This is a genomic window from Nonomuraea sp. NPDC049655 (genome assembly GCF_044465465.1).
Lineage (GTDB): Bacteria > Actinomycetota > Actinomycetes > Streptosporangiales > Streptosporangiaceae > Nonomuraea.
Map to the genome: position 1 here is coordinate 131,920 of NZ_JBITLS010000016.1, position 56,186 is coordinate 188,105.

The following is a 56,186-nucleotide window of genomic DNA, read 5'->3' on the forward strand; positions in this document are numbered from 1 at the left end:
CCGCATGCACTTCTTCCTCGACCACGACTGGATGCACGAGTACGGCGAGGCCCTGCCGGTCTACCGCCCGCCGCTGGACATGGCCGAGCTCTTCGGCGAGAGCGCCACCCTGCGCTACCTGACCCCGCACTCCAAGTGGTCGATCCACTCCGAGTACCAGGACAACCTGCTCATGTTGTCGCTGTCGCGCGGCGGCCCGACCATCTGGATGTCCACCGAGGACGCGACCCGGCTCGGCATCGCCGACAACGACTGGATCGAGGCGGTCAACCGCAACGGCGTCGTGGTGGCCAGGGCCATCGTGTCCCACCGCATGCCGCAGGGCACGGTCTACATGTTCCACGCCCAGGACCGCCTGATCGACGTGCCGAAGACGGAGGAGACCGGCCGCCGCGGCGGCATCCACAACGCGCTGACCAGGGTGCTGATCAAGCCCACTCACATGATCGGCGGCTACGCCCAGCTCTCGTACGCCTTCAACTACCTCGGCCCCACGGGCAACCAGCGGGACGAGGTCACCACCATTCGCCGCAGGTCGCAGGAGGTGCGCTACTGATGAAGATCATGGCTCAGATCGCCATGGTGATGAACCTGGACAAGTGCATCGGCTGTCACACCTGTTCCGTCACCTGCAAACAGACCTGGACCAACCGTCCCGGCGTCGAGTACGTCTGGTTCAACAACGTCGAGACCCGTCCCGGCCAGGGCTACCCCCGCCGGTACGAGGACCAGGAACGCTGGCGGGGCGGCTGGAAGCTCGACCGCAGGGGCCGGCTGACACTCCGCGCCGGAGGCCGGTTCCGCAAGCTGGCCACCATCTTCGCCAACCCGCTCATGCCCTCCATCCAGGACTACTACGAGCCCTGGACCTACGACTACGAGAACCTGACCCGGGCCCCGCTGTCCGACGACGTCCCGGTGGCGCCGCCGCGGTCGCTGATCAGCAACGAGCCCATGAAGATCCGCTGGAGCGCGAACTGGGACGACAACCTGGGCGGCGACCCGTCCCCCGACCCGGTGCTGGGGAAGCTGGCGGAGCAGGTCAGGCTGGAGTTCGAGCAGGCGTACATGTTCTACCTGCCGCGCATCTGCGAGCACTGCCTGAACCCGTCCTGCGTGGCCTCGTGCCCGTCGGGGGCCATGTACAAGCGGGCCGAGGACGGGATCGTCCTGGTGGACCAGGACAGTTGCCGGGGCTGGCGGATGTGCGTGACGGGGTGCCCGTACAAGAAGGTGTACTTCAACCACCGGACCGGCAAGGCCGAGAAGTGCACGTTCTGCTACCCGCGGGTCGAGGTGGGGCTGCCGACGGTGTGCTCGGAGACCTGCGTGGGCCGCCTGCGCTACCTCGGGGTGCTGCTCTACGACGCCGACCGGGTGAGCCAGGCCGCCTCGGTGGCCGACGAGCGGGACCTGTACGAGGCCCAGCTCGGCGTCTTCGTCGACCCCGACGACCCGGCGGTGGCCGCGTCGGGGCTGCCCGCCGACTGGATCGAGGCGGCCCGCAGGTCCCCGGTCTACGACCTGATCATGAAATATCGCATAGCGCTCCCCCTTCATCCGGAGTACCGGACGTTGCCGATGGTCTGGTACGTCCCGCCGCTGTCCCCCGTCGTGGACGCCCTGGCGAACACCGGGCACGACGGCGAGGACGCGGACAACCTGTTCGCCGCCATCGAGTCGCTGCGCATCCCCGTGGAGTACCTGGCCGAGCTGTTCACCGCGGGCGATCCCGTCCCGGTGACGGCCGCGCTGCGCCGTCTGGCCGCGATGCGCTCGTACATGCGGGGGGTCAACCTGGGGCAGGAACCGGTCCTGCCGGACACCGGCCTGACCGAGGACGACATCAGGTCCATGTACCGCCTGCTGGCCCTGGCCAAGTACGAGGAGCGGTACGTGATCCCGACCGCGTACGGCAACGTGCCCGGCGTGGTCGAGGAGGCCGGCTGCAGCCTCGACTACTACGGCGGCCCCGGCATGCAGGCCCCCTTCGGGGAGGCGTCGGGCAAGCCGCTGCCGGTCTCCGTCGAGTCCTTCCACGGCCTCAAGGACCGCCAGACCAGCGACGAGATCACCCATGACCGGGTGAACCTCCTCAACTGGGACGGCCGGGGCATGCCAGCAGGACTCTTCCCGCCGAAAAAGGGAAAATCATGAACAAGGCTGTGATCTGGCAGGCCGCCGCGCACCTGCTCGCCTACCCCGACGAACGTTTCCACCGCCGCCTGCCGCTGATCAAGGAGGCCGCCGAGCCGCACTTCGCGGCGTTCCTGGCGCGGATCGCGGACATGGACGCGGGCGACCTGGCCGCGCACTACGTCGACACGTTCGACCTGCACCGGCGCTGCTGCCTCTACCTGACCTACTACACCGACGGCGACACCCGCCGCCGCGGGGCGTCCCTGGCCGCGCTCAAACAGCGTTACCGCGTGGCCGGCTGGGAGCTGATGGACGACGAGCTGCCCGACTTCCTGCCGGTCGTGCTGGAGTTCGCGGCGCTCGACCCGTCCGGGGCGGCGCTGCTGCGGGAGCATCGCATCGGGCTCGATCTGCTGCTGTCCGCCCTGACCGAGCTGGACTCGCCGTACGCGGAGGTGATCGGGGTGGTGTGCGCGGCCCTGCCGCCGCCCACGGCCGCCGAACGCGCCGCGGCGCACCGCCTGGCCGCCGGAGGACCGCCCGCCGAGACGGTGGGAGGGTACCGGTGAGCTGGGGCGAGAGCATGTTGTGGGTGGTCGCGCCGTACGTCACCCTGGTGATCTTCATCGGCGGCCTGATCTGGCGCTACCGGTACGACAAGTTCGGCTGGACCACCCGGTCGTCGCAGCTCTACGAGAGCCCGCTGCTGCGCGTGGCCAGCCCGGTGTTCCACTACGGCCTGATCTTCGTGATCATCGGGCACGTGACCGGCCTGCTCGTCCCGCTCTCCTGGACGGACGCGATCGGCGTGTCGAACGAGGCGTACCACGCCAACGCCCTGATCTGGGGCGGCCTGGCCGGGCTGGCCACGCTGGCGGCGCTGGTCCTGCTGGTCTACCGCCGCCGCACGAACGGGCCCGTCTTCCTGGCCACGACGAAGAACGACAAGACCATGTACGTGGTGCTCGCCGCGTCGATCGTCGCGGGCGTGGTGACGACGGTGGCGGGGTTCGTGCCGAGCGAGGTGAGCTACCGGACGACGGTCGCCCCCTGGTTCCGCGGCGTCTTCGTGCTCGACCCGGACGCCACCGCGATGGGGCACGCGAGCATCCTTTACAAGGTGCACACCGTGATCGGGATGGCGTTGTTCGTGCTTTTCCCGTTCAGCCGCCTCGTGCACGCCCTTTCGGCGCCGATCACCTATTTGTTCCGCCCTTACATCGTGTATCGGGCCCGGTCCCGATAGCGCGCCGCGCCGCCCGGAACGGGGGCCGGTGCGTCAGAATCGTTGGCTGTGGAGCACGGGTACACCAACAGCACGGTCGGCGACGGCGCTCTGGTCGTCAAGTGTTACCAGGGCCCGGAGGCCGCCTTCAGGCTGGGCACGGAGAGCAGATACCTGCGCCGGCTGCGCGGCCGGCTGCCGGTGCCGCGCGTGCACCAGATCACCGCCACGAGCCTGACCACCCGCTTCGTGGCCGGCGCCCACGGCCAGGACCTGCTGGACGAGGGCCGCGCCGCCGAGGTGCTGGCCGAGTGCGGCCGCGTCCTGGCCCGCATCCACCGCCTCGGCATCGTGCACGGCGACTACGGGCCCCAGAACCTGCTGTTCGACCCCGCCACGTTCGAGACCACCGCGATCCTCGACTGGGAGTGGGCCCATCCGGGCCGGCCGGTGGAGGACCTCGCCTGGTGCGAGTGGATCGTCCGCAGCCACCACCCCGAGCACGTCCCCCTGCTGCCGCGCTTCTTCGACGCCTACGGCGGCCTGGTGCCGTCCTGGGCCGAGCGGCAGGCGTCGATGGTGGCGCGCTGCCGCGACCTGCTGGAGTTCTGCGGCCGGTGGGAGCCGGGCGGGGGCGGCGAGAAGTTGTGGCGCGAACGCCTCGACCGCACCGCCGCCTGGAGCGCCTGACGCGTCCCGCGGCGCCCGAGCCCCGGGAGCGAGGCCCGGACGTCCTGACGGGGATCAGCCGCAGTGGCTCCAGCCGCTGGTCCACACGTACGGCGACTCGTCCCACGCGCCGCCCCACTTGACGCAGGTGTCCACGGCCGACAGGATCACCGGCCCGGCGTACGACTTGAACTCACCGGCGTCGGTCTTGGTCGCGCCGCCCTGCACGCTCAGCGTCGCCCGCATCCACCGCGTGTACGGCGTCTTGTTGACCGTCACCACGCAGTTCTTGCCGGTGCCGGAGTTGTAGGACAGGTAGATCGTGCCCAGCGCCGTGCTGCCGGACTTGAACGGGTGCGAGTCGATGACGCGGAACCCGGACCCGCACACGCCGGCCGGGTCCACGGCGGCGACGGCGGCCTGTGCGGGCAGGGCGGCGGCCAGACCGCAGGCGAGCACGCCCGCGGCGAAGAGCGTCTTGGTGATCGTGCGCATGTTCATCCTTACTGTCGCTCTTGAACGCCCGTCAGCTTCGCGCAGCGAGTGATCAAGAAAGCGAACAGCAGGCGAACAACACACAAATGCGATTTCGGTTCCCCCGTAATCCACGGCCTTCCGGCTCGTCCCGGGGGCGACCGCGCAGGTGCGGCGGGGTCATCCCAGCGCCGCGGCGAGCCGCGTGATCTCCGCCACAGCGGCGCCGAGACCGGGCAAGTCTCCTGCGACATGCGCCCTGCTTTGGGGCAGGATCCCACCATGGTGTCGGTACTGCAGAATGTCGCGATCGACTGCGCGGATCCGTACGAGCTCGCCCGGTTCTGGAGCGAGGTGACCGGCTGTCCCGTGCATCCGGAGGACCGCCCGGGTGACGAGGAGACGCGGGTGATGCTGAAGGAGGGCCCGATCCTGCACTTCAACAAGGTGCCGGAGCCGAAGGCGGCCAAGAACCGGCTGCATCTGTGCCTGCGTCCCGACTCCACGCGCGACGAGGAGGTCGAGCGCCTGGTGCGCCGGGGCGCCACCCTGATCGCCGACCTGCGTGAGCCGGACGGCACCGGCTGGGCGGTGCTCGCCGACCCCGAGGGCAACGAGTTCTGCGTCCTGCGCAGCGCCGCGGAGCGCGCCGGGACGGCCCCGCACCCCTGAGCCGTCCCGCGTGACCGCGCACCCGCACGGCCCGTCTCAGGGCCGTGCGGGCCTCAGCCCTTGATGGAGATGAGCTGCCGCAGGTGCGCCACGACCTCCACCAGGTCCCGCTGCGCGGCCATCACCGACTCCAGGTCCTTGTACGCCCCCGGGATCTCGTCGATCACCCCGGGATCCTTGCGGCACTCGACCCCGAACGTCTGCTCCTCCAGGTCCTTGACCGTGAACGTCTTCTTGGCCTTGGTCCTGCTCATCTTCCGGCCGGCCCCGTGCGAGGCCGAGTTGAACGCCCGCGGGTTCCCCAGCCCCTTCACGATGTACGTGCCGGTGGCCATCGAGCCCGGGATGATCCCCAGGTCCCCGCTGCCCGCCCGGATCGCCCCCTTACGGGTGACGAGCACGTCCACCCCGTCGTAGCGCTCCTCGGCCACGTAGTTGTGGTGGCAGGAGATGGGCTGGTCGAAGCCGATGCCCGGCAGGTGACGGCGCAGGACGTCGCAGACCAGGCCCATCATCAGCGCCCGGTTGCGGCGCGCGTAGTCCTGGGCCCAGTACAGGTCGCGGCGGTAGGCGTCCATCTCCGGGGTGTGGCCGAGGAACACCGCCAGGTCCCGGTCCACCAGGCCCTGGTTGTGGGAGAGGCGGCGGGCCACCCCGATGTGGTGCTCGGCCAGTTCCTTGCCGATGTTGCGCGACCCGGAGTGCAGGACCACCCACACCCAGCCCTCGTCGTCGGCGCACACCTCCAGGAAGTGGTTGCCGCCGCCGAGCGTGCCCATCTGCGCCTCGGCCCGCTCGCGGCGGGCGTGGACGGCCGGGGCCAGGTCGTCGAACTCGCGCCAGAACTCCGCCCACCCGGCCGTCCGCATCCCGTGCACCTTGCCGGGATCGACGGGCCGCTTGTGGTGCTGGAAGCCGACGGGGACCGCCTGCTCCAGCTTCCCCCGCAGGTAGGCCAGGTTGTCGGGAAGCTGCGACGCCTTGTACGACGTCTTCACGGCCGTCATCCCGCAGCCGATGTCCACCCCGACGGCCGCCGGCGACACCGCGTCCTTCATCGCGATGACCGACCCGACCGTCGCCCCCTTGCCGTGGTGCACGTCGGGCATGACGGCGACGCCATGGACCCAGGGCAGGTTGGCCACGTTCCGCAACTGCTGCATCGCCTGCGGCTCCACCGTCTCCGGCTCCGCCCACATCCGCAGCGGATGCCTGGTCCCGCTCACCTCGTTGTACGCCATGTCGCCTCCTCCCGGCCGCCTTCATGAACACGATCTATCTGGCCAGACACGACATACCCCCTGCAACCGATTTAGTACGGCCCCCGCCCCCGAAGATCTTGGCAAGCCCGGTCCGGGTCCGTGCTCCATTGGCTATGGTGACCGTGGTGTGCCGACATACACCCTGTATGCGCGCACCCGGGAGATATACCGTTGAGAACGGCCCGACCCCTCCAACCGATCGTGGCCGGGCAGCAACTCGCCGTCGCGGAGAAAACGGGGCGCACATGATCGCCGTCGCCGACCAGCCGGACGAGTATCCGCTGGTCCACCAGGCGCTGGTCTACTCCACCGACGCCGGCTTCCTGGCCGCGGCCGTGCCCTTCTGCCGCGACGGGCTGGCCGCGCGGGACAGGGTGCTCGTGGTGACCACGGCCGCCAACATCGGCCTGCTCGCGCGGGCCCTCGGCGGCGACGCGGGCGAGGTCGAGTTCGTCGAGGCCGGCGGCTGGTACGACGCCCCGGGCCGGACCCTGGCCGCCTACGGCCGCTACCTCGACGCCCATCCCCGCGTCAGGGTGATCGGCGAGCCCGTCTGGCACGGCCGCACCCCGGTCGAGGAGGCCGAGTGGACCCGGTACGAATCGGTGCTCAACGCCGCGTTCGCCGCCCGCGCGGCCTGGATGGTCTGCGCCTTCGACGCCCGCGCGGTGCCGGACCGGGTCGTCGGCGGCGCCCGCCGGACCCATCCGGGGCTGCTGACCGGTGACGGCCCCCGTGCCAGCACCGACTACGTCGAGCCCGAGTCCTTCAGCCACGCCTCCGACCACGACCCGCTGCCGCCTCCGCCGTCCGGGGCCGCCGACCTGCGCTTCGACGGCGACCTGCACCGCGTGCGCCGGCACGTGCGGGCGACCGCCGAACGGCTCGGCCTGTCCCGCGCCCTGACCGACCGCCTGCTGCTGACCGTCAACGAGGTCGCCGCCAACGCCGTCGAGCACGGCGGCGGGCACGGCGACCTCGCGATCTGGACCGACGGGAACGCCGTCGTGTGCGACGTGACTGACCCGGGCAAGCTGACGGCCGTCCTGCCCGGTTACCTGCCGCCCGCCCCGACCGCCCTGCGCGGGCACGGCCTGTGGGTGGTGCGCCAGCTCTGCGACCTGCTCCAGGTGCGTTCCGAGCCGGCCGGGACCCGCTTCCGCCTGCACCTGCTGCGCGACTGACGGCACGGGCCGCCGCGGGGGCTGCTCGGCCGGGCCTCAGCGCTTGGGGCCGGCGTCCGTCCAGCCGGCCTCCAGGACGGCCTCGGAGCTCGACACCGCGCCCGGCTCAAGTCCTCCCCGCTGCCCGCGCGGCTCGACCAGCACGGTCTCGGTGCCCAGCGCCCGCCCGGTGGCCTCGTCGAAGATCAGGCGGCTCTCCCGCAGCCCGGTCCTGTCGTCCTCCTGCTGGATGGCCGCGGCCGTGCCGGTGCGGCCCTCGGCGTCGGTGACGTTCTCGATGACCTTGACGGAGTCGAGCCCGGCCAGCATGCGGAAGGCGGCCCCGCGCACCTGCGGCGTCACCGGCATGTCGACGATCAGTCCGACGCTGACGGTGAACAGCCAGACGTCGGAGGACATCTCCACGCTGGACGACTCGGTCGAATGCCCGTCGTAGCTGTCGAGCAGCCACTTCTTCAGCTTCGCCGGCTCGTCCGGCAGGCCGCGCAGGTCCTTCATCGTGACGTTGCGGCCGAGCCAGAACACCTTGTCGCCGTCCACCAGGGGGGTGTGGCTGGTCGTGGGCTTGCCTTCCGAGGTCGGCAGGCGCAGCCGGCTCAGCTTCTTCACGGGCGGCACCACCTCGATCTCGCCGGGCGAGCCGGCCCGCTCCCAGGCCAGCCGGTCGGCCTCGGTCGCGGGCAGCGCGCCGAGCCGCTGTTGGCGGCTCCACTGCTCGCCGCCGGTGGCGCGCGGCGTCCACTCCTCGTTCCGCTCCCGGTCCACCACCAGGTAGCCGCCCTGGACGGCCGGGTAGACGTACCTGCTCACCGACGAGGTGTACCACCAGGCGCCGGTGCGGTCGGGCTGCCGGTCGGCCTTCTCCGCGGCGGCCAGCAGCACCTCCCTGGCCGACAGCGTGACCTTGCGCGGCGTCGCCGACGCGCTCTGCCCGGCCTGCGGAGCCTGCTTCCTGGGCGCCGGAGCCGCGTTCCCCGCCACCACGACGGCCACCGCGGTCGCCCCCGCCGCCAGGGCCGCGAGCCCCCACACCGGCCGTACGGCCGTGCGCCGGCGCCGGGATCCGCGCGGCCCGGACATGGCGTGCGCGAGCTCGGCGGCCCTGGTGTGCTCGTCCACCGGCCGGTCGCCGAGGTGCGCGGGCCGCGCGGCCCGGAGTTCGTCCATCGGGTTCATGACCACTCCTCGCTGAGGTTGCGCACGTAGGGACGGGACGGTTCGGCGGACTCCATGGCTCGCGTGAGCCGCTTGCGGGCCCGGTGCAGCCGGACGCGGAAGGCCGCCGACGAGCAGCCGACGACCCGGGCGCCCTCCTTGGGCGACAGCCCGTGCCAGGCGACCAGCATCAGCACCTCCCGGTCGTCCTCGTGCAGCTCGGCCAGCGCCCGCAGCACGCCCATGCGCTCGGTCACCTGCTCGGCCACGTCCGGGCGGCCGTCCTCGGTCCACGAGCTCAGCTCGGCGGCCAGCGCGTCCCTGCGCGCCTGCGAGCGGGCGTCGTCGCGCAGGAGGTTGCGCGCCACGCCGAGCAGCCACGGCAGCGGCGGCTCCGGCACGTCGTCCAGCCGCCGCCACGCGATGGCGAACGTCTCGCTCACCACCTCGTCGGCCACCTGCCCGCCCGCGCGACTGACCGCGTAGGCCCACACCCGTTGTCGGCATTCGTCGTACATGCCGGTGAAACGGTGGGAATCATCCGTCACCGCGCAGCCCCTTCGTCCCTGATGCGTGCTTCTGACACCGGGAAGTGGTGGGAACGGCCGTGTTGTTACAGCTTGCCGGAAAAAGCAGAAGCCCCGCCCCCGGTGGCGTTCCGGGGCGGGGCCTGCTCGACCTCGCCTACTTGGCGTTGGCCTTGAGGTAGTCGCTGTTCATCTGGGCGATCGTGTCCAGCGGGATGCCCTTGGGGCAGACCGCCGTGCACTCGCCGGTGTTCGTGCAGCCGCCGAAGCCCTCGGCGTCCATCTGGTCCACCATGGCCTTCGCGCGGGTCAGGCGCTCGGGCTGGCCCTGGGGCAGCAGGCTGAGGTGGGTGATCTTGGCGGCGGTGAACAGGGAGGCCGAGCCGTTCGGGCAGGCGGCCACGCAGGCGCCGCAGCCGATGCAGGTCGCGGCGTCGAACGCGGCGTCGGCGTCCTCCTTGCGCACCGGGACGCTGTGCGCGTCCGGGGCCGAGCCGGCCGGCACCGAGACGAAGCCGCCCGCCTGGATGATGCGGTCGAACGCGCTGCGGTCCACGACCAGGTCCTTGACCACCGGGAACGGCGCGGCGCGCCACGGCTCGATGGTGATCTCGGCGCCGTCCTCGAAGTGGCGCATGTGCAGCTGGCAGGTCGTCGTGGCGCGCTGCTCGCCGTGCGCCACGCCGTTGATGACCATGCCGCACATGCCGCAGATGCCCTCGCGGCAGTCGTGGTCGAAGGCGATCGGGTCGTCGCCCTCCAGGATCAGCCGTTCGTTCAGCACGTCCAGCATCTCCAGGAACGACATGTCCGGGGACACGTCCTCCACCCGGTACGTCACCATGCGCCCGGCGTCCGAGGGGGCGCTCTGACGCCAGACCTTGAGGGTCAGGTTCACTTGTAGCTCCGCTGGGTCATCTTGACGTACTCGTACTCGAGCGGTTCCTTGTGCAGCACCGTCTCGCCGGAGGGCGTGCGCTCCCAGGCCGAGACGTGCGCGAAGTGCTCGTCGTCGCGCAGGGCCTCGCCGTCGGGGTCCTGCGACTCGGCGCGGAAGTGGCCGCCGCAGGACTCGGTGCGGACGAGGGCGTCCAGGCACATGAGCTCGGCCAGGTCGAAGAAGTCGGCGACGCGGCCGGCCTTCTCCAGCACCTGGTTCAGCTCCTCGGCGGTGCCGGACACCTTGACGTTCTTCCAGAACTCCTCGCGCAGCTCGGGGATGCGCTCAAGGGCCTTGCGCAGCGACTCCTCGGTGCGCTCCATGCCGCAGTAGTCCCACATGAGCTTGCCCAGCTCGCGGTGGAAGGAGTCGGGGGTGCGGGTGCCGTTCACCGACATCAGGCGGTCGATCCGGGTCCGGACCTTGATCTCCGCCTCGGCCACGGCCTCCTCGTCCACCTCGCCGTACGGGCCGTTGGCCAGGTAGTCGCCGATCGTGGTGGGCAGCACGAAGTACCCGTCGGCCAGGCCCTGCATCAGCGCCGAGGCGCCGAGCCGGTTCGCGCCGTGGTCGGAGAAGTTGGCCTCACCGATCACGAACAGGCCGGGGATCGTGGACTGCAGGTCGTAGTCCACCCACAGGCCGCCCATCGTGTAGTGGACGGCGGGGTAGATGCGCATCGGCACGTCGTACGGGTTCTCGCCGGTGATGCGCTCGTACATCTCGAAGAGGTTGCCGTACTTCTTCTCCACGGCGTCGCGGCCGAGCCGGCCGATGGCGTCGCGGAAGTCGAGGTAGACGCCCAGCCCGCCGGGGCCGACGCCGCGGCCCTCGTCGCAGACGTTCTTGGCGGCGCGGGAGGCGATGTCACGCGGGACGAGGTTGCCGAAGGCCGGGTAGATGCGCTCCAGGTAGTAGTCGCGCTCCTCCTCCGGGATGTCGCCGGGGGCCCGGTCGTCGTCCTTGCGCAGCGGCACCCACACGCGGCCGTCGTTGCGCAGCGACTCCGACATCAGCGTCAGCTTCGACTGGTACTCGCCGGAGACCGGGATGCAGGTCGGGTGGATCTGCGTGTAGCACGGGTTGGCGAAGTACGCCCCGCGCTCGTGCGCCCGCCAGATGGCCGTCGTGTTGCAGCCCTTGGCGTTCGTGGACAGGAAGAACACGTTGCCGTAGCCGCCGGTGGCCAGCACCACGGCGTCGGCCAGGTGCCGCTCGATCTCGCCGGTCACCATGTCGCGCACGATGACGCCGCGCGCCCGGCCGTCGGAGACGATCAGGTCGAGCATCTCGTGGCGGGTGTGCATCTCCACGGTCCCGGCCGCGATCTGCCGCTCCAGCGCCTGGTAGGCGCCCAGCAGGAGCTGCTGGCCCGTCTGGCCGCGGGCGTAGAACGTGCGGGAGACCTGGGCGCCGCCGAACGAGCGGGTGTCCAGCAGGCCGCCGTACTCGCGGGCGAACGGCACGCCCTGGGCCACGGCCTGGTCGATGATGTTCACCGACACCTGGGCCAGGCGGTAGACGTTCGACTCGCGGGCGCGGAAGTCGCCGCCCTTGACCGTGTCGTAGAAGAGCCGGTAGATCGAGTCGCCGTCGCCGCGGTAGTTCTTGGCGGCGTTGATGCCGCCCTGGGCGGCGATGGAGTGGGCGCGCCGGGGCGTGTCCTGGTAGCAGAACGACTTGACGTTGTAGCCCAGCTCGCCCAGGGTCGCCGCGGCCGAGCCGCCCGCCAGTCCGGTGCCGACGACGATCACGTTGAGCTTGCGCTTGTTGGCCGGGTTGACCAGCTTGGCGCTGAACTTCCGCTTCTCCCACCGCTCCTCGATGGGACCGGCGGGCGCCTTGGTGTCCCGGATCTCCGAGCCTTCGGTGTACTTCACTTCACAACTCCGAACGTGATGGCGAGGGGCGGGGCCAGGAAGCCGACGACCAGGACCGCCGAGACGAGGGCGGCCGTCAGGCGCAGGCCGCGGTAGCGGCTGCGGTTGGCCCAGCCCAGCGTCTGGAAGGCGCTCCAGATGCCGTGCCGCAGGTGCAGGCCGACCATGACGACGGCCACGAGGTAGATGAGGGTCACCCACCAGCGGGACGGGTCGAAGCCGGCGACCATGCGGTCGGCGGGCTCGGAGTCGAAGCCCTTGGGGTTGACGACGCCGAAGGTCAGGTCGAGCAGGTGCCAGATCACGAACAGCAGGATCGTCAGGCCGCCGAACCGCATGATGTGCGTGGCGTAGCCGTTGGCCTGCGACTTCTTGGCCACGTACTTGACCGGACGGGCCTTGGCCGCCTTGCGCGCCAGCGAGATCGCGGCCCACATGTGCAGCACGACCGAGACGACGAGCCCGATCTCCAGGATCGTCAGCACCGTCCGGTACGGCGCGATGGGCTCAAGGAGCGTGCGCAGCGCGACGGCGTACTCGTTGAACGAGTCCTTGCCGAGGAAGATCTTCAGGTTGCCCAGCATGTGCAGGACGAGGAAGGACACCATCACGGCGCCCGTGACGGCCATGACGACTTTCTTGCCGTTCGACGAGCTCAGGAACCGGCTCGGCTTCTTGGACGTCGGTGCGGGCGAGGCACCCTTGGGGGCGTTAACAGGCGCGGTGGCGGCGCCGCGCTCTATCGTGGCAGTCACGTTTGAACGCTAGGTATCCAGCAATGATCCGTCCAAGTCATCGCGGATCTGGTTTCCATAGCTTCCGGCTATGATGCTTGGTTTATACGGTCGGCGTAAGGAAAAATGCTCGGCCGGTGCGAGGAAAATCACATGCAGTTGCAGCAGCTCGCCTACTTCGTCGCGGTCGCGGAGACCAGGCACTTCACCCAGGCGGCCGAGCGCATGCGGGTCGCCCAGCCCTCGCTCAGCAAGCAGATCAAGGCTCTGGAGAACGACCTCGGCGCCCCGCTGTTCTCCCGCGCGCGCGGCAACGTCACGCTGACGGCCGCGGGCGAGGCGCTGCTGCCGCTGGCCCGCCGCATGCTGGCCGACGCCGACACCGCCCGGCAGGAGGTGGCCGAGCTGGCCGGGCTGCGCCGGGGCCGGGTGCGGCTGGGGGCCACGCCGTCGTTGTGCGCGGGCCTGCTGGCCGACGCGCTGGCGCGCTTCCACCGGGCCTACCCGGGGGTGGAACTGCTGGTGGAGGAGGGCGGCTCGCGTGACCTGGTCAGGGCGCTGGCCAGGGGGCAGCTCGACCTGTCGCTGATCATCATGCCGCTGCAGAGCGACGACCCGTCCCTGGTGACCGAGGAGATCCTGCGGGAGAACCTGGTGGTGGTCTCGCCCTCGCACGAGCGGGCGCGGGGGCCGTACCTGCGGATCGAGGACCTGCGCGGCCGGCAGATGGTGATGTTCCGGCGCGGTTACGACCTGCGCGAGGCCACCCTCGCCGCCTGCCGTCAGGCCGGGTTCGAGCCCCGGTTCTCGGTGCAGGGCGGCGAGATGGACGCGGTGCTGCGGTTCGTGGAGGCGGGGCTCGGCGTGGCGGTGGTGCCGTCGATGGTGCTCGACGGGCGGCCGGGCCTGTCCGGCACGCCGCTGGCCCCGCCCGGCCTGAGCCGGACGATCGCCCTGGCCCACCGCAAGGACGTCGAACCCACCAGGGCAGCGCAGGCGTTCCGGGAGACCCTGCTCGCCTTCGTGGTCCAGGCCGGACAGGAAGGCACGCTTCCGCAAGGGGTCGAGCTCATCGCAGAATGAGCAGCAACAGCCCGACTCCCCCGGGAAGGCATTGTGTGACGGCAAACCTCAACGAGCCGCTGACACTGCTCCTCATCGAGGACGACGACGGCGACGCCTTCCTCGTCGAAGAACTGCTCAACCAGGCCGAGGCGCCACCGACGATCTTCTGGGCGCGCAGCCTCCAGGAGGCCAAGGCCAAGCTCGACCCGACGATCCAGTGCGTTCTCGTCGACCTCACCCTGCCCGACGCCAGCAGGCTGGAGGCGCTGGAGGAGGTGCTGGCGCTGGCGCCGCACGCGGCCGTCCTGGTCCTCACCGGCCTCAGGGACGTGCACGTCGGCGTGGCCGCCGTCCAGGCGGGCGCCCAGGACTACCTGGTCAAGCAGGACATCGACGCCCGCCTGCTGGCCAGGTCGATCAGGTACGCCATGGAGCGCAAGCGCGCCGACCTGGCCCAGCTCAGGCTGTTCGAGGCCGAGCTGACCGCCAAGGAGAACGCCCGCCTGGAGAGCGGCCTGCTGCCCGTGCCCCTGCTGCGCACCGAGGCGATCACGCACCAGATCCGCTACCTGCCGGGCAACCAGGGAACCCTGCTGGGCGGCGACTTCCTCGACATGGTCCAGACCTCCGACGGCGCGGTGCACGTCGTGGTGGGCGACGTCTGCGGCCACGGGCCCGACGAGGCCGCGCTCGGCGTGGCGCTGCGCATCGCCTGGCGCACGCTGGTGCTGGCCGGGCAGACCGACGACACGCTGCTGCGCACGATGGACGCCCTCCTGCGCGCCGAGCGCAAGGCGCCCGAGATCTTCACCACGCTCTGCATGGCCACCTTGACGCCCGACCTGCGCCAGGCCCGGATGCGCGTGGTCGGGCACCCGCCGCCGGTGCTGGTCCGTGACGGCGTGCCCGCGGTGCTGGCCGGCACGCCCTCGGGTCCGCCGCTCGGCATCTTCCCCGACGCCGAGTGGACGGTCATCGACGTGCCCCTGGGCGAGGACTGGTCGATCATGCTCTACACGGACGGCCTGATCGAGGCGGCCGTCGGCGGGCAGAAGGAGCTGCTCGGGGTGGAGGGCCTGGTCGGGCTGGTGCGCGAGCACAGCGTGATCGACCTCGACCGGCTGATCAGGCACGCCGGCAGGCTCAGCGACGATCTCGCGGTGGTCCTGGTGTCGAGGAGGAAGGCATGAGCATCCATCCGCTGCCGCCGCCGAAGGCGCCGACCGGGCTCGGCCGGCTGCCGGCGGCCCGCTGGTTCCTGGCCATCGGCGTGCTGGCGGGGTTCGCATTCGCGACCGGCGTGGTGGTCACCATGTCGATGATCGCGCACGCGCGGGCACTGGGGCCGAGGCCGGAGATCGCCGTCCAGCTCGACCGGCTCAACGTGGCGCTGATCGTGCTGTTCGCGGTGCTGCTGGCGGGCGGGGCGGGCCTGGCGTTCGTGATCAGGTACGCCGTCCTCAAGCCCATCGACCAGCTCACCGAGCAGGTCCGCACGGTCGCCGCCGGCGACTTCGACCACCGGCTCGGCGTCGACCGGCCGGCCGAGCTGAGCGAGCTGTCCAGCCACGTCGACTCCATGCGCCGCCGCATCGTCTCGGCCTGGCGCGGGGCCGCCGACCAGGCCGACGAGCTGCGTCGGTCCAACGGCGAGCTGGAGCAGTTCGCCTACGTCGCCAGCCACGACCTGCAGGAGCCGCTGCGCAAGGTCGCCAGCTTCACCCAGATGCTGGAGCAGCGGTACGGCCCGCAGCTCGACGACCGCGCCCGCCAGTACATCCACTACGCGGTCGACGGCGCCAAGCGCATGCAGCTCCTGATCAACGACCTGCTCGACTTCTCCCGGGTGGGCCGGGTGAGCGGCGAGCGGGTGCCGACCGACTCGGGCGGGGCCCTGGACCGGGCTCTGGAGAACCTGTCGGCCACGATCGAGGACACCGGCGCCACCGTCACCCGCGACGACCTGCCCGTGGTCGAGGGCAACCGGACGCAGCTCACGCAGCTCTTCCAGAACCTCGTCGAGAACGCGATCAAGTTCCGCTCCGAGGACCCGCCGCGCGTGCGCCTGACGGCCGAGCGGAAGGGCGACATGTGGGAGTTCAGCTGCTCCGACAACGGCATCGGCGTCGACCCCAAGTACGCCGACCGCATCTTCCTGATCTTCCAGCGGCTCCATCCCCGGGACGTGTACCCCGGCACCGGCATCGGACTGGCGCTCTGCCGGAAGATCGTCGAGTACCACGGCGGGCAGCTCTGGCTCGACGCCGAACCGGCCGATCAGGGCACGACGTTCCGCTGGACGCTGCCGGCGGCGGGAGGCGACGCATGACGGACTGGCGCCCGATCGACGTGCTCCTCGTGGAGGACGACCAGGGGGACATCCTGCTCACCAGGGAGGCGTTCGATCTCAACAAGGTGCGCAACCGGCTCAACGTGGTCAACGACGGCGAGCAGGCGATGGCGTACCTGCGGCGGGAGGGCGCCTACGCCGGCGCGCCGCGGCCCGACCTGATCCTGCTCGACCTCAACCTGCCCCGGATGAACGGCCTGGAGGTGCTGAGCGAGGTCAAGGCCGACGCCGCCCTGCGGACGATCCCCGTGGTGATCCTGACGACCTCGGAGGCGGAGGAGGACATCCTGCACAGCTACCGGCTGCACGCCAACGCCTATGTCGCTAAGCCGGTGGATTTCGAGCAATTTATCCGTGTTGTCCGGCAAATAGATGATTTTTTCGTGACCGTTGTGAAGCTGCCGGCCCCCGGCCCGCGGCCCTGACGCGTATACGTGACAGGAATCACAGTGGGTCACCGAAAAAGTGAGTGACCCCGCTCACAAAATCGTATGCGGTCGTCGTAACGTATCCCCCACCAATGCGCGCCCAGAGCGGTACCGCACCCGCCGTACGCGCGCCCAGTGAAACGACCCGGACCCCCCTGTGTGCAGGGTCCGCGGGAGGTGGAGAGGTCCGCGATGACCCAGACGACGCCCGAAGCCCCGCTCAGAAGGCAACGTGCCCAGGTGAGGGTGCGCACGCTGCGCACCGACAGGTGGTGGCTGGTCCCGCTGCTGACCTTCCTCGGGCTCAGCTCGTTCCTCGTCTACGGCGTGTGGGCGATCATCGACGGCAGTTATTTCGTCGATCCGTACATCGCCCCGTTCGCCTCGCCCTGTCTGACCACGGCGTGCCCCGAGGGCGCGCGGCTGTTCGGGTGGGCGCCGATCGGCGACTGGTTCACCCTGCCGCCGGGGCTGCTCATCCTCGGCCTGCCGGGCGGGTTCCGGCTCACGTGTTACTACTACCGCAAGTCGTACTACCGGTCGTTCTGGCTGTCGCCGGCCGCGTGCGCCGTCCAGGAGCCGCACGGCAAGTACACCGGTGAGACCCGGTTCCCGCTGATCCTGCAGAACATCCACCGGTACTTCTTCTACGCGGCCATCGTGATCGGCCTCGTGCTGGCCTACGACGCCGTCCTGGCGCTGGTGCACAAGCCGCAGGGCCTCGGCACCTGGATCCTGGTCGTCAACGCCGTGCTGATCAACACGTACACGTTGTCGTGCCACTCCTGCAGGCACATCACCGCGGGCAGGCTCAACCACTTCTCCCGTCACCCGCTGCGCTACAAGGCCTGGACGTTCGTCTCCAAGCTCAACGCCAAGCACCAGCAGCTCGCCTGGGCCTCGATGTTCTCGGTCATGATCGCCGACTTCTACGTCCGCATGGTCGCCAAGGGCGTCATCGCCTTCCCGTTCGCATAAAGGACTTCTTCCAGTGGAAATCGAGCGTCACGAATACGACGTCGTCGTCATCGGTGCGGGCGGCGCCGGGCTGCGGGCCGCCATCGAGGCCCGTCAGCAGGGCAAGCGCACGGCGATCGTCTGCAAGTCGCTGTTCGGCAAGGCCCACACCGTCATGGCCGAGGGCGGCGCGGCCGCCGCGATGGGGAACGTCAATTCCGACGACAACTGGATGGTGCACTTCCGTGACACCATGCGGGGCGGCAAGTTCCTCAACAACTGGCGCATGGCCGAGCTGCACGCCAAGGAGGCCCCCGACCGCGTCTGGGAGCTGGAGGCGTGGGGCGCGCTGTTCGACCGCACCAAGGACGGCAAGATCAGCCAGCGGAACTTCGGCGGTCACGAGTACCCGCGGCTCGCACACGTGGGCGACCGTACCGGCCTGGAGCTGATCCGCACCCTCCAGCAGCGGGTCGTCGCGCTGCAGCAGGAGGACTTCGAGACGCACGGCGACCACGAGGCCTACATCAAGGTCTTCGCCGAGTGCACGGTCACCCGCCTGCTGAAGGACGGCGACCGCATCTCCGGCGCGTTCGGCTACTGGCGCGAGACCGGCAACTTCCTGCTGTTCGACGCCCCCGCCGTGGTCCTGGCCACCGGCGGCATCGGCAAGTCGTACGTCGTCACCTCCAACTCCTGGGAGTACACCGGCGACGGCCACGCCCTGGCCCTGCTCGCCGGCGCCAACCTGATCAACATGGAGTTCATCCAGTTCCACCCCACCGGGATGGTCTGGCCGCCGTCGGTGCGCGGCATCCTCGTCACCGAGTCCGTCCGGGGCGACGGCGGCGTGCTGCGCAACTCCGAGGGCAAGCGCTTCATGTTCGACTACATCCCCGAGGTGTTCAAGGACAAGTACGCCACCACCGAGGAGGAGGGCGACCGCTGGTACACCGACCAGGCCAACAACCGGCGCCCGCCGGAGCTGCTGCCGCGTGACGAGGTGGCCCGCGCGATCAACGCCGAGGTCAAGGCGGGCCGCGGATCGCCCCAGGGTGGCGTCTTCCTCGACGTCTCCACCCGCCTGCCGGCCGAGGAGATCAAGAAGCGGCTGCCGTCGATGCACCACCAGTTCAAGGAGCTGGCCGACGTCGACATCACCGCCGAGCCCATGCAGGTGGGCCCGACCTGCCACTACATCATGGGCGGCGTCGAGGTCGACGCCGACACCGGCGCGGCGGCCGTGCCCGGCCTGTTCGCGGCGGGCGAGGTGTCCGGCGGCATGCACGGGTCCAACCGGCTGGGCGGCAACTCGCTGTCCGACCTGCTGGTGTTCGGGCGGCGCGCGGGCGCGGGCGCGGCGGCCTACGTCGACGGGCTCAAGGCCCGTCCCAAGGTCGTCCAGGAGCTCGTGGACGCGGCCCGCGAGGAGGCCCTGGCGCCCCTCCAGCGCGACGGCGAGAACCCGTACGAGGTGCACCACGAGCTCCAGCGGACGATGAACGAGCTGGTCGGCATCATCCGCAAGGCCGAGGAGGTCTCCGAGGCCATGGAGGTCGTGGAGAAGCTCAAGGAGCGGGTGCGCCAGGTCGGCGCGGCCGGCTCGCGGATCTACAACCCCGGCTGGCACCTGGCCATCGACCTGCGGAACATGGTCCTGGTCTCCGAGTGCGTGGCCCGGGCCGCCCTCCTGCGCGAGGAGAGCCGCGGCGGCCACACCCGCGACGACTTCCCCGGGATGAACCCGGAATGGCGCCGCAAGCTGCTCGTCTGCTCCACCGCGGACGGCAACGACGTCCAGGTCGTGGAGAAGGTCCAGCCGTCCATGCGCGAGGACCTGATCACCCTGTTCGACCGGGACGAGCTGAAGAAGTACCTCACCGACGAAGAGATGGCCGAGTTCGACGGGATTGCCAAATGAGTTACAAGGCGAAGTTCAAGGTCTGGCGTGGTGAGGGCGGCGAGGGCAAGCTTGAGGACTTCACCGTCGAGGTGAACGAGGGCGAGGTCGTCCTCGACATCATCCACAGGCTCCAGGCGACCCAGGCCCCCGACCTCGCGGTGCGCTGGAACTGCAAGGCCGGCAAGTGCGGCTCGTGCAGCATGGAGATCAACGGCAAGCCGCGCCTGGGCTGCATGACCCGGATGTCCACCTTCTCCGAGGACGAGACCATCACGGTCACCCCGATGCGGACCTTCCCCGTCATCAAGGACCTGGTCACCGACGTGTCCTTCAACTACCAGAAGGCCCGCGAGATCCCCTCGTTCACCCCGCCGGCGGGCGTCCGGCCCGGCGAGTACCGCATGCAGCAGGTCGACGTCGAGCGCTCGCAGGAGTTCCGCAAGTGCATCGAGTGCTTCATGTGCAACAACGTCTGCCACGTGATCCGCGACCACGAGGAGAACAAGCCGGCCTTCGCCGGCCCGCGTTTCCTCATGCGGATCGCCGAGCTGGACATGCACCCGTACGACGTGGCCGACCGGCAGGAATCCGCCCAGGAGGAGCACGGGCTCGGCTACTGCAACATCACCAAGTGCTGCACCGAGGTCTGCCCCGAGCACATCAAGATCACTGACAACGCGCTGATCCCGATGAAGGAGCGCGTGGCCGACCGCAAGTACGACCCGCTGGTCTGGCTGGGCAACAAGATCTTCAAGCGCGCCAAGTAGGCGGAGAAGCGGAAGCGGGGGCCGGACGGATCCGGCCCCCGCTTCCGCTTTGTGCTACTTGCGGCCCCAGCGCTTCTTCCGGTGCTTGGGGTCCTGCATCTCCTTGGTGGCGCCCTCCGGGGGCTGCGGCGGCAACGGCTGGACGACCGTCGCGGCGTCCCCCTCCGGCGGCAGGTACGGCGGCGGCCGGTAGCCCTCCGGCGGCTCCGGCGGCTCGGCCTGCGGTCGCACCGGAGGTCGGGGCTGGACCGGCTGCTTCGGCTCGAACAGGGACGGGCCCTGCTGCCAGGGCTCGGAGTCGCCGCTCTCGGCCGCCGCCGCCGGGGCGAGCGGGAACTCGCGCTCGTCCTCGTACGGCTTCCCGCCGCCCGGCGGGATCTCGGCCGGCGGCTGCTCGGCCGGGATCAGCGGCTCGAACGGGTCACGGTAGTCCTGGGCGGGCTGCGGCGGCTCGTTGTAGGAGTCGAACTCGTCCGGGTGCAGCACGACGGGCTCGGGCGCGGTCGCGGGCATGTTGGCGGGCATGCTGGCGGGCACGGTCGGCGCCGGCTCGGGCGGGTAGCCGCCCTGGGGCCCGTACGGGTCGTGGTAGGCCGGGTCGTGGTGGGCCGGGCCGTAGCCGGGCTGACCGGCCGGGTAGGTCTGGATCGGGACGAAGCTGATGATCGGCGCGTACGCCGTGCCTCCCGGGTAGCCGGGGGCGGGGAAGGACGCCGTGGCGTAACCGGGTCCGGCGGGGTAGCCGGGCGGCGGCGCGTCCGGGCGGCCCATGGGGGAGCCGGCCATCGGGGGGCCCGCCTTGCGCACGGCCGCCGCGTGGGCCATGCGGCGCAGCCGTCCCTCGAAGATGAGCACCGCGAACAGCGCGAGCAGGACCAGCACCAGCGCGGGGATGCTGAGCTTCTGCGTCAGCGACTTCTGGTCGAACTCCGGCGCGGCCGCGCGCACCTCGAGCTGGACCGAGTCCGTGGTCGGGGCGGTGTCGGCGGTCAGCGGGGCGGTCGTGGCGGGCGGGTCCGTCGGCGCGACGGATGGCATCTCGACGGACGGTTCCGTCGTCTGCTCCGTGGGCAGCGGCCCGGCCGTGGTCTGCGCGGTGGGCAGGGGCGCCAGCGGCTGCTGCGTCGTCTCCTGGACGGGCGGGGGCGTGGGGGCCGTGGTGGTCTTGGGCGGCTTCGGGGCCTTCGTGGTCTTCGTCGGGCTCGCGGTGACGGTGTGCGTGATCGTCGTCTCCGGAGCCTCCTCCGGCGTGGGCGTGCCCAACGTCGTCGTGACCGTGACCGTGGTCTGCGGATCACAGGTCTGGCCCGCGTCGCACGGCTCCACCGCCGGGTCGAACGCCGCGCGGCTGACCGAGGCGCTCGCGCTCTGACCGACGAAGGGGGCCACGCCGACGCCCGTGAGCCCGAGCGCTAGGACGATCGCGGACACGGCCGTCGCTCGCGTGCGTGCCACCGGAGCCCTCCGCATAGTCCCGGAACCATGGTCAAGGGAATACTAGTCGGGTCAAAGCAACAGTAAAGACGGAATTACCATCCGTTTCGCGGCTTATGGCGGCGTTTTGCTCGCGTAACCAGCCACAAGGCCCCCAGCAGGACGCCGATCGCCCCGATGACCAGCGAGAAGCCGCGCGGCCCGTCCAGCGGGCTGGTGTACGCGACCGGACGAACCGGTTTCCGCGCCTCCACCACCTGCACCGGCCACGGCGCCCCGGCCCCCGACTCCGGCGCCAGACTCACCGCCCCGCCGCCGGGAACCACTCCCCCTTGCACCCCGCCACCGACGCCCCCCTGCGCCACACCCCCGGCGACACCTCCCGGGACCATGCCTCCGGCGACACCCCCGGGCACCATGCCCCCGGCCACGCCTCCCGGCGCCACCCCCCCGGCAACGCTCCCCGGCGCCACCCCTCCGGCCACACTCCCCGGTGGCATGCCGCCGGGCAGGCTCTGATGGGTCATCCCCGGCACCCCGCCCTGCGCGAGCCCTGCCGCGCCGGACAGCCCTCCGTGCGCCGCACCACCAGGCAGCCCTCCGTGCGCCGCACCACCTGGCAGCCCCTTCTGGACGGCGCCACCGGGCACGCTTCCCGTCACGCCACCAGGCAGGCTCCCGCTCACACCGCCCGGCATACCCCCTGTCGCACCGCCTGCCAGGCTCCCTGCCACTCCACCCGGCAAGCCGCCCGAGGCACCGCCAGGCAGACGCCCCGTCAGTCCGCTCGACAGGCCGCCCGCCGCGCCACCAGGCACGCTGCCCGCCGTCAGGCCGCCGGGGAGGCCGTTTCGTGCCGTCCCCCGGGTTCGTGCCGTCCCCCGGGCGCCGGTGGGCGCCCGGCCGGTCGTTCCAGGGGCGAGGCCCTGGCCCACGCCTCCCGCACGCGGGAACGCCCCCAGGGTTCCGCCCGCGCCTCCCTGACGCGGCGCCCGCGCCACGCCCCCGCCGCCGACGCGCGGGAGCGCCCCTCGGGCTCCACCGGTGATCGGCAACCCTGCGGCCCCTCCAGGGAGGCCGCCCCTTCCCGCCGTCGTACCGGTCAGGCCGGGAAGGCCGCCTCGCGTTCTTCCACCCACCCCCGGCGCCAGCCCGGCGACGCCTCCGCCCGTCCCCGCGAGAAGCCCGGCGGCCCCCGGCTGCTGCCCCCGTCCGCCTGTCACCTGCCGGCCCGGCCGCCTCCGCTTGTGTGGGGCCGTGGCCGGAACGGGCACCGCCTGACCGCTGATCGTGGCGGTCTCGCGCGGCATCTCCTCGGCGACCTGCATGGACGTGGTCCTGTTGATGGTGGTCAGCCCACCGGAGGGCGTCCGCATCCTGGCCACCGCCGCGAGCACCACCTCCTTGGCCCCCTCGGGCGCCTGGAAGGTCACGTCCAGCGCCCGCTCCCCGAAGACCGGCCCAAGGGCGCAGACGCGCGCGCCGGGCAGCGTACCGCCATCGGAGGCCGAGCCCTCCACGCCGGCCAGCGCCCGCGCGGCCAGCACCCCGGCCGCCTGCCGCCCCCCACCGACCTGCCCCCCACCCGGCCCGCCCTCAGCCGGCAGCATCCCTCGACCCCCCTCAGCCCGAGACGCCCCCTGACCACCCTCAGCCCGCGGCACACCCCAACCACCCTCAACCCGAGGAACGCCCCGACCACTCTCAGCCCGGGACATCCCGCGACCGTCCTCGGCCCGCGACACGCCCTGACCGTCCTCGGCCCGCGACACTCCCCGACCGCCCACAGCCCACGACGCGCCTTGACCGGCTTCAGCCCACGGCGCGCCGCGACCGGCCTCCGCGCGGGTCAGGCGCCGGCCCGGCGCCGGCCGCCACGCCTCCGGGCCATCCGGGCCATCCGGTTCCTCCTGGAACGCCCCGGCATCCGGATCCGTCGCACCTCCGGGGCTCCACGGCCCCGACACGGGATCCCCAGCGGATGCCGGAACCCCACCAAAAGCCTCAAAACCCTCGGCCCCCTCAACCTCACCGGCCGACAGCCGGGAAGCACCGGAGGGCGACGGGCACGCCAACCCCGACAATGCCGCCGCCGGACTGGTCGCCACCGCGACCCTGGCCCCCTTGCCCATCCCGTTGAGCCGGACCCTGAAACGCTGGACGTCACCCGTCCTGATCCACTGGCCCACACCCTCGGGGCCGCTCACGCGTTCGAGCACGAGCGTCACCCCCGCCGCCGCCACGGGGACGGAGGGCAACGCCACCAGGATCAGCGCTCCAGAAAGGATCCAGCCACGCCGCATCACTCCACTCCCCCACTGCGACAAATCACGTGTAGTAATCGTTATGTCACAGAGAGAGACGGTCTAATCCTGCTGAAGCAGACTCTCCACGGTCTTCATGATCGGCAGGTCGGCGCCCAGCCACTCCACGTCGTAGTACTCCCCCGGCCCGAGCCAGCGAAGAGCCAGGTGCTCACGGGCCTCGGGCGTGCCGGAGGTGAGCGTGGCCAGCCAGACGCGCAGGACGTACCCGTCCGACAGCGCCCAGTCCTCGCCCACGCGCGCGCCCACCGCGATCTCCACGCCGAGCTCCTCGCGGCACTCCCGGACCAGCGCGGCCACCTCGCTCTCCCCGGGGTCCACCTTGCCGCCGGGGAACTCCCAGCCCCCGGCCAGCGCGGCCGGCGCGGCGCGCTGCGCGGCCAGCACCCTGCCGCCGGGGGCGACGATCACCGCCGCGACCACGATCGTGCTCATGCGTTCGTCATCCTCATAGTGCGGGATTCTGCAGCTTCTTGAGCTGGTCGAGCACATCGGGGTTCTGCAGGGGACGGGTGAAGCCCACCTTGTTGTCGCGCGCCTGGTAGCTCGTGACCTTGATCGGCCCGCAGAGCGTGCACCGGGCCTCCAGCATCTTGCCCTTCGACACGACCAGCCCGACATGACCCGGATTGTCGGCCGACGTGCCCGGCCCGGCGTTGAAGAACACCAGGTCACCGGGCTCCTCCTCGCCCGCTGACACCTTCACCCCGAACGGCCACTGCGTGAACGTGGTGCGCGGGATGCTCAGCCCGGCGGCCCGGTAGGCCGCGTAGATGATGCCCGAGCAGTCGAACGCGTCCGGCCCGGTGCCGCCCCACAGGTACGGCTTTCCGCGCTGCGCCAGCGCGAACTGCAGGATCTTGGCCACGACGTCGCTGGGCGCGGCCGCCACCAGGGGGTCGTCGCACTCCTCGGCGGCCTGCGGCGGCACCTCCACCTCACCCGACTTGGCATACTTCCTGGCGATCTCCTCGACCTGGTCGACGTACCACCAGGCGCGGTTGTAGGTGAACAGGGCCTGCCGGACGTTCTCGGGAGCGCCGTTGCGCTTGAGCATCTTGGCGGCCCCGAGGATGGCGTCGGCCGGGTTGTAGACGTCGCCCACGCCGTCGCCGTCGCCGTCGGAGGCGTACCCGTTGAACGTCGAGGAGATCGGGATCTGCGCCTTGCCGCCCCAGGTCGAGATCAGGAACTGCATCGGGCCGGCCGCGCCCGCGTAGTTGGTGCCGCTCTTGACGCCGGGCAGGTCGGAACGGCCGTGGTCGGTCTCGCGCTTGCCCACGGCGGCCAGGATGGTCCACTGGACGCCGATCTTCTTGCCCCACTTCTTGTACAGGTCGAGGTAGTCGCCCGGGATGTCGGCGGCGCCCGAGTCGGACACCTCCTGCACCTGGGTGCCGCCCTCGCAGTCGACCGAGCCCTCGCCGCCGCCGTTCAGGAAGGACGGCATCGTGACCAGCAGCATCGGCGAGATGATGATCGCGGCCAGCAGCAGGATCCCGGCGAGACCGAGCAGCAGCGCCAGGCGGGTTCGGGAGGACTTCACCGCTAGCTGTCCCCGTCCTGGCCCTCGGTGGCGGGCAGCACGTCGAAGATCCGCCAGTCGGCGCCGAGCTGGCTCACCGTGACCGCCAGGTCCTCGACGTCCTGCCGGTTGCCGCTCTTCGCGGTGACCTGCCTGGTCTCGGTCACGACGAACACGATGGAGGTCTTCTCGATCTGCCTGATCTCCTTCAGCCTGGCCGTGGCCTGGGAGACGATCTGGTCGTCGCGGTTCTGCTGGACGGTGCCCGCCGAGGTGAGCGTCCGGGCGAGGATGTTGCCCAGCTCGGCGGTGGTGAACGTCTTGACCCTCGTGGCGTACGCCGCCGGGTCCTCGTCGTATCTGAAGGTGCCGTAGACGGCGGTGAAGCGCTCGGCGAGGTCCGCCGCCGCGGCCAGCTGCTCCTTCTTCATCGGCAGGTACGAGTAGACGTCGAACGGCGCGGCGCTGGCCGTGGCCAGCGGTTTGCTGGCTACCGTGGGCGCGGACGCGGACGTCGTGCCCGTGGCCGGGGCCTGCTCGGGCGGATCGTCCGAGCTCGGCCACATCGTGAGGTAGACGCCGACCGCGGCGATGACCACGACGATGGCGGCGAAGGCCAGCCCGCGCTTGTCACCGGACTGAGCCATGGTCAGTCCTTGCCGCGGTTGGGCTTGAGCCAGAAGGGCACCGACGGATCGTCACCCGAGCCGCCGTTGCCGCTGCCGCGCAGCCACAGCGGCGGCGCCTCGGACGAGCGGGACGACGGCTCGTCCGAGCCGAAGATCCTCGACCCCGACGACGCGCCGGACGGCCGGGACGCGGCCCCTCCGGACCTGGACCCGCCACCGTTCCTGGACCCGCCACCGGTCCCGGACCCACCGTTCCTGGACCCGCCGCCGCCGAACAGCCCGCCGCCGGAGCCACGCGACCCCGAGGACGGCGAGCCACCCGACCCGCCGGACCCGCCGAACCGGGAGCCCCGCGAGCCGCCCGACGACCCGTTGCGCGAGCCGCCAGAACCACCACCACGCGAGGCCCATCCGCCGCCCGACCGCCCGCCGAACCAGCCACCGCCGCCACTGCTGGAACCGCCGCCGGAGGTCGTGGCTCCGGCGGCCATGCCCCCGGACGCGGTGCCGCCCGCCGCCGCGCCACCGGAGCCGCCGCGGGCGCCGCCGGCCGTCGCGGGGCGCGTCCGACCGGCCTGGCCGCCGAGGTTGAGCGGGGGCGCGGTGCCCCTGCGGGGTTCGAGCGGGGGCCGGGCCCCCGCCTTGCCGCCGTGCTGGTCGGTGTCGAGCGGCGCGGCCGCCACCGGCATCCGGGTGCCGGCCGAGACGCCCTCGCCCTCCTCGCCGCGCATCCGCGCCTGGGCGACCGCGGCGCCGGCCGCCGCGCCCGCGCCGCTGCCGGCCGCCGCCGCCCTGATGAGCGGCTCGGCCTTGCGCAGGCCCCACCGGCCGAGCTTGGCCCCGGCGACCGGCGGCAACACGTTCGCGGCCCGCTCCAGGACGGGCGAGCTCGCGGCGTCGCCGAGCATGCGGGTGGTGACCGTGTGGCCGCTCAAGGACGCGAACAGGTGCTGGAACGGACGCCGGTAGAAGAACACCGCGATCGTCAGCAGGGCCATGAACAGCACCTGGAGCCCCCAGGGCATGGCCGTGGAGATGATCAGCGCGTACCCGTAGACCAGGACGCTGAGCACGAGCGTCAGCACCGCCTGCCTGAGCAGCGTGCCGACGAGCATCTCCACCCACCGCATGGCGATGATGCGCCCGCTGCCCGGATGCACGCCGACCAGCAGGAACACCGGCCCGAGTATCAGCAGCAGCAGGAAGCCCACCTTGAGCACCAGCAGCGAGACCGCCACCAGGAAGATCAGCAACCCGGCCACCACCGCCGCGATGAGCGCGCCGACGGCCACGCCGAGCCTGCTCGACCAGTCGCGGCCGGAGAAGACGGTGTAGCGGGAGTCGTTCTTGAGCAGCTCGGCGACCTTGGCGTACTCGGCCTGGTGGGCGGCGATGTCGGGGGCGGGCTGGCCGGCCACGGCGGGGGCGATCGACTGGGTCTCCAGCATCTTGCGCCCGAAGTCGCGCACGATCGGCTGCTGCGGGTCGGCGGTGCCGAACATGCCCACCAGCCACGGCTTGCAGACCAGCGTGGACCACAGGGCGTCGGCGTTCTGGTCGACGCCGGCCGTGCCGACCTGGCCGTAACCGCCCGGTTTGACCTGCGGGTTCGTCTGGCCGGGTGGCGGCAGGCAGGACGCGCCGCCGGCACCCGGCAGGCCGGAGAAGGCGGAGTTGACCACTTCGCCCGTCTTGTCGGTCACGACCTTGCCGAGCCCGGTGAAGTCGCCGGGCCTGCTGAAGAACCACACGGCCACGGTGACCGCGAGGACCATCCAGATCACGCCTTCGGCGGTGGTGGTGGCCCGCTTGCGGATCAGGCCGTACCAGGCGAGCCAGATCGCGCCGAGGATCACGATCGGCCGCAGGAACGGCCAGTACATGGCCTCGGACAGGTTCTGGACGATGTCGTCGACGACGTCCTTGATCGACTGGAGCGGTCCCTCCGTCGCGGCCGCCTGGTACGTCGTGATCGTCAGCCGGTCGATGGCCTTGGCCGCGGTGAAGACGCCGTTGGCCCACATGTTGCCGAGCACGGCGACGTAGTCGGAGCAGCCGAGCCCGTGGGTCTGCCAGAACTGGCCGGCCATGCCGAACTGGCCGTAGTTCGTCGTCGGGGCCTGGACGCCGCCCGCGGGAGGCGGCGGCTGGATCATGCCGTCGGTGCCGCCGCCGATCATCTCGGGGTTGAGCGGCCCCGACAGGTCACAGGGCGCCGCGGCGACGGGCGTGGAGAGACCGCCCACCACCAGCGGAACCACGAGGACGGCACTCACGAGCGCGAGCGCCAGCGCCAGTCGTCGGGATAGTCGGATCTTCATGACCGTACCTCCTGCGCCCTGCCCACGCCCCCTCGAAGATCATCATGCCCGCCACCGTCTGGTTTGTCGTGTGTCGGGTTCGTGTCGAGCCAGCGGAGCAGTTCTTCGGAGATCAGGTCTACTCCGATGCGCCCGGCTCTGCCATCCAGATCACGGAATACGCATTCGCCGTTGCCCAGCGAGCGCAGCACGGCCTTGTGTTCCTCCGACGGCTCCACGCCGAGCAGCGACATGACGTGGTCCACCTCCACCCTTTCGGTGGAACGGAACGCGAACACCGAGGACAGACAGTTGGTCACCTGCTCGTTCAGCAGGTCTCCGGCGTTCTGGGAGACCAGGACGAGCGCGGTGTTCCTGGACCGGCCCATGCGGCTGACCTCGGGGACCAGCTTGGCGCCCTCCGGCGTGGAGGTGATCGCCCACGCCTCGTCCAGGAAGATCGCCTTGGGGGCCCGCCGGTCGAGGCCGTTCATCAGCCTGCGGGCGAACTGCGAGACCAGGTAGAGCAGGGCCACCGACAGCCGCTGCTCGTAGGAGTAGTCGTCCCTGGTCGTGGCGACGTCGGGCAGCGTCAGGCCGCCCAGGGTGAACACGGTGGTCCAGCCCTCGCTGTCGATCTGGTCGCCGCCCGAGGGGTCGAAGCAGAGCCTGGCCAGGTGCATCTCCGACATCGAACGCAGCACCGCGCCCAGGTTCTTGGAGGCCGGGTCGTCGGCCTGCTCCAGGTAGTCGACCACCTTGCCCAGCGACGGGTCGGAGCCGTTGGAGACCGCGGCCACGGCCTGGATCATGGCCGACTCGCGCTCCTCCGACATGCGGGGCAGCAGCAGCCGCAGCGTCTCGGTCGCCATGGTCTTCTTCGCCGCGATGTCGTCGCCGAACGAGAACGGGTCGAGCAGCCCCGGCGCGGCCGAGCCCAGCGGGATCACCCTGGCCTTGCGCCCGCGCTTCTCCAGGAGCTGGACCAGCGACTCGGCGTCGCCCTTCGGGTCGATCACCGCGACCGTGACCCCGCGCAGCGCCATCTGGTAGATCATCAGCAGCGCGAGCGTGGTCTTGCCGCCGCCCGGCTCGCCGGTGATCGCGATGGCGGTCGGCCGGTTGCGGCTCGCGGCCAGCAGCGGGTCGAAGTGCACGATGCTGCGCGCCCTGCCGACCGTCTCCCCGATGTACGGCCCGAGCCAGCCCTCGCTGCCGTCGTCGAGCCGGTCGCCGAGGTCGACGGTGGCCGTGGCCATGCCGCCCGCGATCGTCCGCAGCGGCTGACGCTGGGCGTAGGCGTTGACGCGCACCTTCTCGCCCGGCAGCGTCTCGCAGAACAGCGAGAACTGGTCACCGGTCGAGTTCACCACGTCGATGCCCATGTCACGGTAGTGCTCGACGACCGCCTCGACCCGCTGCACGCAGATGTCCTCCGTGGGGGCCGAGACGATCAGGCGGTGCCAGCCGTACACGAAGGGCAGTCGTTCCTTGGTGATGCCGTGTTCGAGCATGCGGGCCGCGTCGATCTGCTCGGCCAGCGCGATCGGCGCCTCGGCGCCCGCCTCGCGGATGTGGTGGTCCATGTCGCGGGCGTGGGCCAGCTTGCGCGCGACGTCCTTCGACGCCTTGACCGGCGGGATCAGCCGCATCCTGGACGAGATCTCCACCGGGAAGGGCAGCTGGTCGGCGAAGTGCATCCACGGCTCGCCGTCGGGGAACGGCATGAGGTCGGGGAAGCGGGCGAACGACAGGTGGGCCACGTACGAGTCGCCCTGCGGCTGCACGATCCGCAGCAGCGACCTGCCGTTGTGGATCTCACCCTCGACCAGCGACTCGATCTCGCCCTTGCCCCAGCGCCGCTTCGGGCTGGCCGAGGGCGGCGGATCGCCGACCGCTCCCGCGGCGGCGTGCTGGAACAGCCAGGCCACCTCGACGGACGTGGCGTGCCTGGCGTACAGGGCGCTGGAGGCCAGGGCCCGGCCCAGCCGTTCGGCCGACTCCGTCCAGCGGCCGATCTCGCTGTCCGGGACGTGGTCGTCCTCCATGCCGAGCGCCTTCTCGGTCTTCTGGTAGAAGCCGAGGAGCTGGGCGAGCACGCCGCTGCCGAGCTGCTTGCCGCGCGGCCCGAGGCGGACGCCCAGGTAGACCTCCTTCGACCAGAAGTCCTTCGCCCAGACGTGCCGGTACATCTCCTCCAGGTAGTCGCGCCAGCCCGGCCCCTCGTCGGAGGTGGCGTTGAGCGCCATCGCCCACTCGGCCGCCGGGTAGGTGCGGTGCGCGACCCGCAGGTGGACCTCGGCGTCGGGCATCCTGATCGCGGCCAGCGCGATCGTGACGTTGGTGGCCAGCGCCTCGCGCTCCTCCGGCGTGACGAACTCGTAGCTGACCGTCGGAAGCCGGAAGTACGCCCACGCGCAGGTGTCCGTGAGCAGGATGCGGTCGTCGAAGTAGCGGACCGCGAGACGCTGGTGCGCTCGGGACGCCCTGCTCATGCCGCCCCCTCGGCGCATGAACGGGCCAGACCTGCTCGCATGTTCACTTAACGCTCACCGATTCTCGTGCCCGGGGGGTCACTCGCCAACTCCTCTTCGCTCGGTCGGACGGCCTGTCCGTGTGCCTGTACCGCGAAGCCTGCAACCACGACGCCGGCGAGGGCGAGGTAGGCCCGCCGTCCGGCCGCGCGCAACTGACCGGGGTCGACGATCTCCGCGCCGCCGGGCGCCAGGCCGTCCTCCCACGGGACCCTGACGATGGCCCGGCATCTGCCTCTGGCCACCGCCTCCGCCTGCTCGACGTCGGCCATCGACCGCCTGCTCACGCCGTTGACGACCATCACCGCACGCCTGCGCAGCTCGCCGCAGCCGTGCCCGTCGAGCCATTCGTACGTCATCGCCACCGCCTCGGCCGCCTCCTCGCTCGCCGGGACCACCAGCACGAGCTGGTCGGCGTACGGCAGGATGCGCGCCGCGAGCGCGGCGGCCGGGTCGATGACCGACAGCTTGTAGTGGCGGTCGAGCAGGCGCATCGACTCGCCCAGTCGGTGGTCGGAGAAGAAGCTGCGGTCGGCGAGCCGCTGCTCGGCGCCCGCGTCGGTGTCGGCCGAGATCACCTCGAGGCCGGAGGCGGTACGGGTGGTGAAGCCCCGCATCGTCAGGTAGCCGCTGACCTGGTCGAGGCCGGACAGCAGCGACGTGAGGGTCTCCGGCGTCTCGGGCTCGATCCTGCTGGTCAGCGTGGTGCCGCCGGTGTTGGCGTCGACGGCGACGATCCGGTCGTCGCGGTAGGTGGCGAAGGTGTGGCCGAGCATGAGCGCCGTCGTGGACTGGCCCGCGCCGCCGGTGCAGCCGAGCACCACGATCCGCCTGCTGCCGCCGAACACGGCCCTGGCCCTGGCCTCGTCGATCTCGGACCCGTCGGTGCGTACGCCGCCTCCGCCCACCACGACCTGGGCGATCCGGCGCCAACCGCCGGAGTCCCGGCCCACCACGGACTCGACCCTGCGCACCCGTCCCTCGGCGGGCCTGCCGCCTTCACCGGGCCTGGGAACCGGCACAGGCGCCACGAGCCCGCCCGCCCTGTCCCCTGGCCGTCCGCCGACCCCGTCCCCTGGCCGGTCGCCGACCCTGTCACCCGGTCGGTCGCCGCCCCTGTCACCTGGCCGGTCGCCGGCGGGCCGCCGCCGCGCCGCCACGTCCCGCCCGGGCTCGCCGTACGCCTCGGAAGGCTTGGCCTGCTCGTCCGGTACGCCCCCATCGCCCTCGGACCGATCGGCCGGCACCTCCGTACGTCCGACCCCGGCCCCTTCTACGACCGCGCCCGCGTCGGCAGACGCCCCTACGGCAGCCCCCTGCGCGCTGGCGGCATCCTCACCCTCGCCCTCGGAAGCGGCCCGCCTTCCGGCACCGGCCCTCCGGTCGGGAGTGCCCTGCCCAGCGGGGACATCCTCCTCGCCGGTGACAACCGGCCCGGAGGACACGTGCCCCTCGCCGGAGACCGGCCGCTCGGCAACATCCTCGCCACCAACGGAAGCTTCGCTACCAGCGGGGGCTTCGCTCCCAGCGCGGGCTTCACTGCGGGCCGAGGCTTCGCCCCGGGCGGGCTCTTCGGCGGGGGCTGAGACCTCGGCGGAGGCTTCGGAGGGAGCCTCGTGCGTGGTCTCGAAGGACCGTTCGGCGTCGGGCGCGTCGGGGCTCGGAGCGTCTGTGCCGGCGGGAGTGGTCTCCTCGACGAAAACGCCTTCGCCTGTCGACTCGTCCTCGGCCGTCGGGACATCTGCGCTGGTCCGCGCACCCTCGCCCGAATGCACGCTTTCTCCCACGTGCGCGCTTTCTCCCACGTGCGCGCCCTCGCCCACCTGGCCGGCTTCGCCCACCTGGCCAGCTTCGCCCACCTGGCCAGCTTCGGCTGCCGGTGGGTTGTCGGCGGGCGGGTGGGGGGTGGGGATCTGATCCTCCAGGCGGAGGGGTGGGCCGGAGAGGGGCTTGGCGTCGGGGTCGACCGGGGGCCAGGAACGCTGGGCGCCCAGGATCACCGTCCCGGGCGCGACCCGCGGCGGCTGCCCCTTCCTGTGCTGGTCGCGGGCGATCGTGTTCTCGTCCTCGCGGCCCACGCCTTCGGGACGGCCGGCGACGCCCTGGCGACGCTCGTCCGTGCTCTCACGACGTCCGGTGACGTCGTCGCGGCGCTCCGGGACGCCGCGCTCGCCTTCCGCGCGACCTGCCGCCTCACCGGGCGCGTCGGCGGTGGCGGCGAGCCGGCGCAGCCGCCGCAGGGCCTCGGTGTCGATCGGCTTGCCGGCCACGGGCCTGAGACCCTCCGCCGACCGGATCGGCACGACAGCCCCACGACCACTCTGTACCTCGCCCGCAGCCGCGTCGGTACGCTCACCCGACGCCCTGCTCGTGGAGCCCCTGCGCGCGCTCGGCTGCGCCGCCTCCGAGGCGTCCCGCTCCTCGGGAACCGCGGCCTCGGGAACGGCGGCTTCGGAACCCACGGCCTCGTGGCCGGGCACGTCGCGTTCGGAGCGGCGGTCGGGGGTGGCGCGGCGGGGGCGGGCCGGGAGGGCGCCGCCGGTGAGCTCGCGGCTGGCCAGCTCTCCGGCGGCGACGTCGTGCTCGACCGGCGGCAGCGCCGGTCCGTTCTCATCCCCTGGGACCAGGACCAGCGGCACGTCCCGGCCGAAGGCGGGGGCGGGACGGCGGGCCTGCGGCGCCAGCGCGGGCGCCGTGCCCCGCCTGGTACGCGACCCCCACCCGGTACGCGCCTCCGCCACCGGCGCCTGCTGGGCGGCCGCCGCCGCGGCGGCCACGGCCGGACGGACCTGGCGCGGACCCGTGATCCGCTGCCCCTCACGCTTGCGCTGCGGCTGGCGGGACTTGCGCGCCGCCTTGGCCTTGACCCGCACCGGAGTGGTACGCCAGATGCGCCCCGAGAACGTGACCGCCTCGGGCTCGGAGGTGGGCGCGAGCCGGTACCAGGCCTTGGGCTGGCCCAGGTAGCGCAGCTGGGACTCCAGGAGCTCGGTGAGCCGCTTGCCCTCGATGACGGGACGCGTGGACAACCACGTCACGATCCCCGGCGGGACCAGGAACAACACGTGCCACGGCATGGCCACCGGCACGCCCACCAGGATCAGCAGGAGCGACCACGGCACGAACACCCCGACGAACACGCCGATCCAGACGATGGGGAGTGGCATCGGGAGGCGAAGGTCGTAGAGCTTGTAGAGCCGCTTCTCGATGCGCCAGATGTTCGTATACGTGGGCAGGTCCACGCAGTCCTCCTCTCCACCCGCTCGTACATGACCGCCCTGGAGCGGTCTCAACCCTTTACTTGATGCCGAGAGCGCCCGCGATCGCCTTCGCCGTCACCTCGATGATGTTGGGCACGTAGAAGATCACTCCGATGGCCACAGCCAGGATGAGGAACTGGACGAAACGCGTGATCTCGCGGGTGAAGAGGAAGAAGAGCGCGACCACGGAGACGACTACCAGGAACAACGGGGCAAAGAAGGCACGCAGGAAGTTGGCGAGCCCTCCGGTGTCAATGCCGGTCGGCGACGGCGACGGCGACATTTCGATCAAGGTGAGCACTACGGTCTTCAACGTCACTTCTTGTCCTCCCGGGGGGTACCGAACAACAGCGCGGTCGTGCGTCTATCCAACGGCCCGACCAGCGCCGCGGATGTCGGCGACGTACCACTTGTCGCCCTGCTTCTCCACGGTGAGGCGGTAGGCCTGCTCCAGCCGCCCGCCGACGGCGGCGGGGTCGGTGGCGCTCGGCGTGGCCGGAGCGTCGCCGTTGGGCACGATCCACACCACGACCGCCTGGATCTCTCGGGTGGCACCCCCCACAGGCACCACGATGTCCTTCAGCTCCGCGAAGGTGAAGGCGCTGCCGAAGCTCGGCAGGGTCTTCCCGGCGGCCACGTAGCGCTGCAGCCCGGCGGTGTCGCCGGAGGCGTAGTCCTTGAAGAAGCCCTCCAGTTGCGGCTTGAGCTCGGCCGCCGCCGCGTCGTCGGTCTCCGGCTTCGCGAGCTGCGGCAGGTCGGCGGGGGCCGGCGCGGGAAGGATCGCCGGACGGCCCGCGATGACGAACCGCCTGCCGTTGTCGTCGCCGGAGTAGTAGATCGGGACCGACAGCATGAGCCGGCGCGGCCCGGACTGGAAGGCCACGCTGACCACGGCGTTCTGGGCGTCGGTCGCCTCGATGTCGTACGGCTGGATCGCTACGGCGGCCATCTTGCCGAAGCCGTCCCACCACATCTGCGCGTCCATGCCCTCGGCCAGGAACGCGGCGAGCTTCCTGGTGCGGCTGGCCGCGTCTTCCGGGCTGAAATTCAGATAGACCCCCGCGAACTGGGCGGCGAAAGCCATGCCCTGGTCAGCGGGGAATCCCTTGTGCGCCACGGCGGCGCCATTCGTCGTCGTAGGCTCTTGCTGGGTAAACCGCTCAAATGGGGCACGAATCCCATTCACCACGATAACCACAATAAGCGCCCAGAGAATGATGCGGCCGGCCCAAACCAGCCACCGTCCGCCGCCACCGGACCAGCCGCCCCGACGCGGCCTGCGCGAGGGCGGCGCGTCGAAGTCTGCCATGTCCGGGCGCGCGGAAAGCTCGGGCTCGCCAGCGATCCGAGGATCGTGCTGGACGGTAGACCTACGAGCCATCACGCCTCCGCTCGCGCCGATCCCCCCGGTTGGCGCGGTGTCGTCCGTTGCCGATCCCCATCATCCGCGGTGAAGTAGTCACCCTATCCGGTCCCGCCATTCTTCCAGGAAAGCCACGCCCATGCTGCAGGCATGACCGCCCTGACGGCAAACCGGATCCGTATGGCAGACGTCAGCGCCGGTTCCCGTCACTTACTGGCGGAATCACCATTTGACCAGGCCAGACGCCCATTTCCGCCTAGCGCGGCAGACATGGATACCTGTCCAAAACAGGCATAGATGCTCACGACCTGCGCATTTGGCATGAGAGGAGGACAGAGGGTGTTATGCACCACTTCTGGGGGTACGACAGTCTCGGCTCAGGCGGGCTCGGGGTCCTGGCTCGCGCGTGCCCGGCGACGGCTGTGCAGGTCGACGACCGTGGGTGACACCGCGCGCTCCAGCGACCCACGCAGGTCGGCGAGCATCGAGGCGGCGTCCCGCTCCCGCATGCGGTTGGCCAGCTCGTTGCGCTCGTCGACCTTCCTGCGCAGGTACGCCTCACGGTTGACGCGCAACCCGTACATGAGCTCGACCCTGATCAGGGCCAGCTCCTCCTCCAGGCTGATGCCCGCGAGGGTGGGCGCCGGACGTCGTTTCCGGATGATGCGTCGGATCATGAGGGCCTCCCGAGTCAGCGTGAACGCCGTGACGATTCGACGCGTAGGGACCCAAAGTGGTTGACGCGTCAGTTGTCCCGGAATCACATAATCCCGGAGGGGCCTGCGCGTTCGTCATCCGGACGATGGGCTTTCGACGGCGATCCGCCGGTAACCTAGCGTAGCGAAAGTTAGCCCACCGTGATTGGACTGATGTGATGCGTCGCCTCGCCGCCGCCCTCCTGCCCGCCGCCGCGCTCGCCGCGTTCGCCCTCTGCGCGCCCTCCCCGGCCACCGCCGCGCCCTCCTGGGTCACCGACAGCGAGTGCACCGAGGCGGGCGGCAAGGTCTCCCCCGTCGGCCGTGGCAAGGCCGTGTGCCAGGGCGGCACGTACGCGAACGAGATGATCCACTTCGACAAGAAGCCCGCCGGCAACGGCGGCGGAGGCCCGCTCAGCGGGGGCGGAGGCCCGCTCAGCGGCGGCCCCGCGGCCCTGCTCGGCGGGCTGCTCGGATAGCGCGGGCCGGCGGATCAGACGTTGAAGCGGAACTCCACCACGTCGCCGTCGCGCATGACGTAGTCCTTGCCCTCGATGCGGGCCTTGCCCGCGGACCGGGCGCTGGCGATGGAGCCCACTTCGACCAGGTCGTCGAAGGAGACCACCTCGGCCTTGATGAAGCCGCGCTGGAAGTCGGTGTGGATCACGCCGGCCGCCTCGGGCGCCGTGGCGCCCTTGCGGATCGTCCAGGCCCTGGTCTCCTTCGGGCCGGCGGTCAGGTAGGTCTGCAGGCCCAGCGTCTCGAAGCCGACCCGGGCGAGCTGGCGCAGGCCCGACTCCTCCTGGCCGACCGACTGGAGCAGCTCCAGGGCCTCCTCCTCGTCGAGCTCGACCAGCTCGGACTCGATCTTGGCGTCGAGGAAGACGGCCTCGGCGGGCGCGACGATGGCCGACAGCTGCTCCTTGAGCGCGGTGTCGGTCAGCTCGTCGGCGTCGAGGTTGAAGACGTAGAGGAAGGGCTTGGCGGTGAGCAGGTGGAGCTCGCGCAGCTCCTCCCGGTCGAGGCCGCTCTCGAAGATGGTCCTGCCGGTCTCCAGGACGGCCAGCGCGGCCTCGGCGGCCTCCAGCGCCGCCTTCTTGTCCTTGTTGTTGCGCGCCTCCTTCTGCAGGCGCGGCACGGCCTTCTCCACCGTCTGCAGGTCGGCCATGATCAGCTCGGTGTTGATGGTCTCGATGTCCCGCTTGGGGGAGATCTCGCCGTCGACGTGCGTGACGTCGGGGTCGCCGAAGACGCGGATGACCTGGCAGATCGCGTCGGTGTCGCGGATGTTGGCGAGGAACTGGTTGCCCCGGCCCTGCCCCTCCGAGGCGCCCTTGACCAGGCCCGCGATGTCGACGAACTCCACCTTGGCGGGCAGGATACGGGCCGAGCCGAAGATCTCGGCCAGCTTGGGCAGGCGGTCGTCGGGCACGCCCACGATCCCCACGTTGGGCTCGATGGTGGCGAACGGGTAGTTCGCGGCGAGTGCGTTGCCGGTCTTGGTCAGCGCGTTGAAAAGCGTGGACTTACCGACGTTGGGCAGGCCGACGATGCCGATGGAAAGGCTCACGGACAGCGAGTTTACTTGCTGAGCAGGTGCAGGCAGGTCACCGGACGGTAGGTCCCGGGCGCCGCGCGCAGGTAGCGCTGGACGCCGGCCGGGCACGCCGCGGGCGTGCTCTCGAAGGAGACGACGCGGGCCCAGGCCGCCGACGAGTCACAGGCGGCCCTGGTCACGGCCGACCTGGCGACGACGTCGGCGGGTGGTCTGACCACGCACGCGCCCTCGGCGAGCACCTGACCGCCGGGGCCCAGGCAGACGACGTTCGCTCCGCTTTCGAGCGTGTCGAGGGTGGTCGAGGGGCATTCGTCGGCGGTCGAGGCGATCGCGACGGATCTGCCGTACCAGCCGGTGCCCGCGCACGGGCGTTCCCGTCCGTCGAGGGCCACGCAGTCGCCGGGCCTGAGCAGGCCGCCGCCACCGCCGGGCACGCCGGCGTGCGGGGCCAGGAAGGACCGCACGCAGGCCGTGCGGCCCAGGCCGATGCGCAGCACGTCGTCGGTGTCGTCGGGGCAGTCGGCGGGCCGCGGCGGGTCGTGGGCGATGGCCAGCACCTCGAAGTCGCCGCCGTTGCAGGGGATCAGCGCGTAGCGGTCGGTGACGCAGGCGCCGGGCGTCCAGCGCAGGGTCGGACGGGTGGCCGCCGGCCCCTCGGCCCCGGGACCGGTGATCACGGCTCCGGCCAGGGCGATCAGGGCGACCGACACCGCGGACACGGCGACGGCGAGCCTCGTACCGGTAGCCATCCCAATACTGTGCGTGACGGATCAGTCGGCGCACAAGCGGATTCCGCAAGCGTGTCGGGAAGATCCAGACGCGATGTGCTGCAATCATCGTTGGAGTGGATGTCGTCTCGCTGCTCATCGGACTCGCCCTCGGACTCCTCGTCGGCTTCCTGGTCGCCAGGACCCGCGCGGCGGTGCGGGTGGCCGAGGCCGACGCGCGGGCCAGGTCGGCCGCCGAGAAGCTGGTCTACGTCGAGGAACAGCTCGCCGAACGGTTCCAGGCCCTGTCCACGCGCGCCCTCGACGTCAACAACGTGCGTTTCCTCGAACTGGCCGAGACCCGGCTGTCGGCCAGCCGCGCCGAGGCCGCCGGCGATCTCGACCAGCGCAGGCAGGCCGTCGAGCACCTGGTCGAGCCGCTGAAGGACGCGCTCGCGCGGGTCGAGTCGCAGCTTCGCGACACCGAGGCCGGGCAGCGGGCGGCGCGGGCGGAGCTGGCCAAGCAGATGGAGTTCGTGCAGCAGAGCAACGAGCAGCTGCGCTCGCAGACGACCGCGCTGGTCAGGGCCCTGCAGCGGCCCGAGGCGCGCGGGCGGTGGGGCGAGCTGCAACTGCGCCGGGTGGCCGAGATCGCCGGGATGCAGCGCCACTGCGACTTCGAGGAGCAGGTCGTCGAGGGCGCGATGCGTCCCGACATGGTGGTCAGGCTGGCCGGCGGCAAGAACATCGTGGTCGACTCCAAGGTCTCGCTCGCGGCCTACCTGGAGGCGGCCGAGGCGGGCGACGAGTCGCTGGCCACCGTCCGGCTCGACGCGCACGCCAGGCACGTGCGCGAGCACGTCGACCGGCTGGCGGCCAAGGCGTACTGGCAGGGGTTCAACCCCTCGCCGGAGTTCGTGGTGCTGTTCATCCCGGGCGAGGCGTTCCTCGCGCCCGCGCTCGAACGCGACCCCGCGCTGCTGGAGTACGCCATGGCGCGGCGGGTGCACATCGCCACGCCGACGACGCTGATCACGATGCTGCGCACCGCCCACTACGCCTGGCAGCAGGCCGCGCTGAGCGAGAACGCGCGGGCGGTGTTCGAGCTGGGCAAGGAGCTGTACGAGCGGCTGTCGTCCCTCGGCAGGAACGTGGAGTCGCTGGGCAAGGCGCTGACGCGGGCGGTGGAGGCGTACAACAAGTCGGTCGGTTCGCTTGAAAGCCGCGTCCTGGTCACCGCACGCAAACTCAACGATCTGGGCGTCGTGGACGGCGATCTGGACGCCCCGGACATGCTCGAAGGGCTGCCGAGACCCCTGGCCTCGCCCGAACTGCTCGAAACCACGTCTCTGATTTCGCACTCGAACGGTAAGTTGGCAGGCGGGTCGCCGTAAACGGGGGTGGGACAGTGGCAGAGAAGGGCAGGCGTTCTGGCGTCAGGCTGACCGCTCGCGGCGCCATCGCGCTCACCTTGGTCGCCACCCTGGCGGGCTATGTCCTGACCGCGGTGCTCGGCCTGTCCTACCTGGTGGGGGCCGCATTCGTGGTGTCGAGCCTGCTCGGCGTGCTCCTGGTCAACAAGCGCGAGCTGCTGTCGCTGGTGGTCACGCCGCCGCTGGTGTTCTTCTGCGCGACGCTCTTCGTCGAGCTCGGACGCGCGTTCGGCTCGGTGTCGATCATGCAGTCGCTGGCCCTCGGCCTGTACGGCTCGCTGACCCGCGGCGCCCCCTGGCTGTTCGCCGGCTCGGCGGTCGTGCTGGCCGTCGCCTGGCGGCGCGGCCTGCGCGACAACGTGCGGGAGCTGCGCGAGGAGCTGAAGGCGGGCGCGGAGATGCCGCGCCCGCGCCAGCCGTTCGTGCCCGAGCCGGAGGGCTACTTCGAGCCCAAGGTCTACGGCACCCCGCGCGGCGACGACTAGCCGGCGCGAAGGTCCTTGCGCAGCTCGTGCGGGAGCGCGAAGCGCATGCTCTCCGGCACCGACTCGACCTCGCGCACGTCGCCGAAGCCGTGCCCGGCCAGCCGCGCGAGCACCTCGTCGACCAGCTCCTCCGGCACCGACGCGCCGCTGGTCACGCCGACCGTGGTGACGCCGTCGAGCCATTCGTCCTGGATGAAGCCGGCGTTGTCCACCAGGTACGCGGCCTCGGCGCCGTGGTCTTTGGCCACCTCGACCAGACGCTTGGAGTTGGACGAGTTCTCCGACCCGACCACGATCACGAGCTGGGCCTCGGCGGCGATCTCCTTCACCGCGACCTGCCGGTTCTGGGTGGCGTAGCAGATGTCGTCGCTCGGCGGGTCGATCAGGGTGGGGAAGCGCTCCTTGAGGCGGGCGACCGTCTCGGTGGTCTCGTCGACCGACAGGGTGGTCTGCGACAGCCACACGAGCTTGTCGGGGTCCTTCACCTGGACCTTCTCGACCGAGTCGAGGCCGTCGACGAGCTGGATGTGGTCGGGGGCCTCGCCCGAGGTGCCCTCGACCTCTTCGTGGCCTTCGTGCCCGATGAGCAGGATGTCGTAGTCCTGGGCGGCGAACCGCTTGGCCTCGTTGTGCACCTTGGTGACCAGCGGGCAGGTGGCGTCGATGGTGCGCAGGCCCCGCTGCCTGGCCTCCTCGTGCACGGCCGGCGAGACGCCGTGGGCCGAGAACACCACGATCTCGCCCTCGGGCACCTCCTCGGTCTCCTCGACGAAGATGGCGCCCCTGGCCTCCAGCGTCTTGACGACGTGGGTGTTGTGCACGATCTGCTTGCGGACGTAGACCGGCGCGCCGTACTGCTCCAAAGCCTTCTCGACCGCTACCACGGCTCGATCGACTCCGGCACAGTAGCCGCGCGGCTTGGCTACGAGTACTCGGCGGGAAGCGGGGGTCTGGGGCTCCATACTTCTTATGCTACGTGGAGCGGCCATCAGGGCTGCGCGTGCGTGGTCGCCCGCCGTTTGCCAGACTGGCCGTCCAATACAGACCTCCCAGGGAGACGTCATGTCCCTCAGCGACGTGATACGCAACATCGCCAGAACCGTTACCAACAAGGACGAACTCAAGGAGAAGGCCAAGGATCTGCCGCTGCTCGTCGTCCAGACCACGCTCAGCGCGGCCGGGCAGGCGCTGCTGGTGGTCGACCGGGTGAAGAACTCCATCAAGGGGCTCGGCACGAAGGAGGAGCAGGAGGAGGAGCAGGAGTCCCGTCCCTCCGCCGCCGCGCAGGTCGCCGCTCCCCCGGCCGAGGAGGAGAAGCCGGCGCGCAAGGAGCCGGTGATCTTCACGCCGCGCCCGGAGGCCGCGCCCAACGGGTCGGCCAAGAGCAAGCCGGACCCGGTCATCTTCGCCCCCGCTGGCAAGACCGCCACCAAGCCGGAGACCGAGCCCAAGCCGGAGACCGAGCCGAAGGCGACGACCGAGCCCAAGCCGTCGACCGGCTCCAAGGCGACGTCCGAGCCCGAGCCGGAAGCCGCCGCCGCCACGGAGGCCCCGGCGAAGGCCGACGCGCCGGCCAAGGCCGAGGTCAAGGCCGAGGCGCCGACGGAGGCCGAGCCCGCCGCCGAGGTCGAGCCGACTGCCGAGGTCAAGGCCGCCGAGGTCGAGCCGGACGTCGTGGCTGAGGTCGCGCCCGCGGCCGAGCCCGCCGCGAAGCCCGCCAGGACCGCCAAGGCCACGAAGACCGCCAAGAGCACGAAGGCCGCCGCGACCACCACGACCGCCAAGCCGGCCAAGCCCGCGAAGGCGACGAAGGCTGCCAAGGCCGCCGCCGAGCCCGCCGCCGTCACCGAGGTCACCGAGGAGCCCGCGGCCGCCGCCGCGTCCCAGGACGGCGTGCTCAAGGCCGCCGCGGAGGCCGTCACCGAGCCGGCCGCCCCCGTGGCGGAGCCCAAGGTCGTCCCGGACGACCTGGCCGAGCCGCTGCCCGGCTACTCCGAGCTGACCGTGGCCTCGCTGCGGGCCAGGATGCGCGGCAAGTCCGCCGAGCAGATCGGCGACTACCTCGCCTACGAGCGCGCCACCCAGGCCCGCGACGAGGTCGTCCGCATGTTCGAGAACCGGCTGGCCAAGCTGCAGACCGGGGAGTAGTCCCGGCGAACCCGTAGTCTTCCGCCATGACCTCGAAGACCTCACCCGAGTCTCCCCTGCCGATCCGCACGGTCCTGCAGATGGTGGGCGGCTGGATCGGCAGACTCGGCACGGTGTGGGTCGAGGGCCAGATCACCGATCTGAGCGCGCGCGGCGGCACGGTGTTCCTGACCCTGCGTGACCCGGTGGCCAACGTCTCGGCCCGGGTCACGGCTCCGCGCGGCGTCTACGAGGCCGCCGAGCCGCGTCCCTCCGACGGCGCGCGGGTCGTGGTGCACGTCAAGCCGGACTTCTGGGTCAACAAGGGCTCGTTCGCCTTCACGGCGATGGAGATCCGGCCGGTCGGCGTGGGCGAGCTGCTGGCCAGGCTGGAGCGGCTGCGCCGGTTGCTGGCCACCGAGGGGCTGTTCAACGCCGACAGGAAGCGGCGGCTGCCGTTCCTGCCGGGCACGATCGGGCTCGTCTGCGGGCGCGACTCGGCCGCCGAGCGCGACGTGCTGGAGAACGCCCGCCGCCGCTGGCCGGCCGTGCGATTCAAGGTGGAGGAGGTGGCCGTCCAGGGGCCGTACGCGGTCGGGGAGGTCACCGAGGCGCTGCGCAAGCTCGACGCCGACCCCGAGGTCGAGGTGATCGTGGTGGCCCGCGGCGGCGGTTCGCTGGAGGACCTGCTGCCCTTCTCCGACGAGACGCTCGTGCGCGCGGTGGCCGCCTGCCGCACCCCCGTGGTCAGCGCGATCGGCCACGAGCAGGACAGCCCGCTGCTCGACCTGGTGGCCGACGTACGCGCCTCCACGCCCACCGACGCCGCCAAGAAGGTCGTCCCCGACGTGGGCGAGCAGCTCGCGCTGATCCGCCAGCTGCGCGACCGCGGGCGGCGGGTGCTCAACGGCTGGCTCGACCGCGAGATGTCCTGGCTGACGTCGGTGCGCTCGCGGCCGTCGCTGGCCGATCCGGTGCGCGAGCTCGAACGCCGGGCCGAGCAGGTCGACGCGCTGCGGGAGCGGGCCAGGCGCTCGCTGACCGGCTCGCTCGACCGGGCCGCCGACGACCTCACGCACCTGCGGGCCCGCCTGGTCGCGTTGTCGCCCGCGGCCACGCTGGAGCGCGGCTACGCGATCGTGCAACATCCGTCGGGCGAGGTCGTGCGCCTGGCCAAGGACGTGCCGCCGGGCTCCCCGCTGACGATCAGGCTGAGCGACGACCGGCTCACGGTCCGTACGGAGGACTAGGGCCCCCGCACGACGGCGGCGGCCAGGTCGGCGAGGCCGGCCTTGACGTCCTCCACCATCATGCCCCGCTCCTCCCGCTGGAACTTGATCAGCCAGGCGGTGACCGGCGCGAGCAGCGCGTCGGCCAGGTAGGCGGCGTGGGCCGCCGGCCGGGCCGCGGCGAGCAGGCTCGCCAGATGCACCTGATGCACCTTGTACGGCCCGCTGTAGCGCACCTTGCCCGGCCCGTTCTCCAGCAGCAGGAACAGGTCCTGCTGCTCGACGATGCGATCGACCAGCGCGTGCAGGAACGCCGTGACCCGCTCGGCCGGCGGCGCGCCGGGCCCGAGCGGCGGCGGGCCGCTCAGGAACGCCGCCTGGAAGCGCCGCTCCCGCTCGTCGATCAGCGCGAGGACGAGCCCCGCGCGGTCGCCGAAGCGCCGGTAGACGGTGCCCACCCCGACGCAGGCGGCCTTGGCCACCTCGTCGAGCGAGAGCTCGTCGGCGCCGCGCTCGGCGATCATCGCGGCGGCCACCTCGATGATCTTCCGGCGGTTGCGCGCGGCGTCGGCCCGCTCGGGCTGGGGCTGGCCGACGACGGGCAGCAGGGGACGTGCGCACACGCCTGGAGCATAACTCCGTGGTGAACGGAGAGCTCTCCTGTATCCTCATAATCGGAGAACTCTCCGATTATGAGGAGCTGAGGATGACCAACTCGTTCAACCAGCAGGTCATTGACGAATTCCGGGCCAACGAGGGCCGGGTGGGCGGCCCGTTCGAGGGCGCGTCGCTGGTGCTGCTCACGACGACGGGCGCCAAGAGCGGCCGGCCGACGACCACGCCGGTGATGTACCTGGCCGACGGCGACCGCTACGTGATCATCGCCTCCAACGCGGGCGCCGACAACCACCCGGCCTGGTACCACAACCTGCGCGCCAACCCCGCGGCGACCGCCGAGATCGGCACCGAGACGTTCGAGGTGAAGGCGGAGTTCATCGAGGGCGACGAGCGCGACCGGCTCTACGCCCGCATGGTCGAGATCGCCCCCGGCTTCGCGGAGTACGAGGCCAAGACCAGCCGCCGCATCCCCGTGGTGGCGCTCAACCGCACCGCCTCCTGACGGATCAGAAGGGGGCGTCGTCGGCGCCCGGCTCCGAGCGCCTCGCCATGGCGGCGGCGAGCTTGACCCGGGCGCCCTGCAGCCACTCCTCGCAGACGGCCGCGAGCCTCTCGCCGCGCTCCCAGAGCTCGATCGACTGCTCCAGGGTGAGCCCGCCCGTCTCCAGGCGGCGCACCACCTCGGTCAGCTCTTCGCGGGCCTGCTCGTACGAAGGTGTCTTCTCGTCTGCCACGGCCACCACCCTAGACGCCGCCGCGCCCGGCCAGGGTCACCCCTTGGCGCGCTGCTGCAGGAGCCCGGCCAGCTCGGCCAGCTCGGGCCAGTCGGCCGTGCCGGTGATGACGAGGGTGACGTCGGGGAGCACCCGCACGAGCGAGCGCTGGTTCTTGTCCTCGCGGAAACGCCTCTCCCACGTCACGCCGCCCACCTGCTGGCTGCCGGACGGCTTGGCGATGCCGGTCATGCGGTTGGCGAACTCGGCGGCCGGCTTCTCGTCGCTCTGGGCGAACATGGCGTGCTGCCGCTCGGCGGTGGCGTAGCCCAGGTAGAGCACCTGAGCGCCGTTCTCGCCCTTGGCGATCCTGTTGCTGTTGGGCACCCAGCCCGCCGGGTCCTTCTGCGGGGACCACACCTGGTAGGGCACGCCGTGCCCGAAGTTGGCGACGGTGATGGAGTAGTCGAGCCGCGGGATGTGCTCCTCACGGCTCTGCGGGGCGACGAGCATGAAGAGCCCCACGCCCGCCAGGCACACGAAGAGGGCTACCGCGTAGCCGTAGAAACTTTGGCTGAACCGTCGCACACTTGGCGAGGTTACCCGCTGGAGGGTGCGGTCGCCGAAGCGGCGGGCCTGATCTGGCCGATGATCGCCAGCACGTCGTCGACCATCGCGCGGTCGCCGGAGAAGACGATCTCGCTGACGGCCGCGGCCAGGGCGCCGGTGACCACGACGACGAGCGCGGGCTCGTCCTCGAACAGGGCGGCGTTGCGCTGGGCCCACGTGCGCAGCCGGTCGCGCATGACCACCTCGAAGCCGGGCGGGCCGTCGCCGCGCAGGAACAGGGCGGCCAGCTCGCGTTCCTCCAGGCAGCCTTCGAGGTAGGCGCGGGCGGCGTCGATGAACACCCTCATGGGGTCGCCCTCGGCGGCGGCGCGGGCCGTACGGGCGGCCTGCTTGGTGCGCTGGGCCTGGCGGGCCTGCCATTCCTCCCACAACGTGAGGTAGAGGTCGGCCTTGCCGGAGAAATGGTGGTAGAGGCTGCCCACGCTGGCGTCGGCCCTGGCGACGACGTCCGTCACGCCGGCCTCGGCGAACCCCTTGGAGACGAAGACCTCCCGCGCGGCGGCCAGCAGCGAGCTCCGCGTCGCAGCCCCCCGCTCGGACGTGCGAGGCTGGGTCACCGCGTGTTCCACTTCGCTCATTCGATCTCCTCCACGGCGGGGGCGCATGTCCATGGTGGAGGCGAGATCTCCTACGCGCACGCGATATGGCGCAAAATCCGGTCTCCGTCATGCGGGGCACCCATATAGATATCCCTTTTCGCCAGTCCCTGACCATCGCGTGGCGGCCCTTGTGCAGAGAGCTGAGCCGGGCTGGGCAGATTATCCCCCTCTGACCGGGAATAGACCGGCAACTACGATCGAGAGAGTTCTCAACGAGGAGGCTCATCATGTCCGATCAGACGTCGGTACCGGCAGCGCTCGCGACGGGCGAGCACGCCCCTGACCGCAACCTGGCGATGGAGCTGGTACGCGTGACGGAGGCGGCCGCCATGGCCGCGGCCCGCTGGGTGGGCCGCGGCGACAAGAACGGCGCCGACGGCGCGGCGGTCAACGCCATGCGCCAGCTGATCAACACGGTGTCGATGAACGGCGTGGTGGTCATCGGGGAGGGCGAGAAGGACCACGCCCCGATGTTGTACAACGGCGAGCGCGTCGGCGACGGCAGCGGCCCCGACTGCGACGTGGCGGTGGACCCGATCGACGGGACCAGGCTGACGGCGCTCGGCATGCCGGACGCGGTGTCGGTGATCGCGGTGAGCGAGCGCGGCTCGATGTACGACCCGTCTGCGGTGTTCTACATGGAGAAGCTGGTCACCGGGCCGGAGGCGGCCGACGTGGTGAACATCGAGGCGTCGGTGGCCGACAACATCAACGCCGTGGCCCGGGCCAAGCACTGCTCGCCGTCCGACGTCACGGTGGTCGTGCTGGACCGGCCGCGGCACGAGAAGCTGGTCAAGGAGATCAGGGAGACGGGCGCGCGGATCAAGTTCATCGTCGACGGCGACGTGGCCGGCGCGATCATGGCGGCCCGCGCGGGCACCGGCATCGACCTGATGCTGGGCATCGGCGGCACGCCCGAGGGCATCGTGGCCGCGTGCGCGCTGAAGTGCCTGGGCGGCGTGATCCAGGGCCGGCTGTGGCCGCGCGACGACGCCGAGCGCGCCAAGGCCGTCGACGCCGGGCACGACCTCAGCCAGGTGCTCACCACGAACGACCTGGTCAGGTCGGACGACGTGTTCTTCGCCGCGACCGGCATCACCCAGGGCGAGCTGATGCAGGGCGTGCGGTTCAGGTCGGGCGCGGCGGTGACCAGCTCGCTGGTGATGCGCGGCCGGTCGGGGACCATCAGGAAGATCGAGAGCGAGCACCAGCTCTGGAAGCTGCGCGCCTACAGCGCGATCAACTTCGACACGGCCGGCTGACCCGCCTCAGCGGCGGCGTTTGCGCTTGGGCGGTTCCTTGATCTTGATGTCGCCGGCGAAGTTCGTGGTGCGCACCTCGACCACGGGCCCGCCGGGCTCGACCGGCTGCCTGGTCAGGCGGACGGTCTCCCCCTTGGCGACCCTGATCACCTCAAGGTCCTCCGGCACGTGGATCTCCAGGCCGCCGAAGACCAGGGTGGCGTTGATGACGATCCGGCTGTTCTGCAGGATCGCGTCGCGGAAGTCCAGCTTGGTCGTGCCGAACATGGCCGTGACGTCGAGCTCGGCGGGCACCACCCAGCGCCCGCCGCGCTGCTCCTTCTTGAAGATGGCCGACACCGGCCGGCCGTCGAGGTTCAGCGGCTGCTCCTCGGCCGGGAGCAGGTCGGCGGTGAGCCCGGCGAGGTCGCCGAGCGTGCGCGCGGAGTAGACGACGCCGAGCCGCTCCTCCAGCTCGACGAGGTCGAGCCGGCCGTCGGCGTGGGCGTCCTGGAGCACCTGCGCGATGCGTTCTCGGTCGGCGTCGGAGGCGCGCAGCTCGTGCGGCTGCGGCAGGCCGGGCGCGGCCGGTGCGCGCCGGGACGTCACGAACTCCTCAGCAAGCCGCTCTCCGACTTCCTGCAGCTTCGGCAACCACGATCCCGCGCGTTCGTTCACACTTCTGACGATATCCGGCGGCCCGGGTATTCGCTCGCCCAAGAGCGGACCAACAGGGCGCACATCGGCGAATCCGCCCGAGCAACGCGCCGATCTCCCGACCTGGCTCTCCGTTCGCCTCGGCGTGCCGGTGGCGGTGCGCCGGAATCGTCCGGCCGGCGTGCCGATGGCCGTACGCCGGAATCGTCCGGCGTTTCCCGCCGTTGATCCACGCGACAGGCTTCTGACCGCTGATCCCGGGAGGCGGGCGTGCACCAACCGGCGCGATGGGGGCTCGGTGCGGCGGGGGTGGGCATCGCCGTGATCGCGGGCCTGGATCTGACCAGCCTCGACGAGACGAACCCGTTCAGGCGCACGATCAGCGAGCACGGTCTCGGCCCCGAGGGGTGGATCTTCGGGCTCGCCGTGGGGCTGCTCGCGGCCGGGTCGGCGGCCATCGGCGTCTCGCTGGCGCGCAAGCGGCTGGCCGGGGCGGTCGGCACGGTCGCGCTCATGGCCTGGAGCGTGGGGCTGCTGCTGACGGCGTCGTTCCAGAAGCACGACTGGGCGGTCGGGCCGAGCACGAGCGGCAGCATCCACCGGGTCGGCAGTTTCGTGGCCTTCCTCAGCCTGCCGCTCGCCGCGCTGGTCATCGCCCGGCCCTGGCGGCACCGGGAGCGCCGCAGGTCGGCGATGGTGGCGTTCGGGCTGGGGGTGTGCTCGGCGCTGTGGGTCGTGGGCATCGGCGCGGCGGTGCTGATCGGCGCCCGCCACGGGCTGCCGTGGTACCGCGTCCTGCCCCTCGGCCTGGTCGAACGGGGGCTGGCGGTGACCGAGGTGGCCGCGTTGCTGGCCCTCGGGGTGTGGGCGGCCGGACGGCTGGCGGAGGCCGAGCCCGTGCGGGCGGTCAGGCGGGCCGTAGAGCGGCGATGAGGTCCTCCACGTAACCGCGGAAGACGGCCGCCATGTCCACCTGGCCGGGGTCGATCAGCCACTGGGTCTGCAGGCCGTCCATCATCGCGATCAGGCGGTCGGCGTGGGCCTCGGCGTCGAGGCCGGCCCGGAACTCGCCGCGCTCGACGCCGGCGCGCAGCGCGGCGGCCACGTCGGCGCGCAGCCGCCGGTAGCGCCCCCTGGCCCACTCGTGGCCGGGGTGGCCGGGGGTCACCGCCTCGCCGCTGATCACCGAGAAGAGCTGGACGAGGCCCGGCACCCGCGCGTTGTGGTCGACGACGTCGGCCAGGGCGCGCAGCGCGGCGGCGCCGCCGTCGTGGCCGTCGTGCCCTGGCCCGAACCTGCGCCGGTCGAGCTCGTCGCGGTAGTCGAGCACCGCGACGAGCAGACGCTCTTTGCTCCTGAAGTGGTGGAGCAGCCCGGCCTGGGAGAGCTCGACCCGCGCGGCGATGCGGGCCAGCGAAGCGCCCCGGTAGCCGTGTTCGGCGAACTCCAGCAGCGCGACCGCCAGGATGCGCTCCTTGCGCGCCTCGCCGGTCGCGTAGCCCCGTCTCACCCAGGCACCCTATCCGCCGCCGGATCCGACCCTGGCGTACGGCCCTGAGCAGCCGCTAACCTGACTCCGCCTCACGTTTGATTCCCCCCCGATCAGGAGGCCGTCGTGCCGTCCCCGCGTGATCGCCAGGCCCGTACCGCCACGTACGTCGTGTACGGCGTGCAGGGCCTCTCCTTCGCCACCCTGCTCGTCCAGGTGGCCAGCCTCCAGACCGAGCTGGAGCTCACCGACGGGGCGCTCACGCTCCTGCTGCTGATCGTGCCCGTCTTCGCCGGCGTGGGCAGCGTCGGCGCGGGCACGTTCGCCGCCCGGTACGGCAGCAAGCTGCTCCTGCGGGTCGCGCAGCCCGCGGTGGCGCTCGCCGTGGTGCTCACCGGCCTCGCGCCCTCGGTGCCGCTGGCCGTGCCCGCGCTGCTGCTGTTCGGCCTGGCGGTCGGCGCGGTGGACGCGGGCATGAACATGCAGGGCGTGGCCGTCGAACGCCGGTACGGCACCGCCGTGCTGAACGGCTTCCACAGCGTGTGGAGCGTCCTCAGCCTGGCGGGCGCCCTGTGGGCGGTGTTCGCGGCCGGCCGGGTCTCGCTGGCGGTCACGATGGCGATCCCCATGGTCCTGGCGGTGGCCGGGTCGATCTACGCCGGACCGAAGCTGTGCACGATCGCCGAGGAGAAGGTGGAGAACGTCGTCGAGGCCGCGACCGGCAAGTTCCCCTGGCGGCCGATCATCCCGCTCTGCCTGGCGATGGGCTTCCTGTACATCGGCGACGCGGCGGTGTCGAACTTCGCGACCGTCTTCATGGGCAAGGCCCTGCTGGCCCAGGACAGCGTGGCGAAGCTGGCCTACAGCGTCTACCAGGGCGCGACGCTGGCCGTGCGGCTCGCCGGCGACGTCGCGGTCCGCCGCTACGGCCCGGCCGCCATCGTCCGGCTCGGCGGCGCGCTGGCCACGCTGGGCTTCCTCGGCGTCGTGGTGGCCCCGAACCAGCCGCTGGCGATCGTCGCGTTCGGGCTGACCGGGCTGGGGTTGTCGGTGGTCGCGCCGCAGTCGTTCTCGGCGGCGGGCAAGCTGGACCCGGCGGGCACCGGGGTGGCCATCGCCCGGGTGAACCTCTTCAACTACGTGGGCTTCATCGTGGGAGCCGCGCTGATCGGCGGCATCGCCGACGCCACGGACTGGCGGGTGGCGTTCGTCGCGCCGCTGCTGCTGGCCGGCGTGATCATCGCGCTCGCACCGGGCTTCGCGCCCCGGCGGGCCGCCGCGCAGGCGTGATCCGCAAGCCTCCTCAGCCGCGCACCTCGGCCACCTGGACGGGACGCGACTCGCGCAGCGACAGGTCGGCGGCCTCGGCGACGTACAGGGCGGCCAGGGCGTCCTCGACCGAGCACAGGCCCTCGCCGCCGCGCAGGAAGGCGTCGATCTCGGCCGCGTAGGCGGGGCCGAACCTGGCGACGAAGTCGGGCCAGGGCGGGCCGGGCGGCTGCAGGCCCTCGGCGCTGCGCAGCGGCGCGCGCGGCCCGAGCCCGGCCACCTGGGTGCCCTTCGTGCCGGCCAGCTCCATGCGCACGTCGTAGCCGGCGCCGTTGTAGCGGGAGCCCTGGAGGGTGGCCAGCGTGCCGTCGTCGAGGGTGAGCAGCGCGGCGCTGTTGTCCACGTCGCCGGCCTCCTTGAAGAACGCCGCCCCCCGGTTCGCGCCGGCGGCGTGGACGGAGACGACCTCGCGCCCGGTCACCCAGCGCAGGACGTCGAAGTCGTGGACGTGGCAGTCGCGGAAGAGGCCGCCGGACAGCGGGACGTACCCGGCGGGCGGCGGCGCGGGATCGGCCGTGACCAGGTGGACGCGGTGCAGCTCGCCCAGCTCGCCGGCCCGCAGCGCGGCGCGGGCGGCCCGGTAGCCGGGGTCGAACCTGCGCTGGAACCCGATGCACACCCGCCGGCCCGCGCTCGCCTCCAGCACCTTGACCGTCTCGGCGACCGTGCCCGCCACCGGCTTCTCGCACAGGACGGGGACGCCCCGCTCGCACGCCCTGATCAGCAGCTCGGCGTGCGTGCTCGTCGGCGTGGCGATGACCACGGCGTCGGCCTCGAACGGGTCCCCCGGCCTGCCGTACGGCGAGGTCCTGACCGGGTCGGCCACGATCAGCTCGTCGACCAGGGGGTGCGCGGCCAGGTTCGCCGCGTGGAACGCGCCGATCCGGCCCAGGCCCAGCAGTCCCACCCGCATGCCGCCTCCAATGCCGCTTTCCGCCTCAGTCCTTGATATGTCCGGACATGCGGACTTTTAAGCCTTGTACGGCCTCCGCCGCCTGATGCACCGGCAGCCGGGCGAACCCGACCACGACCGCCGGCGGGCCGGGCGAGAACCGCATCGGCGCGACCGGCTCGGCGGCCAGGCCGACCTCCTCGGCCGCGCGGACGACCCGCAGCTCGTCCCAGCCGTCCGGCAGGTCGAGGTAGACGTGCAGCCCGGCCTGGATGCCCCGGACGCGGATCTCCGGCAGCTCCTCGGCCAACGACCTGACCAGGGCGTCCCGGCGGCGGCGGTACTCCCTGCGCATGCGCCGCAGGTGTTTGTCGTAGCCGCCGGAGCGCAGGAAGTGGGCCAGCGCGTACTGCTCGATGACCGGGGAGCCCAGGTCGAGCTCGCTCCGGGCGCGGCGGATCGCCTCGGCCAGGTGGGCGGGGGCGGCGACCCAGCCGAGCCGCAGGCCGGGCGCGAGCGACTTGCTGACGCTGCCGGTCAGGATCACCCGGTCGGGGGCCAGCCCCTGGAGGCAGCCGACCGGGTCTCGGTCGTAGCGGAACTCGGCGTCGTAGTCGTCCTCCAGGACCGTGCGGTCGCCCGCGCAGGCCCATTCCATGAGCGCGGCCCGCCTGGCCGGGGAGAGCACGACGCCCGTCGGGTACTGGTGTGCGGGCGTGACCAGCGCCGCCTCGCCCTCCATGGCGCCGGTGACCAGGCCCTCGCAGCCCACGGGCACCGGCACCAGGCGGGCCCCGGCCCGTTCCAGCAGCGGGACCTGGCGGCGGCTGGTGGGGTCCTCGACGATCAGGCGCAGGCCGCCGCGCCGGGCCAGGACGTGCAGCGCCAGGCTCAGCCCCTGCGCCACGCCGCCCACGACGACCAGATTGTCGGGATGGACGTCGGCCGCCCTGACCCGCCGCAGGTAACCGGCCAGCTCCTCGCGCAGCTCCGGCACGCCCCCGGGGTCGCCGTAGTCGAGCGCGTCGGACGGCACGGTGGCCAGCACGTGCCGGACGGCCGCCGACCACCGCTCCCGGGGAAAGTGCCCCAGGTCGGGGGACGTGGCCCGGTGCCCCTGGTACGGCCCGCAGGCGCCGCCGTCGGCCACCGGCCACGGACGGGCGGACCGGACGGCGCCCAGCGGGGCCACCTCGGTCCCGGCCCCCACCCGCGAGACCAGGAACCCCTCGGCCACCAGCTGCTCGTACGCCTCCACCACCACGCCCCTGGAGACCTGGAGGTCGGCGGCGAGGTCGCGGGTGGCGGGCAGGCGGGTGCCGGGCACGAGCCGCCCGAGGCGCACGCCCTCGCGCAGCTCGGCCGCGATCTGCCCAGCGATCCCTCCCGCATCCCGATTGATCCGGATGTGCAGGTCGGCCATATTGGTCCTGTCATATAGCGGCCTATTGGACTGTTTGCCCGAACCATTGTCTCCCTACGATCCTGCACATGAGAAACGGAATCGCCGGAGCCGCCACCGCCATGTTCCTGGTGGGCACCCTGGCCGGAGTGTCCGGCCTGATCGGCTCCTATCCCGTGTACGGCGGCCAGGCCGTGCGCTACCTCGCCGCCGCGGTCATCCTGCTGGTCGTCACCAGGGCGCTCGGCCTGCGGTTCGTCCGGCTGACCGGGCGCGAGGCCCTGTACCTGGGCGGGCTCACCCTGCTCGGGCTGGTGGTCTTCAACGTCTGCGTCGTCGAGTCCACCCGGGCCTCGGGGCCGGCGCTGGTGGGCACCGTCCTCGGCACCGTGCCGCTGGCGCTGGCGCTGGCCGGCGGGCGTCCGGCGCCGCGCCTGCTGGTGGGGGCGTCGGTGGTGGTGGCCGGCGCGACGCTGGCGACCGGCCTGGGCAGCGGGAACCCGACCGGCCTGCTGTGGGCGCTCGGGGCACTGGTGGGCGAGGTGAGCTTCTCCATGCTGGCCATCCCCCTGCTGCCGAAGCTGGGGGCGATCCGGGTGTCGGCGTACTCGACGGCGCTGGCCGTGCCCATGCTGGCCGTGGTCGGCCTGGTCCAGGAGGGCTCCGCCATGTTCAGGACGCCGACCGCGGCCGAGACGCTGGGCTTCGTGTACCTGGCGGTCGTGGTCACGGTCGTGGCCTTCTTCCTCTGGTACACCTCGCTGCCCAGGCTCGGCCCCGGGACGGCCGGGCTGTTCGCCGGGCTCATCCCGGTCGGCGCGATCGTGACGGGGCTCGCGCTCGGCATCGCGACGCCGAGCGTCTACGACCTGGCGGGGGCCGGTCTGGTGATCGTCGGCATCCTGGTGGGGCTCACCGCGCGGCGCTCGCCGGAGCCCGTGCCGGCCCCGGGATGACCACCTGACGGGGGGCGTACCCTCTATGGACATGGACTTCGACTACACCGATCTGCTTCCCCTGGGCGCCGATGAGACCGAGTACCGGCTGATCACGTCGGAGGGGGTGCGGAAGGTCGAAGCGGCCGGGCGTACGTTCCTGGAGGTCGACCCCGAGGCCCTGCGGCTGCTCACCGAGACCGCGGTCCACGACATCTCCCACTTCCTGCGCACGTCGCACCTGGCGCAGCTGCGCAAGATCGTCGACGACCCCGAGTCCAGCGGGAACGACCGGTTCGTCGCCCTCGACCTGCTGAAGAACGCCTCGATCTCGGCCGGCGGCGTGCTGCCGATGTGCCAGGACACCGGCACCGCCATCGTCATGGGCAAGCGCGGCCGCCACGTGCTGACCGACGGCCGCGACGCCGAGCACATCTCCGAGGGCGTGTACGACGCCTACACCAAGCTCAACCTGCGCTACTCCCAGATGGCCCCGCTGACCATGTGGGAGGAGAAGAACACCGGCAACAACCTGCCCGCCCAGATCGAGCTCTACGCCGAGGACCCCCACGGCCACGCCGACGAGTACAAGCTGCTGTTCATGGCCAAGGGCGGCGGCTCGGCCAACAAGTCGTTCCTCTACCAGGAGACCAAGGCGGTGCTCAACGAGAAGCGCATGCTGGCCTTCCTGGAGGAGAAGATCCGCTCGCTGGGCACCGCGGCCTGCCCGCCGTACCACCTGGCCGTGGTGGTGGGCGGCACCTCCGCCGAGTTCGCGCTCAAGACCGCCAAGTACGCCAGCGCCCGCTACCTCGACTCCATCCCCACCGAGGGCTCGCCCTCCGGGCACGGCTTCCGCGACCTGGAGCTGGAGGCCAAGGTCTTCGAGCTGACGCAGAAGCTCGGCATCGGCGCCCAGTTCGGCGGCAAGTACTTCTGCCACGACGTGCGGGTGATCCGCCTGCCCCGGCACGGCGCGTCCTGCCCGGTGGCCATCGCGGTGTCGTGCTCGGCCGACCGCCAGGCGCTGGCCAAGATCACGGCCGAGGGCGTGTTCCTGGAGAAGCTGGAGACCGACCCGGCCCGCTTCCTGCCGGAGACCACCGACGAGCACCTGTCCGACGACGTCGTCCGCATCGACCTCAACCGGCCGATGCCGGAGATCCTGGCCGAGCTGACGAAGTACCCCGTCAAGACGCGGCTCTCCCTCACCGGCCCGCTCGTCGTCGCCCGCGACATCGCGCACGCCAAGATCGCCGAGCTGCTCGACGACGGCGGCGAGATGCCGCAGTACCTCAAGGACCACGCGGTCTACTACGCCGGCCCGGCCAAGACCCCCGAGGGTTACGCCTCCGGCTCGTTCGGCCCCACCACGGCCGGCCGCATGGACTCCTACGTCGAGCGCTTCCAGGCGGCGGGCGGCTCGATGGTCATGCTGGCCAAGGGCAACAGGTCCCGGCAGGTCACCGAGGCGTGCCAGAAGTTCGGCGGCTTCTACCTGGGCTCCATCGGCGGCCCGGCGGCCCGGCTGGCCCAGGACTGCATCAGGAAGGTGGAGGTGCTCGAATACCCCGAGCTGGGCATGGAGGCGGTGTGGAAGATCGAGGTCGAGGACTTCCCCGCCTTCATCGTCGTCGACGACAAGGGTGAGGACTTCTTCACCGACCGCACCGGGCCGGTGCTGAGCATCGGGCGCAGGTAGGGCCCGAGCGCGTCGAAGGGTGCCGGGCGGCGGTCGAAGCCCCTC

General features: G+C 71.5%; 53 protein-coding genes (1 of these 53 running past the window's edge). 25 read left to right on the plus strand and 28 right to left on the minus strand.

Annotated features, from left to right (window positions below; translation table 11 throughout):
• The 5 genes in view from ACIBQ6_RS41420 to ACIBQ6_RS41440 are tightly spaced (at most 48 nt apart) and all read left to right on the plus strand, a layout consistent with a single transcriptional unit that may run on beyond the window.
• Positions 1–556: the 3' end of a nitrate reductase subunit alpha gene (locus ACIBQ6_RS41420; protein WP_397218514.1), read on the plus strand. Its footprint begins 2,957 nt before the window's first position; 556 of the gene's 3,513 nt are visible here — the last part of the coding sequence; the start codon falls outside the window, past its left edge; its stop codon occupies positions 554–556.
• The gene (gene narH, locus ACIBQ6_RS41425; protein WP_397218515.1) at positions 556–2,157 is read left to right on the plus strand and encodes a nitrate reductase subunit beta; all 1,602 of its coding nucleotides are present in this window, start codon (positions 556–558) and stop codon (positions 2,155–2,157) included. The genes ACIBQ6_RS41420 and narH overlap by 1 nt, the downstream gene beginning before the upstream one ends.
• On the plus strand, positions 2,154–2,708 hold the full coding sequence (gene narJ, locus ACIBQ6_RS41430; RefSeq protein WP_397218516.1) for a nitrate reductase molybdenum cofactor assembly chaperone: 555 nt from the start codon (positions 2,154–2,156) through the stop codon (positions 2,706–2,708). The genes narH and narJ overlap by 4 nt, the downstream gene beginning before the upstream one ends.
• Positions 2,705–3,385, plus strand: a complete 681-nt coding sequence (gene narI, locus ACIBQ6_RS41435; protein ID WP_358294422.1) for a respiratory nitrate reductase subunit gamma — start codon at positions 2,705–2,707, stop codon at positions 3,383–3,385. Before narJ ends, narI begins: the two co-directional genes overlap by 4 nt.
• Before the next feature lie 48 nt (positions 3,386–3,433).
• Positions 3,434–4,054, plus strand: a complete 621-nt coding sequence (locus ACIBQ6_RS41440; protein ID WP_397218517.1) for a phosphotransferase — start codon at positions 3,434–3,436, stop codon at positions 4,052–4,054.
• Between the two features lie 54 nt (positions 4,055–4,108).
• Here the strand turns inward: ACIBQ6_RS41440 and ACIBQ6_RS41445 are convergent, their stop codons facing one another.
• Complete coding sequence (locus ACIBQ6_RS41445) at positions 4,109–4,528, minus strand: spore-associated protein A (RefSeq protein ID WP_358294424.1); 420 nt, start codon at positions 4,526–4,528, stop codon at positions 4,109–4,111.
• 261 nt (positions 4,529–4,789) lie between these two features.
• On the opposite strand from ACIBQ6_RS41445, the gene ACIBQ6_RS41450 reads away from it, so the two are divergent.
• A complete protein-coding gene (locus ACIBQ6_RS41450) occupies positions 4,790–5,179 on the plus strand; it encodes a VOC family protein (RefSeq protein ID WP_358294425.1) in 390 nt (129 codons plus the stop codon).
• A gap of 53 nt (positions 5,180–5,232) precedes the next feature.
• On the opposite strand, the gene ACIBQ6_RS41455 is transcribed toward ACIBQ6_RS41450, so the two are convergent.
• Positions 5,233–6,420: an RtcB family protein gene (locus ACIBQ6_RS41455; RefSeq protein ID WP_358294426.1), complete on the minus strand. Its 1,188-nt coding sequence runs from the start codon at positions 6,418–6,420 to the stop codon at positions 5,233–5,235.
• A gap of 266 nt (positions 6,421–6,686) precedes the next feature.
• On the opposite strand from ACIBQ6_RS41455, the gene ACIBQ6_RS41460 reads away from it, so the two are divergent.
• Entirely contained in the window at positions 6,687–7,625 is a 939-nt protein-coding gene (locus ACIBQ6_RS41460) for an anti-sigma factor RsbA family regulatory protein (protein ID WP_397218518.1), read from the plus strand.
• A 36-nt stretch (positions 7,626–7,661) separates the two neighbouring features.
• Here the strand turns inward: ACIBQ6_RS41460 and ACIBQ6_RS41465 are convergent, their stop codons facing one another.
• The 5 genes from ACIBQ6_RS41465 to ACIBQ6_RS41485 all read right to left on the minus strand — a co-directional run bounded on the left by ACIBQ6_RS41465 (position 7,662) and on the right by ACIBQ6_RS41485 (position 12,882).
• Positions 7,662–8,801: a CU044_5270 family protein gene (locus ACIBQ6_RS41465; RefSeq protein ID WP_397218519.1), complete on the minus strand. Its 1,140-nt coding sequence runs from the start codon at positions 8,799–8,801 to the stop codon at positions 7,662–7,664.
• Positions 8,798–9,328 carry an RNA polymerase sigma factor gene (locus ACIBQ6_RS41470; RefSeq protein WP_397218520.1) on the minus strand — a complete coding sequence of 177 codons (531 nt, stop codon included), beginning with the start codon at positions 9,326–9,328 and terminating at the stop codon, positions 8,798–8,800. The genes ACIBQ6_RS41465 and ACIBQ6_RS41470 overlap by 4 nt, the downstream gene beginning before the upstream one ends.
• A gap of 136 nt (positions 9,329–9,464) precedes the next feature.
• Positions 9,465–10,205, minus strand: a complete 741-nt coding sequence (locus tag ACIBQ6_RS41475) for a succinate dehydrogenase/fumarate reductase iron-sulfur subunit (protein ID WP_352352916.1) — start codon at positions 10,203–10,205, stop codon at positions 9,465–9,467.
• The gene (locus ACIBQ6_RS41480) at positions 10,202–12,127 is read right to left on the minus strand and encodes a fumarate reductase/succinate dehydrogenase flavoprotein subunit (RefSeq protein ID WP_352352917.1); all 1,926 of its coding nucleotides are present in this window, start codon (positions 12,125–12,127) and stop codon (positions 10,202–10,204) included. Before ACIBQ6_RS41480 ends, ACIBQ6_RS41475 begins: the two co-directional genes overlap by 4 nt.
• Positions 12,124–12,882 carry a succinate dehydrogenase cytochrome b subunit gene (locus ACIBQ6_RS41485; protein ID WP_352352918.1) on the minus strand — a complete coding sequence of 253 codons (759 nt, stop codon included), beginning with the start codon at positions 12,880–12,882 and terminating at the stop codon, positions 12,124–12,126. Before ACIBQ6_RS41485 ends, ACIBQ6_RS41480 begins: the two co-directional genes overlap by 4 nt.
• A 132-nt stretch (positions 12,883–13,014) precedes the next feature.
• Between ACIBQ6_RS41485 and ACIBQ6_RS41490 the strand changes: the two genes are divergently transcribed.
• The 7 genes from ACIBQ6_RS41490 to ACIBQ6_RS41520 all read left to right on the plus strand — a co-directional run bounded on the left by ACIBQ6_RS41490 (position 13,015) and on the right by ACIBQ6_RS41520 (position 20,331).
• Positions 13,015–13,944 (plus strand): LysR family transcriptional regulator, encoded by a 930-nt coding sequence (locus ACIBQ6_RS41490; protein ID WP_397218521.1) that lies wholly within the window; start codon positions 13,015–13,017, stop codon positions 13,942–13,944.
• A 35-nt stretch (positions 13,945–13,979) separates the two neighbouring features.
• Positions 13,980–15,116 carry a PP2C family protein-serine/threonine phosphatase gene (locus tag ACIBQ6_RS41495; protein ID WP_397218522.1) on the plus strand — a complete coding sequence of 379 codons (1,137 nt, stop codon included), beginning with the start codon at positions 13,980–13,982 and terminating at the stop codon, positions 15,114–15,116.
• Complete coding sequence (locus ACIBQ6_RS41500; protein WP_397218523.1) at positions 15,113–16,255, plus strand: ATP-binding protein; 1,143 nt, start codon at positions 15,113–15,115, stop codon at positions 16,253–16,255. The genes ACIBQ6_RS41495 and ACIBQ6_RS41500 overlap by 4 nt, the downstream gene beginning before the upstream one ends.
• Positions 16,252–16,701 carry a response regulator gene (locus ACIBQ6_RS41505; RefSeq protein ID WP_352352922.1) on the plus strand — a complete coding sequence of 150 codons (450 nt, stop codon included), beginning with the start codon at positions 16,252–16,254 and terminating at the stop codon, positions 16,699–16,701. The genes ACIBQ6_RS41500 and ACIBQ6_RS41505 overlap by 4 nt, the downstream gene beginning before the upstream one ends.
• A gap of 195 nt (positions 16,702–16,896) precedes the next feature.
• Positions 16,897–17,682, plus strand: a complete 786-nt coding sequence (locus tag ACIBQ6_RS41510; RefSeq protein ID WP_352324159.1) for a hypothetical protein — start codon at positions 16,897–16,899, stop codon at positions 17,680–17,682.
• Between the two features lie 13 nt (positions 17,683–17,695).
• Positions 17,696–19,582: a fumarate reductase/succinate dehydrogenase flavoprotein subunit gene (locus tag ACIBQ6_RS41515; protein ID WP_358294433.1), complete on the plus strand. Its 1,887-nt coding sequence runs from the start codon at positions 17,696–17,698 to the stop codon at positions 19,580–19,582.
• Positions 19,579–20,331: a succinate dehydrogenase/fumarate reductase iron-sulfur subunit gene (locus ACIBQ6_RS41520; RefSeq protein ID WP_352324162.1), complete on the plus strand. Its 753-nt coding sequence runs from the start codon at positions 19,579–19,581 to the stop codon at positions 20,329–20,331. Before ACIBQ6_RS41515 ends, ACIBQ6_RS41520 begins: the two co-directional genes overlap by 4 nt.
• Before the next feature lie 54 nt (positions 20,332–20,385).
• On the opposite strand, the gene ACIBQ6_RS41525 is transcribed toward ACIBQ6_RS41520, so the two are convergent.
• The 10 genes from ACIBQ6_RS41525 to ACIBQ6_RS41570 form a co-directional block, all read right to left on the minus strand.
• The gene (locus ACIBQ6_RS41525) at positions 20,386–21,786 is read right to left on the minus strand and encodes a hypothetical protein (protein ID WP_397218524.1); all 1,401 of its coding nucleotides are present in this window, start codon (positions 21,784–21,786) and stop codon (positions 20,386–20,388) included.
• A gap of 2,345 nt (positions 21,787–24,131) precedes the next feature.
• Positions 24,132–24,524: a (deoxy)nucleoside triphosphate pyrophosphohydrolase gene (locus ACIBQ6_RS41530; RefSeq protein WP_358294435.1), complete on the minus strand. Its 393-nt coding sequence runs from the start codon at positions 24,522–24,524 to the stop codon at positions 24,132–24,134.
• Between the two features lie 13 nt (positions 24,525–24,537).
• Positions 24,538–25,635: an NlpC/P60 family protein gene (locus ACIBQ6_RS41535; protein WP_397218525.1), complete on the minus strand. Its 1,098-nt coding sequence runs from the start codon at positions 25,633–25,635 to the stop codon at positions 24,538–24,540.
• Between the two features lie 2 nt (positions 25,636–25,637).
• On the minus strand, positions 25,638–26,261 hold the full coding sequence (locus tag ACIBQ6_RS41540) for a hypothetical protein (protein WP_397218526.1): 624 nt from the start codon (positions 26,259–26,261) through the stop codon (positions 25,638–25,640).
• A gap of 2 nt (positions 26,262–26,263) precedes the next feature.
• Positions 26,264–28,564 (minus strand): type IV secretion system protein, encoded by a 2,301-nt coding sequence (locus ACIBQ6_RS41545; RefSeq protein WP_397218527.1) that lies wholly within the window; start codon positions 28,562–28,564, stop codon positions 26,264–26,266.
• On the minus strand, positions 28,561–31,038 hold the full coding sequence (locus ACIBQ6_RS41550; RefSeq protein WP_358294438.1) for an ATP-binding protein: 2,478 nt from the start codon (positions 31,036–31,038) through the stop codon (positions 28,561–28,563). The genes ACIBQ6_RS41545 and ACIBQ6_RS41550 overlap by 4 nt, the downstream gene beginning before the upstream one ends.
• Positions 31,039–31,085: 47 nt before the next feature.
• Positions 31,086–34,319, minus strand: coding sequence for a TcpE family conjugal transfer membrane protein (locus ACIBQ6_RS41555; RefSeq protein ID WP_397218528.1), 3,234 nt, complete (start codon positions 34,317–34,319; stop codon positions 31,086–31,088).
• A 55-nt stretch (positions 34,320–34,374) separates the two neighbouring features.
• A complete protein-coding gene (locus tag ACIBQ6_RS41560) occupies positions 34,375–34,620 on the minus strand; it encodes a hypothetical protein (RefSeq protein ID WP_352325464.1) in 246 nt (81 codons plus the stop codon).
• A gap of 81 nt (positions 34,621–34,701) precedes the next feature.
• Positions 34,702–35,454 (minus strand): conjugal transfer protein, encoded by a 753-nt coding sequence (locus ACIBQ6_RS41565; RefSeq protein ID WP_352352933.1) that lies wholly within the window; start codon positions 35,452–35,454, stop codon positions 34,702–34,704.
• Positions 35,455–36,077: 623 nt separating this feature from the next.
• Positions 36,078–36,377: a hypothetical protein gene (locus ACIBQ6_RS41570; protein ID WP_397218529.1), complete on the minus strand. Its 300-nt coding sequence runs from the start codon at positions 36,375–36,377 to the stop codon at positions 36,078–36,080.
• Positions 36,378–36,574: 197 nt separating this feature from the next.
• Between ACIBQ6_RS41570 and ACIBQ6_RS41575 the strand changes: the two genes are divergently transcribed.
• Positions 36,575–36,874, plus strand: a complete 300-nt coding sequence (locus tag ACIBQ6_RS41575; RefSeq protein ID WP_364337782.1) for a hypothetical protein — start codon at positions 36,575–36,577, stop codon at positions 36,872–36,874.
• Positions 36,875–36,888: 14 nt separating this feature from the next.
• Here ACIBQ6_RS41575 and ychF read toward each other — a convergent pair whose 3' ends face one another.
• Both ychF and ACIBQ6_RS41585 read right to left on the minus strand, forming a co-directional pair.
• Positions 36,889–37,965 carry a redox-regulated ATPase YchF gene (gene ychF / locus ACIBQ6_RS41580; RefSeq protein WP_352352936.1) on the minus strand — a complete coding sequence of 359 codons (1,077 nt, stop codon included), beginning with the start codon at positions 37,963–37,965 and terminating at the stop codon, positions 36,889–36,891.
• Between the two features lie 11 nt (positions 37,966–37,976).
• Positions 37,977–38,702, minus strand: a complete 726-nt coding sequence (locus tag ACIBQ6_RS41585; RefSeq protein ID WP_397218530.1) for a hypothetical protein — start codon at positions 38,700–38,702, stop codon at positions 37,977–37,979.
• Positions 38,703–38,797: 95 nt separating this feature from the next.
• On the opposite strand from ACIBQ6_RS41585, the gene ACIBQ6_RS41590 reads away from it, so the two are divergent.
• Together ACIBQ6_RS41590 and ACIBQ6_RS41595 are read left to right on the plus strand one after the other, a co-directional pair.
• The gene (locus ACIBQ6_RS41590) at positions 38,798–40,054 is read left to right on the plus strand and encodes a DNA recombination protein RmuC (protein ID WP_397218531.1); all 1,257 of its coding nucleotides are present in this window, start codon (positions 38,798–38,800) and stop codon (positions 40,052–40,054) included.
• 14 nt (positions 40,055–40,068) lie between these two features.
• Complete coding sequence (locus tag ACIBQ6_RS41595) at positions 40,069–40,578, plus strand: DUF6542 domain-containing protein (protein WP_358294442.1); 510 nt, start codon at positions 40,069–40,071, stop codon at positions 40,576–40,578.
• Here ACIBQ6_RS41595 and ACIBQ6_RS41600 read toward each other — a convergent pair.
• Positions 40,575–41,540 carry a 4-hydroxy-3-methylbut-2-enyl diphosphate reductase gene (locus ACIBQ6_RS41600; protein WP_397218532.1) on the minus strand — a complete coding sequence of 322 codons (966 nt, stop codon included), beginning with the start codon at positions 41,538–41,540 and terminating at the stop codon, positions 40,575–40,577. The two genes, ACIBQ6_RS41595 and ACIBQ6_RS41600, sit on opposite strands and share 4 nt — an antisense overlap.
• 100 nt (positions 41,541–41,640) lie before the next feature.
• Here ACIBQ6_RS41600 and ACIBQ6_RS41605 point away from each other — a divergent pair, with 100 nt between their 5' ends.
• Complete coding sequence (locus ACIBQ6_RS41605; protein ID WP_397218534.1) at positions 41,641–42,726, plus strand: hypothetical protein; 1,086 nt, start codon at positions 41,641–41,643, stop codon at positions 42,724–42,726.
• A 26-nt stretch (positions 42,727–42,752) separates the two neighbouring features.
• On the plus strand, positions 42,753–43,955 hold the full coding sequence (gene xseA / locus ACIBQ6_RS41610; protein WP_397218535.1) for an exodeoxyribonuclease VII large subunit: 1,203 nt from the start codon (positions 42,753–42,755) through the stop codon (positions 43,953–43,955).
• Here the strand turns inward: xseA and ACIBQ6_RS41615 are convergent.
• Positions 43,952–44,557 carry a TetR/AcrR family transcriptional regulator gene (locus ACIBQ6_RS41615; protein ID WP_397218536.1) on the minus strand — a complete coding sequence of 202 codons (606 nt, stop codon included), beginning with the start codon at positions 44,555–44,557 and terminating at the stop codon, positions 43,952–43,954. The two genes, xseA and ACIBQ6_RS41615, sit on opposite strands and share 4 nt — an antisense overlap.
• Positions 44,558–44,640: 83 nt before the next feature.
• Here ACIBQ6_RS41615 and ACIBQ6_RS41620 point away from each other — a divergent pair, with 83 nt between their 5' ends.
• Positions 44,641–45,054 (plus strand): nitroreductase family deazaflavin-dependent oxidoreductase, encoded by a 414-nt coding sequence (locus ACIBQ6_RS41620; RefSeq protein ID WP_358294447.1) that lies wholly within the window; start codon positions 44,641–44,643, stop codon positions 45,052–45,054.
• Positions 45,055–45,058: 4 nt separating this feature from the next.
• Here the strand turns inward: ACIBQ6_RS41620 and ACIBQ6_RS41625 are convergent, their stop codons facing one another.
• The 3 genes from ACIBQ6_RS41625 to ACIBQ6_RS41635 are packed head-to-tail and all read right to left on the minus strand — an operon-like array spanning position 45,059 to position 46,473.
• The gene (locus ACIBQ6_RS41625; RefSeq protein WP_352325447.1) at positions 45,059–45,286 is read right to left on the minus strand and encodes an exodeoxyribonuclease VII small subunit; all 228 of its coding nucleotides are present in this window, start codon (positions 45,284–45,286) and stop codon (positions 45,059–45,061) included.
• Between the two features lie 36 nt (positions 45,287–45,322).
• Positions 45,323–45,853, minus strand: coding sequence for a DUF4245 domain-containing protein (locus ACIBQ6_RS41630; RefSeq protein WP_397218537.1), 531 nt, complete (start codon positions 45,851–45,853; stop codon positions 45,323–45,325).
• 11 nt (positions 45,854–45,864) lie between these two features.
• Positions 45,865–46,473, minus strand: a complete 609-nt coding sequence (locus ACIBQ6_RS41635; protein WP_387677121.1) for a TetR/AcrR family transcriptional regulator — start codon at positions 46,471–46,473, stop codon at positions 45,865–45,867.
• A 248-nt stretch (positions 46,474–46,721) separates the two neighbouring features.
• On the opposite strand from ACIBQ6_RS41635, the gene glpX reads away from it, so the two are divergent.
• A complete protein-coding gene (gene glpX, locus ACIBQ6_RS41640) occupies positions 46,722–47,756 on the plus strand; it encodes a class II fructose-bisphosphatase (RefSeq protein ID WP_352325444.1) in 1,035 nt (344 codons plus the stop codon).
• Between the two features lie 6 nt (positions 47,757–47,762).
• Here the strand turns inward: glpX and ACIBQ6_RS41645 are convergent, their stop codons facing one another.
• The gene (locus ACIBQ6_RS41645; RefSeq protein WP_358294450.1) at positions 47,763–48,413 is read right to left on the minus strand and encodes a DUF1707 domain-containing protein; all 651 of its coding nucleotides are present in this window, start codon (positions 48,411–48,413) and stop codon (positions 47,763–47,765) included.
• 249 nt (positions 48,414–48,662) lie between these two features.
• Between ACIBQ6_RS41645 and ACIBQ6_RS41650 the strand changes: the two genes are divergently transcribed.
• Positions 48,663–49,325: a DUF998 domain-containing protein gene (locus tag ACIBQ6_RS41650; protein ID WP_397218538.1), complete on the plus strand. Its 663-nt coding sequence runs from the start codon at positions 48,663–48,665 to the stop codon at positions 49,323–49,325.
• Here ACIBQ6_RS41650 and ACIBQ6_RS41655 read toward each other — a convergent pair.
• Positions 49,300–49,902, minus strand: a complete 603-nt coding sequence (locus tag ACIBQ6_RS41655; RefSeq protein WP_397218539.1) for a TetR/AcrR family transcriptional regulator — start codon at positions 49,900–49,902, stop codon at positions 49,300–49,302. The genes ACIBQ6_RS41650 and ACIBQ6_RS41655 overlap by 26 nt on opposite strands.
• A gap of 105 nt (positions 49,903–50,007) precedes the next feature.
• Between ACIBQ6_RS41655 and ACIBQ6_RS41660 the strand changes: the two genes are divergently transcribed.
• Entirely contained in the window at positions 50,008–51,171 is a 1,164-nt protein-coding gene (locus ACIBQ6_RS41660; protein WP_358294453.1) for an MFS transporter, read from the plus strand.
• 13 nt (positions 51,172–51,184) lie between these two features.
• On the opposite strand, the gene ACIBQ6_RS41665 is transcribed toward ACIBQ6_RS41660, so the two are convergent.
• Complete coding sequence (locus tag ACIBQ6_RS41665; protein WP_397218540.1) at positions 51,185–52,123, minus strand: Gfo/Idh/MocA family oxidoreductase; 939 nt, start codon at positions 52,121–52,123, stop codon at positions 51,185–51,187.
• A 25-nt stretch (positions 52,124–52,148) separates the two neighbouring features.
• A complete protein-coding gene (locus tag ACIBQ6_RS41670; RefSeq protein WP_397218542.1) occupies positions 52,149–53,525 on the minus strand; it encodes a PLP-dependent aminotransferase family protein in 1,377 nt (458 codons plus the stop codon).
• A gap of 68 nt (positions 53,526–53,593) precedes the next feature.
• Between ACIBQ6_RS41670 and ACIBQ6_RS41675 the strand changes: the two genes are divergently transcribed.
• Together ACIBQ6_RS41675 and ACIBQ6_RS41680 are read left to right on the plus strand one after the other, a co-directional pair.
• Complete coding sequence (locus ACIBQ6_RS41675) at positions 53,594–54,460, plus strand: DMT family transporter (RefSeq protein WP_358294456.1); 867 nt, start codon at positions 53,594–53,596, stop codon at positions 54,458–54,460.
• Between the two features lie 31 nt (positions 54,461–54,491).
• Positions 54,492–56,141 carry a fumarate hydratase gene (locus ACIBQ6_RS41680; protein WP_397218543.1) on the plus strand — a complete coding sequence of 550 codons (1,650 nt, stop codon included), beginning with the start codon at positions 54,492–54,494 and terminating at the stop codon, positions 56,139–56,141.
• Positions 56,142–56,186 lie beyond the last annotated feature (45 nt).

Bases quoted from the DNA above. Each gene is read 5' to 3' on its own strand.
- narH (WP_397218515.1), top strand. From the start codon at position 556: ATGAAGATCATGGCTCAGATCGCCATGGTGATGAACCTGGACAAGTGC.
- narJ (WP_397218516.1), top strand. From the start codon at position 2,154: ATGAACAAGGCTGTGATCTGGCAGGCCGCCGCGCACCTGCTCGCCTAC.
- ACIBQ6_RS41445 (WP_358294424.1), bottom strand. From the start codon at position 4,528: ATGCGCACGATCACCAAGACGCTCTTCGCCGCGGGCGTGCTCGCCTGC.
- ACIBQ6_RS41450 (WP_358294425.1), top strand. From the start codon at position 4,790: ATGGTGTCGGTACTGCAGAATGTCGCGATCGACTGCGCGGATCCGTAC.
- ACIBQ6_RS41455 (WP_358294426.1), bottom strand. From the start codon at position 6,420: ATGGCGTACAACGAGGTGAGCGGGACCAGGCATCCGCTGCGGATGTGG.
- ACIBQ6_RS41460 (WP_397218518.1), top strand. From the start codon at position 6,687: ATGATCGCCGTCGCCGACCAGCCGGACGAGTATCCGCTGGTCCACCAG.
- ACIBQ6_RS41465 (WP_397218519.1), bottom strand. From the start codon at position 8,801: ATGAACCCGATGGACGAACTCCGGGCCGCGCGGCCCGCGCACCTCGGC.
- ACIBQ6_RS41490 (WP_397218521.1), top strand. From the start codon at position 13,015: ATGCAGTTGCAGCAGCTCGCCTACTTCGTCGCGGTCGCGGAGACCAGG.
- ACIBQ6_RS41500 (WP_397218523.1), top strand. From the start codon at position 15,113: ATGAGCATCCATCCGCTGCCGCCGCCGAAGGCGCCGACCGGGCTCGGC.
- ACIBQ6_RS41505 (WP_352352922.1), top strand. From the start codon at position 16,252: ATGACGGACTGGCGCCCGATCGACGTGCTCCTCGTGGAGGACGACCAG.
- ACIBQ6_RS41510 (WP_352324159.1), top strand. From the start codon at position 16,897: ATGACCCAGACGACGCCCGAAGCCCCGCTCAGAAGGCAACGTGCCCAG.
- ACIBQ6_RS41520 (WP_352324162.1), top strand. From the start codon at position 19,579: ATGAGTTACAAGGCGAAGTTCAAGGTCTGGCGTGGTGAGGGCGGCGAG.
- ACIBQ6_RS41530 (WP_358294435.1), bottom strand. From the start codon at position 24,524: ATGAGCACGATCGTGGTCGCGGCGGTGATCGTCGCCCCCGGCGGCAGG.
- ACIBQ6_RS41540 (WP_397218526.1), bottom strand. From the start codon at position 26,261: ATGGCTCAGTCCGGTGACAAGCGCGGGCTGGCCTTCGCCGCCATCGTC.
- ACIBQ6_RS41545 (WP_397218527.1), bottom strand. From the start codon at position 28,564: ATGAAGATCCGACTATCCCGACGACTGGCGCTGGCGCTCGCGCTCGTG.
- ACIBQ6_RS41550 (WP_358294438.1), bottom strand. From the start codon at position 31,038: ATGAGCAGGGCGTCCCGAGCGCACCAGCGTCTCGCGGTCCGCTACTTC.
- ACIBQ6_RS41560 (WP_352325464.1), bottom strand. From the start codon at position 34,620: ATGTCGCCGTCGCCGTCGCCGACCGGCATTGACACCGGAGGGCTCGCC.
- ACIBQ6_RS41570 (WP_397218529.1), bottom strand. From the start codon at position 36,377: ATGATCCGACGCATCATCCGGAAACGACGTCCGGCGCCCACCCTCGCG.
- ACIBQ6_RS41575 (WP_364337782.1), top strand. From the start codon at position 36,575: ATGCGTCGCCTCGCCGCCGCCCTCCTGCCCGCCGCCGCGCTCGCCGCG.
- ACIBQ6_RS41585 (WP_397218530.1), bottom strand. From the start codon at position 38,702: ATGGCTACCGGTACGAGGCTCGCCGTCGCCGTGTCCGCGGTGTCGGTC.
- ACIBQ6_RS41600 (WP_397218532.1), bottom strand. From the start codon at position 41,540: ATGGAGCCCCAGACCCCCGCTTCCCGCCGAGTACTCGTAGCCAAGCCG.
- ACIBQ6_RS41605 (WP_397218534.1), top strand. From the start codon at position 41,641: ATGTCCCTCAGCGACGTGATACGCAACATCGCCAGAACCGTTACCAAC.
- xseA (WP_397218535.1), top strand. From the start codon at position 42,753: ATGACCTCGAAGACCTCACCCGAGTCTCCCCTGCCGATCCGCACGGTC.
- ACIBQ6_RS41620 (WP_358294447.1), top strand. From the start codon at position 44,641: ATGACCAACTCGTTCAACCAGCAGGTCATTGACGAATTCCGGGCCAAC.
- ACIBQ6_RS41635 (WP_387677121.1), bottom strand. From the start codon at position 46,473: ATGAGCGAAGTGGAACACGCGGTGACCCAGCCTCGCACGTCCGAGCGG.
- glpX (WP_352325444.1), top strand. From the start codon at position 46,722: ATGTCCGATCAGACGTCGGTACCGGCAGCGCTCGCGACGGGCGAGCAC.
- ACIBQ6_RS41665 (WP_397218540.1), bottom strand. From the start codon at position 52,123: ATGCGGGTGGGACTGCTGGGCCTGGGCCGGATCGGCGCGTTCCACGCG.
- ACIBQ6_RS41670 (WP_397218542.1), bottom strand. From the start codon at position 53,525: ATGGCCGACCTGCACATCCGGATCAATCGGGATGCGGGAGGGATCGCT.
- ACIBQ6_RS41675 (WP_358294456.1), top strand. From the start codon at position 53,594: ATGAGAAACGGAATCGCCGGAGCCGCCACCGCCATGTTCCTGGTGGGC.
- ACIBQ6_RS41680 (WP_397218543.1), top strand. From the start codon at position 54,492: ATGGACTTCGACTACACCGATCTGCTTCCCCTGGGCGCCGATGAGACC.